Raw genomic sequence first — 57250 nt, 5'->3', positions numbered from 1 at the left:
CGGCGGGGAGGTCGGCGAGGCGGTCGTGGGTGGAGACCGGGCCGAGGAAGACCTCTACCGTGTTCTCGTCGTGGCCCGGCGTGCGGCGGCGCAGCAGGGCGAACGGTCGGTCGTCGTTCAGCAGCTGTGTCAGGTCCATGGTTCCTCTGCCATCGATGGAGGAGGAACGACCCCGGAAACGCCGAAGGCCGCCCCTCGGGCGGCCTTCGCGAAGTACTGGGAGTACGCGCAGTCAGTGGGCCGCCGGATGAGCGGTCCACCACCAGTTCTGGGTCGAATGCGCGAACATGCGAGGCACCCTACCCCACGCGCACCTGAGCGTGCGGGTGTCTCACCTGTCGAGCCGTGCGAAAACCGGGCGACACGACCCCGTAATGTTGAGTCCGTGACCGTGAACGCTAAGACCAGCGCCAGCGCTGGCAACACCTGGCGAGACCTGCCCGCGGCGCAGCAGCCCGAGTACCCCGACACCGAGGCTCTGCGCGCAGTGATCGCGGACCTCGCGTCGTATCCGCCGCTCGTCTTCGCGGGCGAGTGCGACCAGCTGCGTGCCCGGTTGGCGGCCGTCGCCAAGGGAGAGGCGTTCCTCCTCCAGGGCGGCGACTGCGCCGAGGCCTTCGACGCGGTGTCCGCCGACCACATCCGCAACAAGCTGAAGACCCTGCTCCAGATGGGCGCCGTACTGACGTACGCCGCCTCGGTGCCGGTGGTCAAGGTCGGCCGTATCGCCGGCCAGTACTCCAAGCCGCGCTCCAAGTCGACCGAGACCCGCGACGGGGTGACGCTCCCGACCTACCGGGGCGACTCCGTCAACGGCTTCGCCTTCACCGAAGAGGCCCGTATCCCGGACCCCGAGCGCCTGAAGCGGATGTACAACGCGTCCGCCTCCACGCTCAACCTGGTGCGCGCCTTCACCACCGGCGGCTACGCCGACCTGCGCCAGGTGCACGCCTGGAACCAGGACTTCGTGAAGTCGTCCCCCTCCGGCCAGCGCTACGAGCAGCTGGCCCGTGAGATCGACAACGCGCTGAACTTCATGCGGGCCTGCGGGACCGACCCGGAGGAGTTCAAGACCGTCGAGTTCTACTCCTCGCACGAGGCGCTGCTGCTGGACTACGAATCGGCCCTGACCAGGGTCGACTCCCGCACCGGCAGGCTCTACGACGTTTCCGGGCACATGGTGTGGATCGGCGAGCGCACACGGCAGCTGGACGGCGCGCACATCGAGTTCGCCTCCCAGATCCGCAACCCGATCGGCATCAAGCTCGGCCCGACGACGACCGCCGAGGACGCGCTGCAGTACATCGAGCGCCTCGACCCGGACCGCGAGCCCGGCCGGCTCACCTTCATCGTGCGGATGGGCGCGGACAAGGTCCGCGACAAGCTGCCCGAGCTGGTCGAGAAGGTCACCGCGTCCGGCGCGACCGTCGCCTGGATCACCGACCCGATGCACGGCAACACGTACGAGGCGGCCTCCGGTCACAAGACCCGCCGCTTCGACGACGTGCTCGACGAGGTGAAGGGCTTCTTCGAGGTCCACAAGGGCCTCGGCACCCATCCGGGCGGCATCCACGTCGAGCTCACCGGTGACGATGTCACCGAGTGCGTGGGCGGCGGCGACGAGATCTTCGTCGACGACCTGCACCAGCGCTACGAGACGGCCTGCGACCCGCGCCTGAACCGCAGCCAGTCCCTCGACCTGGCCTTCCTGGTCGCAGAGATGTACAGGGACCAGTAGCCGGTTCACCTGTTACAGCAGAGTGCCGTGGGGCGGGGATCACATACGATCCCCGCCCCACGGCACTTTTGCAGGACCTGCGGGCCGGGTAAGGTTAGGTTGGCCTTATCAAGTTCCGGCGGGAGGTGAATCCGCGTGTATGTCTGCAGCTGCTTCCAGGTGACCGAGGCGCAGGTCCAGGAGCACGCGGGTGGGGGTGCCTGCACGCCCCGCCAGATCGCCTCCGCCTGCAAGGCCGGTACCGACTGCGGTTCGTGCGTCCGCCGGATCCAGGCGATCCTCGGCCGCGGCAGCTGCCCGCGCCGCGATCTCGCGGAAGAGGGCGCGCCGGTCTTCGCCGAACTGGACGAAGCCGCTTAGGGGCGGACCCTAGCTGGGCTGCTCGATCTGCTGCGCGATGTAGAGCGCCTCGCCGAGCTGCTCGATCAGCTGCAGCTGCGTGTCCAGGTAGTCGATGTGGTGCTCCTCGTCCTCGAGGATGTCCTCGAAGATGTTCGCCGACGTGACGTCGCCCTTCGCGCGCATCACCTCGATACCCCGCTTGAGGCGGTCGATCGCCTCGACCTCCACCTGCCGGTCCGCCTGGAACATCTCGGTGACCGTCTGACCGACCCGGACGTGGAACAGCCGCTGGTAGTTGGGCAGGCCGTCGAGCATCAGGATGCGCTCGGTGATCCTGTCCGCGTGCTTCATCTCGTCGATGGATTCTTCACGCGTGTACTTGGCGAGCTTGGTCCAGCCGTTGTTGTCCTGGATGCGGTAGTGCAGCCAGTACTGGTTGATCGCGGTCAGCTCACCGGTGAGCTGCTCGTTCAGGAACTCGAGGACCTCGGGGTCGCCCTGCATCGCAGAGGCTCCTTCCAAAACAAGGGAACTGGCGGGTTGCGCCGCATGATTGCACCGGCGCGAAGAGGTCGTCCAGTAAGTGCATGCTTAGTAGGAGTTGCCCGAATCCGCCCAGAGCCGGTCATGTGCACCGGCCCCCGTCTGTCAGGATGGAGCCATGGGTCAGAGAGGGGTCGAACAGTCCGAGCTGCCGCCCGGCCAGCGACTTCAGCGCGGCTGGCCGGTCACCCACTACGGCCCGGTCCCCAAGTTCCGCCCCGAGCGCTGGGAGTTCAGGGTCTTCGGCGCCACCGCCGACGGCGACAAGCACTGCTGGAACCACGAAGAGTTCACGGCTCTGCCCTACGACTCGGTCGTGGCCGATCTGCACTGCGTCACGAAGTTCAGCATGCTGGGCGCCGAATGGGGCGGCATCCCCGCCCGCACCATCCTGGAGACCGCCCCGCCGTCACCCGCCGTCACCCACGTCATGGTCTGGGCGGAGTACGGCTTCAGCGCCAACCTCCGGCTCGCCGACTTCGCCGCCGACGGCACCATCTTCGCCACCCACAAGGACGGCGAACTCCTCACCGCCGAACACGGCTTCCCGCTCCGCCTGGTCGTCCCCCACCTGTACGCCTGGAAGGGCCCGAAGTGGGTCCGGGGCGTCGAGTACATGACGGCCGACCGGCGCGGCTTCTGGGAGGAACGCGGGTACCACAACGTCGGGGACCCGTGGAAGGAACAGCGGTACTCGTACCAGGAGGGGCCCGGCGAGGGTCCCGAACTATGAGTCCCTGAGCTTCTTCAGCCGCTCCACGTCCGCCGCGTGCCCTTCCTTGCCGCCGGGCGTCTCGATGATCAGCGGTACGCCCTCGGTCGCCGGGTGGGTCATCAGCGCGCGGAACGGATCCTCGCCGATGTGCCCGGAGCCGATGTTCTCGTGGCGGTCCTTGTGGGCGCCGACGACGTCCTTGGAGTCGTTGGCGTGGATCAGTTTCAGCCGTCCCTGGCCGACCGTGTCCACCAGCAGGTCGAGCGTCTGGTGCATCCCGCTCGGACCGGTCAGGTCGTGCCCGGCGGCGAAGATGTGGCACGTGTCCAGGCACACGCCCAGCTTCGGATGGGCGTCCAGCGCCTCGAAGTACGGCCCGAAGTCCCAGGTCCGGGAGCAGAGGGAGGAACCCTGGCCGGCCGTGGACTCCAGCAGCAGGAACGGATCGTCGTCGTGGGTCAACTCGTCGAGCAGCGGCAGCAGATGCTCCCGTACCTGGGCCAGCGCCACCGCCCGCTCCCGCCCGCCCGTCGCGCTACCGGTGTGCACGACCACACCGAGCGCGCCGATCTCCCGTCCCCGCCGGAGCGAGTGCCGCAGCGACTCCACCGACTTCTCCACGGTGGCCTCGGTGTGCGAGCCGAAGTTGATCAGGTACGGCGCGTGCACGTACGCCGGGATGGACTCGGCCTCGCACACCGCGCGGAACTCCTTGTCCTGGCGCGGGTTCCCGACCGGTGTCGCCCAGCCGCGCGGGTTGGCGACGAAGACCTGCACGGTCTCGGCGGCCAGCTCACGGGCGTAGGACAGCCCCACGGAGTGGAGACCGCCGGCCACCGGGACATGGCCGCCGACGGGGTTGCGGGAAGGGATGCGGGAGGGGGACGCGCTGCTCACACGTCCAGGGTGTCACGCGCGCGTGCCGCCCCCGTCACCGGATGGTGATCGTGATCGTCGACCCCTTGGGTGCCTGTTCGCCCGCGTCCACGGACTGTTTCTTCACGGTGTCGCCGAACAGGCCGAGCAGCCCGCGGTCCTCCTCGACCTTGAAGCCGGACTCCTCAAGGAGCTTCGTCGCCGCGTCGACGCTCGCGCCGACCACGCTCGGGACCTCGACCATCTCCGGGCCCTTGGACAGGGTCAGCGTCACCGTGTCGCCCGAGGCGGCCCGGCTGTCGCCGGCCGGGGTCTGCTGGGCGACCTGGCCCGCGTCGTACTCCGAGGTGACCTCGGTGTCCGACACCTTCACCGTGAGACCGGCCTCCTGGAGGTCCGACTTCGCCTCGTCCAGGTCCTCACCGGTGACGTCGGGCACGTCGACCGCGCTGCCCTTGCTGACGGTCAGGGCTATCGCGGAGCCCGCGTGGCGCTCGGTGCCCGCCTCGGGGTCCGTGCTGATCACGAAGCCCTTGGGGACGTCGTCGCTGAACTCCCTGGTGACCATGCCGGCCGCAAGTCCGTCCGTCCTGAGCAGGGCCTGCGCCTTGGCCAGGGCGTAGCCCGTCAGATCGGGCACCTTCACGGTCTCGGGTCCGTCCGAGATGGTCAGGGCCACCGAGTCGTTGTCCCGGATGCGGGCGCCGGCCACCGGGTCGGTGCTGATGACCGTGCCGCGCTTCACGGTGTCGCTGTAGGCGTGCTTGACCGACTTGACGTCGAGACCGGCCTCCTTCAGCCGCTCCTTCGCCTGCGCCTCGGTCTTGGCCAGCAGCGGCGGGACCTCGGTGAACTGGCCGGAGTTGATGTACCAGACGCCCGTCCCGACCCCGATGATCAGCAGGACGGCGGCAATGACCGCCAGCAGCCCGCGCCGGGGCCGCCGCGCTTCGCGCCGCCGGGGCGGCAGCGGCGGCCCGCTCTCGAACCGGCTGGTCCGGTTGAACGGGTCACCGGGCTCGTCGTCCTCGTTGACCGGCAGCGGACGCGGCACGGTCAGCGAGCGCGGGATCACACTCGTACGGTTCTCGGAGTCGGGATGTTCCGAGGTCAGTGCCTGCGGCGGCACCGCGTCCAACTGCTCGTCGCTCAGCCCCGCCCGCGCCTCGCGGACCAGACCGAACAGCGAGACCGCGTCGTACGGCCGGATGTCGGGGGTGCGCGCGGTGGCCGTGGCGACCAGCTCGTCCAGCTCGTACGCCAGCCCGGGGACGACGGCCGAGGGCGGCGGGACGTCCTCGTGCAGGTGCTTGTAGAGCACGATCGCGGGGGAGTCCCCGTCGTGCGGCTTCTGGCCGGTGAGCATCTCGTACAGGACGACACCGCACGCGTACACGTCGACCCGTGGGGACGCCGTGCCGCCCTCGATCTGCTCCGGCGCGAGATACGAGACCGTGCCGAGCACGTTCTCCGTGGTGCTGGTGACCGTGTCCACGGACCGGACCAGCCCGAAGTCGGCGACCTTGACCCGGCCGTCGTCCCCTATGAGCACGTTCTCCGGCTTCATGTCCCGGTGCACGAACCCGGCCCGGTGCGCGGCACCCAGCGCGGCCAGCACCGGCTCCAGGATGTCCAGCGCGGCCCGCGGCTGCAGCGCCCCGCGCTCGCGCAGCACGTCCCGCAGGGTGCAGCCGGCGACGTACTCCATCGCCAGATAGACGTACGCCCCCTGGGCGCCCTGGTCGAAGACCTGCACCACGTTCGGATGCGCCAGCCGCGCCACCGACTTGGCCTCGCGGATGAAACGGTCCACGAAGGAGGCGTCGGCCGCCAGCGTCGGGTGCATCACCTTGAGCGCGAGAACCCGGTCCAGGCGGGTGTCCACGGCCCGGTAGACCGTGGCCATCCCGCCGACGGCGATCCGCGCGTCGACGCGATAGCGGCCGTCGAGCAGCTGCCCGACGAGAGGGTCATGAAGGGTCGTATCCACGCAGGTGAGTGTACGAGCCGAGGCTGACAGCACCGCCTTTTCGGCCAGTTTCGGGGCGGTACTGCAGCCGAGCTGTGACGGATCGCACGCTGGGGAGCGGGAGTTCAGAACGCCGGCCGTTCGGGGTCCAGACGGGCCAGGCCGGTCGTCGGAGACGACGCCTCGGCGAAGTGCCTACGGGGGATACGCCCCGCCCGGAACGCCAGCCGCCCCGCCTCCACCGCGCTGCGCATCGCGGACGCCATCAGCACCGGCTCCTGCGCCCGCGTCACCGCCGAGGCGAGCATCACACCCGCGCACCCCAGCTCCATCGCGAACGCCGCGTCGGACGCCGTGCCCGCCCCCGCGTCCAGAATCACCGGCACGCGGGCGTGCTCGGTGATCAGCTGGAAGTTGTGCGGGTTGCGGATCCCGAGCCCGGAGCCGATCGGCGACCCCAGCGGCATGATCGCCGCGCACCCGACGTCCTCCAGCTTCCGCGCGAGGACGGGGTCGTCGTTCGTGTACGGCAGCACCGTGAAGCCGTCGTCGACCAGGGTCTCGGCGGCGTCGAGCAGCTCGATCGGGTCGGGCAGCAGGGTGCGCTCGTCCGCGATCACCTCAAGTTTGACCAGTGACGTCCCGAGCGCCTCCCGCGCCAGCCGCGCCGTCAGCACCGCCTCGCCGGCCGTGAAGCAGCCTGCGGTGTTGGGCAGCACCCGGATGCCGAGCCGTTCCAGGACGGACAGCACCGAACCGTGCACGGAAGCGTCGACGCGGCGCATCGCGACCGTCGTGAGCTCCGTCCCGGAGGCCACCAGCGCGCGCTCCAGGACGTCGAGGCTGGGCGCGCCCCCGGTGCCCATGATCAACCGGGACGTGAAGGACGTACCACCGAGGACGAAGGGGTCGTCGGCCATGGGTCAGCCTCCTTGGACGGCGGTGAGGACCTCGACGCGGTCCCCCTCGGAGAGGGAGGTCGAGGGCCACTGCGCGCGCGGGACGACGGTTTCGTTGAGGGCGGCGGCCACCCCGGAGGGCGACGGGGCCAGGGTGCGCACGAGGGCGTCGAGAGCGGTGCCGGGAGCGATCTCCCGGGGCTCTCCGTTGACGGAGACGTTCATGCGGGCTGCTCCACGAGTGCCGTGCGTTCTCTGCGGGCGAACCGCTTCGGGGTGAACGGGCTTGCCTCGTCCGGGAGTTCACCGGTGGCCAGCGCGTGCGCGAGGGCGTCACCGGTGACCGGCGTGAGCAGTACGCCGTTGCGGTAGTGCCCGGTGGCCAGCAGCAGCCCCGGGAGTGTGGTCGGGCCGAGCAGGGGCGCGTTGTCGGGGGAGCCGGGGCGCAGGCCTGCCCGGGTCTCGGTGAGCGGCAGTTCGGTGATCCCGGGGACCAACTCGTGGGCGTCGCGCAGCAGTTCGTAGACGCCGCCCGCGGTCACCGTGGTGTCCCAGCCCAGTTCCTCGCTGGTCGCGCCGACGACCAGCTCGCCGTTCTCGCGCGGCACCAGGTAGACGTGGCTGCCGCGCACCACGGCCCGCACGGTCCGGCTCAGGAACGGCGCGTACCGCTCCGGCACGGTCAGCCGCAGCACCTGCCCCTTCACGGGCCGTACGGGCGGCAGGACGTCGTCGGGGACCCCGGCCAGCCGCCCGCTGAGGCTGCCGCCGGCGAGCACCACCTGGTCCGCGCCCAGCGCTTCCCCCTCACGCGTGACGACCCCTGTGGCGCGGTCCCGCCCGACCGTGAGCCGCTCGGCCCACGTCCGGTGGAAGGCGACCCCGGCGCGCTCACAGGCGGCCACCAGCGCCCGCGCCAGCCGCCGCGGGTCGACCTGGTGGTCCCCGTCGACCCGGAGCCCCCCGCGCACACCCGGCGCGAGCATCGGCTCCAGGCGCCGGCACTCGCGCCCGGAGAGCCACTCGGAGTCCAGGCCCGACTGCTGCTGCAGGGCGTGCAGTTCACGCAGATGGGCGCGGTCGTCGGCGTCCAGGGCGACGGCGAGGGTGCCGCAGCGCCGGTAGCCGAGGTCGAGGCCGGTGAGGTCGGTCAGCTCGGCGGCGAAGTCCGGGTAGCGGTGCGCCGAGGCCAGGTTGAGGGCGAGCAGGGTCTGCTCGCCGTAGTGCAGTTCCGTTACGGCGGCCAGCATCCCGGCGGCCACCTGGGCGGCCCCGCCGCCCGGCTCGGGGTCCACGACGGCGGTGGCCAACCCGCGTTGCGCGGCCCGCCAGGCCGTGACCAGGCCGATGATCCCGCCCCCGACGACGAGGACGTCTGACGTACGTGTAGGCATGGGCGTCCAGCCCCTCCCTTCGCCGGCATGACCCGGATCAGGTTCGTACGGTCGGAGGCCGCCAGCCTCCCTCTCAGCCCAGTGCGTCCGGACTCCCGCGAGTGCTTGTACGTTGGCCACCCTAGCCCGTACCCCATGTCCCAGTAAGGGAGCCTCCGTCCATGGCCCGCTCGCTCGACGGTCTCGTCCTCGCCCCCGTCGCGGACCAGGCACCGGGTCAGGTCGGCACCCGCACCCGGTTCGCGTACCACGAGAAGGACGGCGAGATCTGGGCCGAGTACGCGGGCGGCGACGTCGTACGCGGGCATCTCGTCGGCACGCGCGCGGGGGACCGTCTCGACTTCCGGTACGTGCAGCTGAAGACGGACGGGACGACGTCCTCAGGGCACTGCGTGTCCGAAGTCGTCGAGCTGTCCGACGGCCGCATCCGCCTCGACGAGACGTGGGAGTGGGAGTCGCAGTTGGGCAGCGGGACGAGTGTTGTGGAACAGGTCACTGAACGCGCCCCCTGACTGACGTTTTGTCAGGTGTCTATGGTGATCGGATGAGCGAGCAGACGCGGGGACAGGACGCGGGAGCGGGACGGCGCGTGGTCGTCGTCGGGGCGGGCATGGCCGGGGTGCAGACCGCGGTCGCCCTGCGCGAACAGGGCTTCACCGGCAGCATCACCCTTCTCGGCGCCGAACCCCATCAGCCCTACGACCGGCCGCCGCTGTCCAAGGCCGTCCTGCTCGGCAAGGCCGAGGGCTCCGCCTTCGACGTCGACTTCGAGGCACTCGGCATCGAACTCCGGCTCGGGCGAGAGGTGTCGGGCCTGCGCCCCGGAGACCACGAACTGGACACCGCCGAGGGCCCGGTGCCCTACGACGTCCTCGTCCTCGCCACCGGTGCCGAACCGATCCGGCTCCCGGGCGCCGACGGCATTCCCGGGGTGCATCTGCTGCGCACCCTGGACGACGCCGAGCGGCTGCGGCCGGTGCTCACCCGGCAGCACGACGTCGTGGTCGTGGGCGCCGGCTGGATCGGCGCGGAGTTCGCCACCGCCGCGCGCGAGGCGGGCTGCGCGGTGACCGTCGTGGAAGCCGCCGACCGGCCGCTCGCCGGCGCGCTGCCCGCCGAGGTGGCCGCGCCGATGGCCGCCTGGTACGCGGACGCCGGTGCCGTGCTGCGCACGCACACGCGCGTGGAGCGCGTCGAACCCGGCGCCGTGGTCCTCGACGACGGCACCCGGCTGCCCGCGGGCGCCGTCGTGGTCGGCATCGGCGCCCGCCCCGCCACCGGCTGGCTCGCGGACTCCGGCGTCGAGCTGGGCGTCCACCGCGAGGTCGTGGCCGACGACCGGCTGCGCACCTCGGTGCCGGACGCCTACGCGGTCGGCGACTGCGCCTCCTTCCCTTCGGGAAGGTACGGCGAGCGACTTCTCGTCCACCACTGGGACAACGCCCTCCAGGGCCCGCGCACGGTCGCCGCGAACATCGTCGGCCAGACCCCGGCGGTCTACGACCCGGTGCCCTACTTCTGGTCCGAGCAGTTCGGCCGCTTCGTCCAGTACGTCGGCCATCACGCGTCCGCCGACACGATCCTGTGGCGCGGCGACCCGGCCACCCCGGCCTGGACCGTCTGCTGGCTGCGCGAGGACCGCCTGGTGGCCCTTCTCGCGGTCGGCCGCCCCCGTGACCTGGCCCAGGGCCGCCGTCTGATCGAGTCGGGCACCCCGATGAATCCCGGGCCGCTGGCGGACCCTTCTCTGCCGATGAAAGCCGCTATCGCCTAGTTCGTGACCCCGGGTCGGACCGGCCCGACTTCCGACTGTCGGTCCGGGATGGCACGCTGTTTGCGTGACCGAGATTGACGCAAAGATTGATGCTCTCGTCCCCGCCTGGCTCACGCTGCCCGACATCGCAGAGATGCTCGATGTCGAGGTGACACGCGTGCGGCAGCTGGTCAAGGACGGCCAAGTCATCGCCGTACGCCGTGGTGAGAACCGCGCGCTGCACGTCCCCGCCGCCTTCATCGACGGGGCCGAGCAGAAGGTCGTCAAGGGCCTCGCGGGGACCCTGACGCTCCTGCGGGACGACGGCTTCTCCGACGAAGAGATGCTGGAGTGGCTCTTCACCCCCGACCCCAGCCTGCCCGGCACCCCCGCGCAGGCCCTGAGCGAGAATCGCGGCACGGAGGTGAAGCGCCGCGCCCAGGCGCTCGCCGTCTGACCCGGACGACCGGCCGACCCGGACGACCGACCGGTGTACGGGCCGCGGCGCGCCCGCCCGCGGCCCGTACACCGCACCACCGCGCAACGACGACGAACGACAACGGGGGACACACGCATGCCCGACACCGCAGCCGCCGTACGCGCGGAACTCGCCGACGCCCGGGTCTACCTCTGCACGGACGCCCGCAGCCGCCAGGGCGACCTCGCGGAGTTCCTGGACGCGGTCCTGGCCGGCGGGGTCGACATCGTGCAGCTGCGAGACAAGGGCATGGAGGCCGCCGAGGAGCTGGAGCACCTCCAGGTGTTCGCCGACGCCTGCGCCCGGCACGGGCGACTGCTCGCGGTCAACGACCGCGCGGACGTCGCCCACGCCGCCGGTGCCGAGGTACTGCACCTGGGCCAGGGCGACCTCCCGGTCCCCGCGGCCCGCGCGATTCTCGGCGACGACGTCCTGATCGGCCGCTCCACGCACGCGGAGGCGGAGGCCGCCGCGGCCGCCGTCCAGGAGGGCGTGGACTACTTCTGCGCGGGCCCCTGCTGGCCGACCCCCACCAAGCCCGGCCGCCACGCCCCCGGCCTCGACCTGGTCCGGTACACGGCCGCCCTGGGCACCGACCGCCCCTGGTTCGCCATCGGCGGCATCGACCTCGGCAACCTCGACGAGGTGCTCGAAGCGGGCGCCCGCCGGGTCGTCGTCGTACGGGCGATCACGGAGGCCGGCGACCCGGGCGCGGCGGCGGCCGAGTTCGCGAAGCGGCTGCGGCAGCTCTGAGAGCCGTCCGGGTGTCGCGCTTTTGTCCGGTGGGTGGACAAGGGGACGACAAATCGGGCAAATTTCCGGTTCCGGTTGGGTGACCGCCGTCCCCTGACTAACCTGCGGGTATGGCCTTCGGAATCGCATCCACCAGGACTGATCGCGCACGGAAGGTGCGTGACATGCTCGCGACCGGGAAGAACACGTACTCGTTCGAGTTCTCCGCGCCGAAGACCCCCAAGGGTGAGCGAAGCCTGTGGAGCGCGCTGCGGAGGGTCGAGGCGGTCGCCCCCGACTTCGTCTCCGTGACCTACGGCGCCGGCGGTTCGACCCGCGCGGGCACCGTCAAGGAGACCGAGCAGATCGTCGCCGACACCACGCTCACCCCGGTCGCCCATCTCACCGCGGTCGACCACTCCGTCGCCGAACTGCGCAACATCATCGGCCAGTACGCCGACGCCGGGATCCGCAACATCCTCGCCGTGCGCGGCGACCCGCCCGGCGACCCCATGGCCGACTGGGTGGCGCACCCGCAGGGCCTGACCTACGCGGCCGAACTGGTCCGGCTCATCAAGGAGTCGGGCGACTTCTGCGTCGGCGTCGCCGCCTTCCCGGAGCTGCACCCGCGCTCCCCGGACTGGGACACGGACGTGCGGCACTTCGTCGACAAGTGCCGGGCCGGCGCCGACTACGCGATCACCCAGATGTTCTTCCGCCCGGAGTCCTATCTTCGCCTGCGCGACCGCGTCGAGGCGGCAGGCTGTGCCACACCGGTCATCCCCGAGGTCATGCCGGTGACCAGCGTGCGGATGCTGGAGCGGTTGCCGCAGCTCAGCAACGCCGTCATCCCGGACGCTCTGAAAGAGCGAATCCTCACAGCCAAAGACGATCCGGCGGCTGTACGCTCGATCGGGATCGACTTCGCCACGGAGTTCTGCGCCCGGCTGCTGGCCGAGGGAGTGCCCGGACTGCACTTCATCACGCTCAACAACTCCACGGCGACGCTGGAAATCTACGAGAACCTGGGCCTGCACCACCCACCGCAGGCCTAGACCGGCCGCCCGGACATACGACACACTGCGTAGCGGCCACTGGGAGAGGGGCGTACATGGGCTGGACGGTCCTCTACATCGCGTTCGGCATCGTCGCACTGTGGTTGCTCGGCGAGGTGCTGCTGCAGTACAAGGCGCGGTTGCGCTGGCGACTGCTCGCCTTCGTCGGCTTCCTGGGCGTCGTGCTCGGCGTTCTCATGCCCTCCGTAGTCGTGATCGGACTGGGCGCGGTGGCCTTCGCCATCGGCCAGACCTACGTCACCCTGTCGTTCCGCCGCGGCTTCGAAGCCGGCTGGGCGGTCTCCGGGCGACCGGGCGCCGGCGGCTTCATGCGCCGCGGCGGCGAACCGGACGAGCAGGACCCGGGTCTGGAAGCCTCCGGCCTCGACTCGACCGGCTCCCAGCCCGCCTTCCAGGAGTACGGCCAGAACAAGTCCGACTTCGGCGCGGACGACGACTACGACCGGGACGACGTCTTCACCCCGAACCGGCCGCTCGACCCCACGGCCGCCGAGACCACCTCGGTCTACGAGCCGCAGCCCCTGCCGGACGACACCGGCTCCTACGGCGTCTACAGCGCCACCGCCTACGCGAACGCCGCCGACCCGAACTACGCGGGCACGGACCAGGCCTACGCGGCAGCGGCGGCCGGCCAGACCCAGGACCAGGCCTACGCGGCGGCCGACCAGCAGCAGTACGGCTACGACACCTACGCGGGCTACGACCAGCAGCAGTACGGCTACGACACGACCGGCCAGCAGCAGTACGCGGCCTACTCCGACCCGTACATCGGCACCCAGACCTACGGCGGCGCCACGTACGACACGGGCTACGACGGCCAGCAGCAGTATCCCCAGCAGGGCTACACGCAGGACCAGTACGGCAACGGCTATGTCGGCGAGACCCCGGCCGGCGGGGTGTGGGTCCCGCAGCAGCGCAACGACGAGACCTACGGCAGCGAGCTCCCGGCGGACCAGCAGTACTACCAGGGCGACGGCCAGCAGCAACAGCAGCAGCCGCAGTCGGGCCCCGGCTACGACGAGCAGTACCGTTTCTGAAGCCTACTGAGACCCTCTGAACTGCGGTCCCTCCACGATCAGCCCGGTCACCAGCGCGCCCGACATACCGGCGTGCGGGAGCCCGCCACCGGGGTGCGACCAGCCGCCGACGCGGTAGAGACCGGGCAGACGCGTGGTGTTCGCGGGGTGCAGGAAGCGGCCCCGGCCGGCGGCGAGCGAGGGTGCGGGCACGGCTCCCGAGCGGGCACCGGTCTCGCTCTCCGTGTCCCCGGGTGTGCGCACCTCGTGCCACAACAGGCGCTCCCGCAGCCCTGGTACGGCGGACTCGGCGGCCTTGAGGAGGAAGTCGGCGTAACTCCGGACCGTGCTCTCCTCCTCCCAGCCGGCCTCGCCCGACAACACGGCCGACACCACCGCCGACTCGTGCTCACCGTCCGGCCGCAGCGCGGGGTCGTCGGGGCGCAGCACCGTCACCGTGGGGCAGCGGGGCTCGTCGCCGCCCGGGGAGGCCAGGAAGTCCAACTCCGCCTCGCGGTCCGGGGCGTGGACCACCGTACGGTGGACGGCTCCGGCCTCGCGCGGGCCGCGCAGGGCCAGCAGGAGCGTGAGCCGCACCGGCCGGGGCGAGTCCGGATCGGCCCGCACATCGCCCTCCCCGTCCAGCGGACGGTCCGTCAGAGCCCGCAGCCGCGCGGGGTCCACGTCCGCCACGACATGGTCCGCGTCGACCACAGTCCCGTCGCCCAACTCCACCCCCGCCGCCCGCCCGTCCTTCTCCAGGACCCGGGTCACCTCGGCCCCGAAGACGAAATCGACCTTCCTCGCCAGACACCGCTCGTACACCGCCCGCGCCAACTCCCGTATGCCGCCCCGCACATACCAGGTGCCGAAGGCGTGCTCCATGTACGGCAGCACGGCCGCGCTCGCCGGAGCGGTCCGGGGTTCGAGGCCGTACGCGAGAGCGTGGCTCTCCAGGAGGGCCGTCAGGCGGTCGTCACGCAGCTCCCAGGCGCCGATCTCGGCGAGGGTGCTCGCCCGGCGCGTGCGCAGGAGTTTCTTGTGCGGGACCGCCGGATAGGGCTCCTGCTCGGCCAGCACCGACCAGTTGGGCCACAACGGCTCCTCCAGGAGGGGCCTGCGGGTGCGGTCCCAGGCCTCGCGGGCCCGGATCAGGAAGTCGCCCCAGCGCTGCCCCGCGCCGCCGCCCAGTGCCTCGTCCAGGGCTGTGACGACGCCCGCGCGGGAGGCGTTCGGCAGCGACACCTCCGTGCCGTCCGCGAAGACGTGCCGCGAGGACGGGTCGACCTGGACCAGCTCGACCAGGTCCTCCAGCGGCTCCTTGCCGGTCTTGATGAACAGGTCGCGGTAGACCGCGGGCACGGGCAGCAGCCCGGGTCCGGTGTCGAAGGAGAAGCCGTCCCGCTCGAAGCGGCGCACCGCACCGCCGTACGTCTCCGTACGCTCGTACACCGCCACCCGGTGGCCCGCGACGGCCAGCCGGGCAGCGGCCGCCATCGCGCCCATGCCGGCGCCGATCACCGCAATCCGTGCCATGCCTGCGACTTTATCGGCCGCCACTGACAGTCCGGTCACGGGCCGTCACCACGGCGGCCGGTCCGGTGGCCCTCCCACCTGCGAGGCCAGCCGTTTCTCCTCCCGGAGCTGGGCCCGGCGGCGCAGGAACCGGCGGATCCGCGAGACCAGGAAGAACAGGACCGTCAGCCCGGCCGTCAGCAGCGCGGCCGCGATGATCGCCGCCGCCTGCGGATGGAACATCGCGAACGCGACGATCCCGCCGACCCCGAGATCCTCGGCGAGACTCATGACCACATTGCTGAACGGCTCCGGCGAGGTGTTGATCGCCATCCGTGTCCCGGCCTTGACCGTATGGCTGGCCAGCGCCGTCGAACCGCCGATCAGTCCCGCCGCCACATCGTTCAGCGAACCGCTGTGCCCGGCGAGCACCGCGCCGACCCACGCCCCGGCGGCCGGCCGGATCAGGGTGTGAACGGAGTCCCACATCGAGTCGACGTAGGGGATCTTGTCGGCGACCGCCTCGCACAGGAACAGCACGGCCGCTGTGACGAGGACCTCAGGACGTTGCAGCGACTCGGGGACGGCGTCGCTCACCCCGGTCGCGCCGAAGACGCCGAGCAGCAGCACCACCGCGTAGGCGTTGATGCCGCTGGCCCAGCCGCTGGTGAAGACCAGGGGGAGTACGGACACGGAGGTGATGGTAACCACTCGGCAACAGGGCGTCCTGGGCCTGAGTGCGCACGGCTGAGTATGCGTACCTAGGAAGTGAGATGAGTACGCGCGCGGATGGGGCGCGACCTGCGCGAACGAGAGAGTGGAGACACGGAAAGGGGCGCGGCTCCGGTACCGCCGACACGGGGCGGCGGAACGGGGCCCGCGCCCTTGGCCGCTCCTTCCGCCGGAACATCGGCGGAAGCGAGGCACGGGGGAACCCAGGGGGACTGACCAACGGGGGTTCCAACAGGGGGAACGTACGGGGGAAGCACAAGGGAGCGCCGGTTCGGGGCGGCCCGCGGGGGACGCGGCCACAACGAACCGGCGCTTCTGTGCGTGCTCTTCTTGTGTGCCGCCTCAGCGGTCCCCGCTCACCCGGCCCTGGAGCAGCCGGGACAGTGCCGAGTGGACGTCGTCCAGGGAGCGCTCCGGCTGGAACGACTGCCAGTCCAGGGCGGCCACCAGGACCATCCCGACCAGCGCGGCGGCCGTCAGCCGGACATCGATCTCGGGGCTGAACTCGCCGTTGGCCACGCCCGCGTGCAGCACGTCCTCGATGGCCGCGTTCACCTGCTGGCGCACCACCATGAGCGTGGACTGCCAGGCTCGGTTGGTGCGCCACAGCTCGGCCACGTAGAGCTGTGTGAAGGACGGGTAGCGGGCGATGAAGCCGAGGCCCGCGCGGATCATCGCGTCCAGGGCGTCCACCTTGCTGCCGCCGTCCCGCGCGGTCTGCTCGGCGGCCTCCCTCAGGGATGCGGTGAGGAGGCCCACGCCGTGTCGCAGCAGCTCCTCGAAGAGGACGGACTTGCTGGCGAAGTTGTAGTAGACGGTGCCCTTCGCGACCCCGGCACGCTCGGCGATCTCGTCCACGGTGGTGGCCGAGAAGCCCTGTTCGGCGATGAGCGTGACGGCCGCCTCGTAGAGCTTCTGCCGGGTGGCCTCGCGGCGCGTGCTGCCGCCCGACGGGGTGCTGCTGCTTTCCATGGGCCTGATTCTCACAGGCCCGGCTCCGGTGTTTGGCACGGGTGCCGAGGTCCTGGGCGAGGTCACAGGCTCAGCTCCGGGTGCAGCCGGTCCAGTGTCCACATCTGGCGGCGGCGTGCCGACAGCGCGGTCAGCGCGAGCGCCCCCGCGGTGAAGGCGACGAGCACCACGCACGCGTGCCACACGGGTTCCAGGCCGCCGCCCGTGATGAGCCGCCGTAGGGCCTCGACCACGTAACTCATCGGCAGGAAGGGGTGGATCGCGTTGAAGAAGCCCGGGCTGGTCTGCACCGGATAGGTGCCGCCCGCCGACGTCAACTGGAGCATCAGCAGGGCGAGTACGAGGATCCGGCCCGCCGCCCCGAAGCGCGCGTTCAGCCACTGCACGATCGCCGCGAAGCACGCCGTCACCAGGAACAGGAAACCGACCGTGCCGGCCGCGTGCGCCATCTCCAGACCGATCGCCCAGTGCAGTACGGCCATCAGGGCCACTGTCTGGAGCACCCCGACCGCCATCACCGGCAGCCAGCCCGCGAGCGCGATCCGCCGCGCCGGGGCACCGGCGGCGAGCGCGCGCCGGTTCATGGGCGCGATCAGCATGTACGCCACCATCGCGCCCACCCACAGGGACAGCGGGATGAAGTACGGGGCGAATCCGGTGCCGTAGTTGGGCGCCTTGTGCAGGTCCTGGGAGGCCAGTTGGACCGGGTCGGCCATGACCCCGGTGCGCTGCTCGCGGTCCTGCTTGTCGTAGTCGGGGATCCGGGCGGCGCCGTCGTGCAGTCCGCCGGCGAGCTTCCCGGAGCCGTCGGCGAGCTTGTACAGGCCGCCGCTGAGGTCCACGGCTCCCGTCCTCAGCTTGCCGACCCCGGTGTCCAGGGCGGTCGCGCCGGTCTTGGCCGTGCCGAGCCCGGCGTGCAGGGTCTTGGCGCCCGCGGCGACCTTCCCGGCGCCGTCGTTCAGCTTGTCGATCCTGGCCACCGCGTCGTCGAGGTCCTCGGAGAGGTGCGGTGCGCGGTCGGCGAGCGCCTGGGCCTGCGTCTGGAGGGTCCGCAGGTTCGTGTCGAGCTTCTTCAGGTCGCCGTTCTGGTCGGCCACCAGGCTGTCGACGTCGTCGGCGACCTTGGCCACGTCCGAGGCGGCCTGGGCGGCCTTCTTCAGGTCGGGACAGGCGGCGTCGTCAAGGACGGCGGTTTCGCAGCGCGCCCTGTAGACGTCGTCCAGGGTGTCCGAGGCCGCGTGCGCACCCTTGGCGGCGACCGGGGCCGCCTTCACCAGGGTGCCCAGGTTGGCGCGGATCGTCCTGGCCGAGTCGGCGACCAACTGGGCCGTGTCCCCGATGGTCTTCTCGTTGTCCTCAAGGAAGGGCCCCACCTTGTCGGCGACCCCGTTGACCGTGTCCGCCAGGGTCTGCGTCCCGGCCGCCACCTGCTTCGAACCGTCCTCCAGGTCACCGGCGCCCGTGTCGAGCCTCTTCAGCCCCGTGGAGAGCTTGTTGCTGCCCTTCTTGGCGTCCTTCAGGCCGTCGGCGAGATCCTTGGAGCCCGCCTCGGCCGTACCGATGCCGCCCTTGAGCCGGTCGGCGCCGTCGGCCGCCTTCACGGTCTGCCCGTGGATGTCGGAGAACGACACGAAGATCCGGTCCAGGAAGGTCCGCGAGGCCTTGGTGGACGCGGCCGAGCGCACCTCGCTGAACACCGTCCGGGAGATCTGGCCGACGATGTAGTTGTTCGCGTCGTTCGTGCGCACCTGGAGCGCGCCCGTCTCTGGGGAGTCGCCCGCACTGGAGGCGATGCGCCGGCTGAAGTCGGCCGGCATGGTCAAGGACAAGTAGTACGTGCCGTCCTCGACGCCCTTCCGCGCGGTGGCCGCACTCACCTCGTGCCACTCGAACGTCCTGCTGTCGAGCAGTCCTTGGGTGATGGTGTCGCCGACGGCGAGCTTCTTCCCGTCGGCGGTGACGCCCTTGTCGTCGTTGACGAGCGCCACGGGGATGCGGTCCAGGCGGCCGTACGGGTCCCAGAAGGACCACAGGTACAGGGCGCCGTACAGCAGCGGCAGCAGCAGGAGGGCGACGAGCGCGGCGCGCGGCAGCTTGCCCCTGCCGAAGCGCCTGAGCTCAAGCGCGGCCAGTCGTGGCGCGTGCATCGGCCTTCTCCGTTCCTTCGGCGGACACTGCCACGACAGTCGTTCCGGAATCCGCGAGGGACCTCAACAGGTCCCAGATCTCCGCCCGTTCGTCGTCCGAGAGCTTGAGATCGACGTCGTCCACGGCGAGCAGGGCCGGCCGCCCGATGAGCGCCAGCGCGATGGACAGCCGCAGCTCCTGCGGCCGTTCCAGATCCCGTACGGCGGTCCGGGAGCCCTTGGGCAGTGCCTCGCGGTCGAAGCCGGCGGCGGTGACGGCGTCCTCGATGCGCAGCCCCGTCTCGATCGCCCGCTCGGACCGTGGCCGCAGCAGCCCGCGCACGGAGTCCCCGAACCGCAGTTGCAGCACGGCCCGTTCGCGCAGATGCTCCCCGACGGTCAGCGCCGCATCGAGATCGGTGACCCCGGCGACATTGGCCGGTGCGCTGATCCGCCGCACGGCCGCCGACTGCTTCGGCAGCGTCAACCCGCCCACGGCGGCGGTCCCTTCGGACGCCTTCATCCGCCCGGTCAGCGCGAGCAGCAGGCTCGTACGCCCGGACCCCGACGGCCCCTCGACGGCGATCAGCGACCCGGGCCCGGCGTCCAGGGAGATCCCCCGGAACGCCCAGCCGCGCGGCCCCCTGACCCCGAAGTCCTCGGCCGTGACATCGACCCCACCCACGGATTCCCCGTCCCCTGTTTTTGAACTGACTGGTCAGTGCAAAAACTAACGCGAACCTTCGATCGAAGCAAAAGCGCAGGTCAGAACGGATTGTCAGTGCCATACCTCACGATGGGCACATACGGCACCAGTGCCGTCACACAGACGACAGGAGGTTCGTCATGGCCAACTCGTCCGCAGCCGCCGCCCGTCGGCGCCGCGCCCCCGGCCCTGCCCCCTCACTGACCGGCCCGGCGAGCGACGTACACCCCGTGCTCCGCCGGGCCACGGCCCCGCCCGCCGCCCTCGACCTGCTCGCCCAGGCCCGCGCCGGACTGGACGAGGCAGCCGTCCTCGAAACGCCGAACGAGCGTTACGCGACGGCCCACCTCGCCGCCCTGCGCACCGCCGCCGCGGTACTCGCCGCGCGCGCCCAGCCGGAACCCACGGCCCGGCGCCGCGCCCGCATCCGCAGCGCCTGGGAAGTCCTCCCCGAGATAGCACCCGAACTCGCCGAGTGGAGCGCCCTGTTCGCCTCCGGTGCCCGGCGCCGCGCCCGGGCCGAGGCGGGCATCCAGGGCGCGGCGACCCGCCGGGACGCCGACGACCTCATACGCGACGTGGCGATGTTCCTGCGCCTGGTGGAGCGGATGCTCGTCCTCCAGCCGGTCCTGCCCCAGCCACGCCAGGACCCGGAGAGGCCCGGGGACCGCGCCGGGTGAGCAGGCGGCGTTCCGCCGCGCGAGACACATCACCGGGTACGGCACCGGAGGCAATAGGGTGGAGGGCGCCTGAAGCCCTCCCTCCGCCCGTCTCCGGGCCGGGGAGGCAGCCCGTTCGCTCCGCCGTGCACAGGCGGTGCCGCGCCGAGGAGTCAACTGCCGTGTCGGACCCGAGCCGCCCCCGCGCCTCCCTCCGTACCGCCGTGGTCTGGGACGTCCTTCAGGACGCCCTCGACCGCCGGGTCAAGGCCACGGGGCGGGACGCGCTGGACGTCCTCGACACCGGAGGCGGCAGCGGCAACTTCGCGGTGCCCGTCGCCCGCCTCGGCCACCGTGTCACCGTCGTCGACCCCAGCCCGAACGCGCTGTTCGCGCTGGAGCGCCGCGCCGCCGAGGCCGGTGTCGCCGACCGCGTGCAGGGCGTCCAGGGCGACGCGTACGGCCTCTTCGACGTGGTCGAACGCGGCGGCTACGACGCGGTCCTGTGCCACGGCGTCCTGGAGTACGTGGACGACCCCGCCGAGGGTGTCCGCACGGTGGTGGCCGCGCTGCGCCCCGAAGGCGTCCTCAGCCTGCTCGCCGCCGGACTCGGCGGTGCCGTCCTCGCGCGCGCCCTCGCCGGCCACTTCACGGAGGCCCGCCAGGCCCTCGCCGACCCGAACGGCCGCTGGGGCGCCGCCGACCCCGTCCCGCACCGCTTCACCGCCGAGCAGCTCGCCGCGTTCGTCGAGGGCGCGGGCCTGGACGTCGGCGCCGTGCACGGGGTGCGGGTCTTCGCCGACCTGGTCCCCGGCGTGCTCGTGGACACCGAGCCCGGCGCCCTGGACGCGCTGCTGAAGCTGGAGGCCGCGGTGGCCGAGCTCCCGGCGTTCCACTCCGTGGCCACGCAGCTTCATGTGCTCGGCGAGACACGGGGTGCCGGAGAGGCGTGAGTGGCCTCCCGCGACGGAGCCCTGATCAGGGGCTCGGCCGCACATGGAGTACGCCACAGGCCCCCCGATCGCGGGCCCGGCGCCGTATGATCGAGGGAGACCGCCCGGCATGACGGGACGGCCGCTGGGGAATGGAAGCTTCAGCGAGCCGGAACGGCCATGGCGGATTCCGGTTGGTCAATTGGCGTAGAGGGGCGGGTTTCACGGGGGCGATTCCCTGCCTATCCTGAAGGGACCCCCCGGGTCGCCCCGGCGACTGCACGATGAGGAGGACTCCGTGCCGCTCTCGGAGCACGAGCAGCGAATGCTCGAGCAGATGGAGCGAGCGCTGTACGCCGAAGATCCCAAGTTCGCGACAGCGCTTGAGGGAAGCGGGCTGCGCACGTACACCCGGCGACGGGTCTACCAGGCGGTGGCCGGCTTCCTCGTAGGTATTGCGCTCCTCATGGCAGGAATGGTCGCAAAGCAGATTTGGGTCAGCGTGGTGGGATTCCTCGTCATGCTGGGCTGTGCGGTACTCGCCGTGACCGGCTGGCGCAAGGCCCCCAAGCCTGGCGAGCAGCCCGCCGCAGGCGCTCCGCACGCCCGCAGCCAGGGACGGCAGCGGCGCTCGGTCATGGATCGGATCGAGCAGCGCTGGCAGCGCCGCCGCGACGAGCAACAGGGCCAGTAACGACGGCCCGGCTCCGCGCCACGCAAGGCGCCCCAGGACACGAGTGAGGGGGTGACCACCGAACCGGTGGTCACCCCCTCACGTATGTCTTGGTCCCTCCGCCGTTTCCGCGGAGGGACCAAGACATCAGCCCTGCTGTCCCGACGGCTTGCGCAGGGGCGGCCGGATCGCCGCCGCCCGCGCCGTCACGGACGCCCACCAGGCCGACAGCGCCCATACCACCCGGACGGTCGAGCGCGGGGCGACCATCGCGCGCAGCCGCGTGGAGCGGCTCGCCGTGTCCTGGAAACCGACGACCACCCGGCGCACGTCCTGCGCCAGCCCCGCCGTCGGCTGCGGCCGGGGCGCGTAGAGGACCTGCTCCACGGCGTCCGCCACCCGGTGCACCGAGGCGGCGGTCGGCGGATCGAGATGCCCGAGCCGCACGATCCGGGCGGCGGCCTTGCGCGGGGTCAGCGAATCGTCCGGCGAGATCCCGAAGTCCCAGGCCGTATCGGTCAGTTCTTCCCAGACCGCCAGTGTGTGCATGGCCGCGTCCGCCGCCGTACGGCCGTGCGCGCCCAGCCGTACCGAGCGTGTCCGGGTCCGCCAGAGCATCGGCGAGAACGGGGTCGTCAGCAGCAGCAGCGCGCCCAGGCCCAGCAGCGACATCCGCAGATACCACCACGGGCCCCTGCCGTCGTCGCCCGCCGCGAGCGCCGGGGCCTGGCTCTCGCAGCCCTCCAGCTTCTTCAGCTGGGCCGTGCAGCTCTCGCTCGCCGAGGGGGCGGCCGAGGGTGCCGTGCTCGTCGCGGCCGAGGAGCCGGCCGGGTCCGGGACGTCGCTGCCGGGCGTGGTCGACTGGGTGTACGACGGCACCGAGCCCCGGTTGGGGGTCGGCTCGAAGCGGGTCCAGCCGATGCCCTCGAAGTACAGCTCGGGCCAGGCGTGCGCGTCCTTCAGGCCCACCGACACGGTCTTGTTCGCCTCCGGGGTGCCGGGTGCGAAGCCCACCGCGACCCGGGCCGGAATGCCCAGGGTGCGGGCCATCGCCGCCATCGCGAAGGAGAAGTGGACGCAGAAACCCTGCTTGTCCTTGAGGAATTTCGCTATCGCGTTGCGGCCGGTACCGACGTCCACCTGGGTGTCGTACTGGAAGCCGCCGGTCACCGCGAAGTAGTCCTGGAGCTTGACCGCCTGCTCGTACGCGTTGGCCGCGCCCGCGGTGACCCGGCGGGCGGTCTGGGCCACCACCGCCGGCAGCGAGTTCGGCACCTTGGTGTACTGGGTCTCCAGGGCCTTCGACGGCGCCGGCGCGGTGGCCAGCTGCTCCGCGGTCGGCTCCACGTCGAGGCTGGTGACCGTGTAGGTCACCCCCCGCGTGCTCTGACCGTGGTCGCCCACGACCGTCATGCCCACGGGCTCGTAGCGCCAGCTGCCGTCGATTTTCACGCCGCTGGGCGGGTACGGCATCGGCAGCCAGTCCTGGGCGTACCAGTCCGCGGCCGAGATCCGGGTCGTGATCTTCGAGCGCTTCACGTCGGCGCCGAGACCGGTCGGCGTGGGGAACTTGTCCGGCACGCCCTCGATGTGACGCTGCGACGGCTTCCAGGTGATGCCGTCGAAGTCGTCGAGGGACACGATCCGCAGATACATGTCCGAGAGGTCGTTCGAGTCGGTGCGCAGGGCCAGGACCTGGCGGTTCTCGTCCACGTTCAGGCTGTCGCGCAGCGAGACCAGCGGGTTGACCGCGGAGATCGTGCCGCCGCCCCCGGTGCCCGCGCCCACACCGGTCCCGGCGGCGTCCAGCAGACCGCCCGAGATCGTGGGCAGCGGCAGCAGGGCGACGGCCAGCGCGACCGCGCCGATCCGCCGTCCGGTGCGGACCGGGGCGAGCGGCCCGGAGGAGTCCGAACCCGGGGCTGTGCGTGGAGCCCCGCCGAAGACCCGGCCCCACTGGGCGAGCCGGTCCCGGCCCTCGGACAGCAGCAGCATCAGATAGCCCGCCGCCGCGAACAGGAACCACAGCCAGTCGTAGCCGCTGTTCGACAGCCCGGCGGCCACCGAGTACAGGGCGAGCAGCGGCAGCCCGGCCGGAGCCGCGCTGCGGAAGGTGACCGCGAGCGTGTCCACGGCGAGGCCGATCACCAGCACACCGCCGATGATCATCAGCCGGATGCCGTCGTGCAGCGGTGCCGGGATCGCGTACCGCGAGACGTCGTCGGAGCCCTGCTGCAGCAGGTCGGCGAAGTGCTGGAAGGCCTCGGGGCCCGGGACGATCCCGGCGAAGGCCTGCGCACGGGCGAAGGCCAGGGTCAGCATCAGCAGCGTGACCAGGGCCTGCGCCGCGACGGTCAGCGGCCGGGCCAGCGGGACCCGCCGGGTCGCCGCGCCCACCCCGGCCTGGACCGCCAGCATGAAGCCGGCCTGGAAGATCCAGATCGCCGGGGAGACCAGGGGGATCAGCGCGGTGGACGCAAGCATCGTCGCCGCCCAGGCGCAGAGCGCCAGTCGTGCCCGCCCGCTCATCCCCATCCCTCCCCGAGACCGGTCGCGGTGATGCCGTTGCGCTCCCGGTCGGCCTGCCGCCACAGCTCGTTCAGTGACGCGCCGCGCGGCACGCCCAGGGCGGTCCAGCCCGCGTCGCGCAGCATCCGCAGCCGGTCCTCCTGCTCGTTCCCCGGTCCGGGTACGTCGGTCGGCTCGCGCACCCAGCCGCCGCTGTCCAGCACGAAGGCGAGGGCGCCCCCGCTGCGCTGCCGCATCCGGGCGACGATCGCCGCCTGTTCCTCGTCGAGGTCGCCGAAGAAGGCCACCAGCAACCCTTCGTTTCCGCCGCGCAGCAGGTCGTAGGCCCGGGACAGGCCGGCGCCGTCCGAGTGGTCGATCACCGCGAGAGTGTCCATCATCAGCCCGGCCGCGTCCGCCGACTCCTGGCTCGCGCCCGCGAACCCGTCGGCGCCCTCGCCGGGCACCGAGTTGCCGGTGTCGGTCAACAGCCGTACGGAGAAGCCCCGTTCCAGCATGTGCACCAGGACGGAGGCCGCGCCCGACACGGCCCACTCGAAGGCCGAGTCCGGGCCCTGGCCCGCGAAGGCGATGCCCCGGGTGTCGAGGAGCACCGTGCAGCGGGCGCGCTGCGGCTGCTCCTCGCGGCGCACCATCAGCTCGCCGTAGCGGGCGGTGGAGCGCCAGTGCACGCGGCGCAGGTCGTCGCCGTAGCGGTAGCCGCGCGGGATCACGTCGTCCTCGCCGGCCAGGGCCAGCGAGCGGTTCCGTCCGTCGCCGTACCCCTTGGCCTCGCCGCTGAGGCGGACCGGGGGCAGGGCCTCCACGCGCGGGATCACGGTCAGGGTGTCGAACGTCGAGAAGGAGCGGGTCAGTTCGCACATCCCGAAGGGGTCGGTCAGACGCAGCTGCAACGGGCCCAGGGGGTAGCGGCCGCGCAGGTCGGAGCGGACCCGGTAGGACACCTCGCGCCGGCCGCCCGCCTCCACCCGGTCCAGGACGAACCGGGGGCGCGGGCCGAGCACGTACGGCACCCGGTCCTGGAGCATCAGCAGGCCCGTGGGCAGCCGCGAGACGTTGTCCATCCGCAGATGGACGCGGGCCTCGCTGCCGGCGGGCACGCGCGCGGGGGAGAGCCGGCGGCTGCCGGCGACCCGGTACCGGGTGCGGTAGAGCACGGTCGCGCAGACCAGGGGCAGCACGGCCAGCAGCAGTCCGACCCGGAGCAGATCGCCCTGCCCCAGGACGTACGCGCAGACGGCCGCCGCGATACCGGCGGCCAGGAACGAACGGCCGCGGGTGGTCAGCCCCGCCAGGGCCGTACGGACACCGCCCTTCTCGTCCCGTTCGGGCTCCGGGACACCCGGCCCCCCGACGGCCATCACAGCCTCCGGGGCGGCTGCTCGCCGTAGGACGCAGTGCCGCGGCCGATGCCGAAGCTGCTCTGCTGCGGCGGCGCCGCGGGCACGGGGGTGCGCTGCAGGATCTCCTGGACGACCTGCTCCGCCGTCCGGCGGTTCAGCTGGGCCTGCGCGGTGGGCAGCAGGCGGTGGGCCAGGACCGCGACCGCGAGCGCCTGGATGTCGTCCGGCAGCGCGTACTCACGGCCGCTCAGGGCGGCGGACGCCTTCGCCGCGCGCAGCAGATGCAGCGTCGCGCGCGGGGAGGCGCCGAGTCTGAGGTCGGGGTGGGTGCGGGTGGCGGAGACCAGCTCCACCGCGTACCTGCGCACCGCGTCGGCGACATGGACGCCGCGGACCGCCTCGACCAGCTTGACGATGTCGTGCGCGTGGGCCACGGGCTGGAGGTCGTCCAGCGGGCTCACCCCGCCGTGGATGTCCAGCATCTGCAGTTCGGCCTCCGCGCTGGGATAGCCGATGGAGACCCGGGCCATGAAGCGGTCGCGCTGGGCCTCGGGCAGCGGATAGGTGCCCTCCATCTCGACCGGGTTCTGCGTGGCGACCACCATGAAGGGGCTGGGCAGCTCGTAGGTCTGGCCGTCGCTGGTGACCTGCCGCTCCTCCATCGACTCCAGGAGCGCGGACTGCGTCTTCGGCGAGGCGCGGTTGATCTCGTCGCCGATCACGATCTGCGCGAAGATGGCGCCCGGTTTGAACTCGAAGTCCTGCCGCTGCTGGTCCCAGATGGACACACCGGTGATGTCCGAGGGCAGCAGGTCCGGCGTGAACTGGATTCGCCGCACCGAACAGTCGATCGACCGCGCCAGCGCCTTGGCCAGCATTGTCTTGCCCACGCCCGGAACGTCCTCGATCAGAAGATGTCCCTCGGCGAGCAGCACGGTCAGCGAAAGCCGTACGACCTCGGGCTTGCCCTCGATCACTCCTTCCACCGAACTGCGGACTCGCTCCACAGTGGCGGTCAGATCTGTAAGGCTCGCTCGATCGTCATAGGTCGTCACCCGGCCCTCCTCGGCCCGTTCTTTCCATGGGCCGGCGCACGCACTGCGGACCGGCCCACCCCGAAACACGGACGGCACGCGGGAATAGTTCCGCGTGACGCCACACCCGCATTCTTGTTGCCGTTACCGGTTCGTGTCACTCGCCTGTGGACAACTGCCTTCGCTTTGTCGGGTCTTACGACCTTTTGGGTGGTCCGAGGCGGGAGTTTTTCGGGGCGGGCGGGTGCGTCAGGCGGGGTCGATTTCGCGCAGCAGACCCGACCTCACGTCGAACACGAAGCCGCGCACATCATCAGTGTGCGGCAGGAACGGTGAGGTGCGCACACGCTGCATGGACTGCCGTACGTCCTGCTCGACGTCCCGGAAGGCCTCCACCGCCCAGGCGGGGCGCTGGCCGACCTCCATCTCCAGGTCGTGCCGGAACTCCTCGGTGAGGGACTCCAGGCCGCAGCCGGTGTGGTGGATGAGCACGACGCTGCGGGTGCCGAGCGCCCGCTGGCTGATGGTGAGGGAGCGGATGACGTCGTCGGTGACGACACCGCCCGCGTTGCGGATGGTGTGGCAGTCGCCGAGCTGGAGGCCCAGCGCCGCGTGCAGGTCGAGCCGGGCGTCCATGCAGGCCACGACGGCCACCTGGAGGACGGGGTGGGCGTCCATCCCCGGATCGGTGAACGCGGCGGCGTACCGCGCATTGGCCTCGACGAGGCGGTCCGTCACGGTCCCGCCGTGAGCTATGGCGCCTTCGGACTCTGTGGGTACGGATGCGGAGGTCGTCATACCTATGACGGTACTGGTCACCGGCGGTGCGGTCTTGGTGCGGGATGGGAAAAAGAGCGTCATTGCGTCCTCTTGTGAGGTAACCCACACGGGTGGCGGGGGTGCGCCCGCGTGGGTGATTCTTCCCATTTTGAGGCTTCGCACGCACCTCCGCCCACGACGCGCAGGCCGGTTGATTGACCGTGAGACAGCGTGGACTAAAGTTGCGCGAAGCGGGAGGCGAGGCCTCCCTGCTGGACTTTTCCCGGAGACCCCGGCGACTTTCCGGATTCTCCCCACGTGCGCGGCGCGTACGTACGGCTCGGCCTCCTCCCGCTCCCGGTCGGCTGACGCTTCCGGCGCCGGCAGGCCTTCCCCTTCCTGAGCGGGCGGGGACCCGGCGGTGCGTACGGGCCCGCCGGACCTGAGAGGGCCCCTTGAGCAACAGTCGACACGTCCCGGTGATGCTCCAGCGGTGCCTGGACCTGTTGGCACCCGCCCTGGAGCGGCCGGGAGCGGTGGTCGTCGACTGCACCCTCGGCCTCGGCGGCCACAGCGAGGCACTGCTCGCACGCTTCCCCGAGGCCCGCCTCGTCGCCCTCGACCGCGACAAGGAGGCCCTGCGCCTCTCCGGCGAGCGCCTCGCCCTCTTCGGGGAGCGCGCCACCCTCGTGCATGCCGTCTACGACGAGCTGCCCGACGTACTGGAGCGGCTCGGCCTCGCGCGCGTGGAGGGCGTCCTGTTCGACCTCGGCGTCTCCTCCATGCAGTTGGACGAGGCCGACCGCGGCTTCGCCTACGCTCAGGACGCGCCCCTGGACATGCGCATGGACCAGACGACCGGCATCAGCGCCGCCGAGGTCCTCAACACCTATCCGGCGGGCGAACTCGTGCGGATCCTGCGGGCGTACGGCGAGGAGAAGCAGGCCAAGCGGATCGTGTCCGCGGTCGTACGGGAACGCGACAAGGAGCCGTTCAGCAACAGCGCGCGGCTCGTCGAGCTGATCCGCGACTCGCTGCCGCAGGCCGCCAAGCGCACCGGCGGCAACCCGGCCAAGCGCACCTTCCAGGCGCTGCGCATCGAGGTCAACGGCGAACTGTCCGTCCTGGAGCGGGCGATTCCCGCCGCCGTGAAGTCCCTTGCCGTGGGCGGCCGGATCGCCGTCCTGTCGTACCACTCGCTCGAAGACCGCCTGGTGAAGCAGGTGTTCGCGGCCGGTGCCGCCAATACCGCGCCTCCTGGACTGCCGGTGGTGCCCGAGCAGTACCAGCCCCGGCTCAAGCTCCTGACGCGCGGTGCCGAACTTCCCACCGAGGAAGAGGTCGCCGAGAACCGGCGGGCGGCACCCGCGCGGCTGCGGGGGGCCGAGCGCATCAGGGAGGACATCGGGTGAGTACGTACCAAGTCGGGCGGGGCGTGGGGTGCGGGGTGCGAGGGTGAGTAGGAAACCCGAACTGAGAGGCAGGGCCGCCCGGCTTGCGCGGCTCTTCCCGACCGGCCCCGGACAGGCGGCCCGTACCCCGTTCGTCCTCCTTGTCGTGCTCCTCCTCGGCGGCGGCCTGATCGGCCTGCTCGTGCTGAACTCCGCGCTCAGCGAGGGGCAGTTCAAGCTGGACGACCTCCAGAAGCAGACCAAGAGCCTCACCGACGAGGAACAGGCCCTCCAGCGGGACGTCGACGCCTACTCCGCCCCCGACGCCCTCCAGCGCCGCGCACACGAACTGGGCATGGTGCCCGGGGGAGACCCCGCCTTCCTCGACCCGAACGGCACCGTGAAGGGTGTCCCGGAGCAGGCCGCCGCCGAGAAGACCTCGGCGGACACACCGGTGGTTCTCGCCCCGGAGGCGCTCATCAGCAGGCCGAGCCAGAGCCCGCCCCGCGCGGCCGGCGCGACAGCACCGGTGCCCGCCCCCACCCCGGCCCGGTCCGTACCGCCCGCGCAGTCCACGGCAGTTCAGTCCTCCACCCCGACTACACCCGGCAGGTGACGGAAGTGTCCGACAGGGAACCGCCGCGCCGCCGAGTGCCCGGACCGGCCAGGCCCGAACGGCCCGATGCCCGGCGCCGCCCCGGGCCCGGCGCCCGCCCGGCCCGCCGCCCGGCATCTGCCGCTCCCGCCGCTCGCCCGGGAGGCCCGCGCTCCCTCCGGCTCGGCAGCCCCCGCCCCCGGCTGCGGATGATCAGCCTCGCGCTGACCCTCGTCCTCATCGCGTTCGTCGTACGCCTGCTCCAGGTGCAGGCCGTCGACGCGAGCGCGTACGCCGCCAAGGCCGCGCAGAACCGCTACGTCGACTACGTCCTGGCCGCCGAGCGCGGTGAGATCACCGACCGCTCCGGGGTGGCCCTCGCGACCAGCGTGGACGCGTACACGATCACCGCCGACCCGACGCTGTTCACCCGCAAGCAGCTGAAGATCGACGACGGACCCGAGCAGGCGGCCGCCCTCCTCGCCCCGATCCTCGGCGTGGACCAGGCCTCGATCGTCAAGAAGCTCAGGCCGGCGAACAAGAACCTGCGCTACGTGGTGCTCGCCAACCGGCAGACCCCGCAGGTCTGGAAGCAGATCAAGGACCTGAAGAGCGCGCTCACCACCAAGTCGGGAACCGACCCGACCACGGTCAACGTCCTTGCCGGTGTCCTCGCCGTCCCCACCACCAAGCGCGTGTACCCGAACGGTGATCTCGCCGCCGGGATACTGGGCTGGGTCAATGCCGACGGCAAGGGCGGCGGCGGGGTCGAGCAGCAGCTGAACCAGGACCTGACCGGCAAGGACGGCAAGGTCCGCTACGCACAGTCGGGCGGCCTCCAGGTGCCCACCGCGGGCTCCACGGAGACGCCCGCCGTGCCCGGTTCCGACGTCGAGCTGACCATCGACCGCGACATCCAGTGGGCCGCGCAGAACGCCATCACGGAGCAGGTGAAGAAGTCCAAGGCGGACCGCGGGTACGTGATAGTGCAGGACACCCGCACCGGAGAGATCCTCGCCATGGCCAACGCGCCCGGCTTCGACCCGAACGACCTCGCCCAGGCCAACGCGGCCTCCCTGGGCAACGCGGCCCTCCAGGACGCCTACGAGCCCGGTTCCACCGCCAAGGTCATGACGATGGCCGCCGTACTCCAGGAGAACGTGGCCACCCCGCTGACGCATGTCGTCGTGCCGAACCGGCTGCACCGCGGCGACCGCCTCTTCCAGGACGACGTCGACCACGCGACCTGGAACCTGACGCTCAACGGAGTCCTCGCCAAGTCCAGCAACATCGGCACCATCGAGGCGGCCGGCCAGCTCGGCAAGACGCAGGCGCAGGCCAACGAGGTCCTGTACTCGTATCTGCACAAGTTCGGCATCGGCACCTACAGCGGGCTCGACTTCCCCGGCGAGACGAAGGGCATCCTCGCGCCCCCGGACAAGTGGTCGACCTCGCAGCAGTACACGATTCCTTTCGGCCAGGGCATGTCCCTCAACGCGCTCCAGGCGGCCTCCGTCTACTCGACGGTCGCCAACGGCGGAGTCCGGATCGAACCCACCCTGGTGCGCGGCACGAAGGGGCCCGACGGCCGCTTCACACCTGCGGCGACGCCCAAGAAGACCAGGGTCATCAGTGCGAAGACGGCGAAGACCCTCGCCCAGATGCTGGAGTCCGTGGTGGACGACGAGCAGGGCACGGGTGGTAAGGCGGCCATTCCGGGGTACCGGGTGGCGGGCAAGACCGGCACCGCCAACCGCGTGGATCCGGCCACCGGCAAGTACAAGGGCTACACCTCGTCGTTCGCCGGGTTCGCGCCCGCCGACAACCCCCGCATCACCGTCTACTGCGCGATCCAGAACGCCACCAGCGGAAGCTACTTCGGCGGTCAGATCTGCGGACCGATCTACAAGCAGGTGATGGAGTTCGCCCTCAAGACCCTCCAGGTCCCGCCCACCGGGGCGAAGGCCGCGAACCTGCCCGTGACCTTCACTCCCTGATCAGCGCAACAGCCAGGAACCGATCCGTGACCATGATCACCTCCCAGTCCGGGAACCAGGGCGAGCCCCGCCCCTCGCTTCGCTCCGAGGCGGGTGCGCCCGGTACGCTCACCGCCGTGCCACCCGCCGATCAGTCCCAAACCCCCCAGAAGGGCGCATCCGTGACATACCCGGGGCCGCCCAGGCCGGCGCAGCTTTCCGCCACACCCCTCGCGGAACTCGCCGACCAACTGGGCGCCACCGTGCCGACGACGACCGCCGAGGTCACGGGTATCACCCATGACTCGCGCGCCGTCCGCCCCGGCGACCTGTACGCCGCGCTGCCCGGCGCCCGTGTGCACGGCGCCGACTTCGTGACCCAGGCGGCGGGCCTCGGCGCCGTGGCCGTTCTCACGGACCCGGCCGGCGCCGACCGCGCGGCGGCAACCGGCCTGCCCGTGCTGGTCGTAGCCGATCCGCGCGGGCAGATGGGCGAGCTGGCGGCGACCATCTACGGTCACCCCGGCCGCGATCTGCTCCAGATCGGCATCACCGGCACCTCCGGGAAGACGACCACCGCGTACCTCGTGGAGGGCGGCCTGAGAACGGTCCGGTCCACCGGTCTGATCGGCACGGTCGAGACGCGCATCGGCGACGAGCGCGTGAAGTCGGAGCGGACGACCCCCGAAGCCACCGATATCCAGGCCCTGTTCGCGGTCATGCTGGAGCGCGGGGTCGACGCGGTCGCGATGGAGGTCTCCAGCCACGCGCTGGTCCTCGGCCGGGTCGACGCCTGCGTCTTCGACATCGCGGTCTTCACCAACCTCAGCCCGGAGCACATGGAGTTCCACTCGGGCATGGAGGACTACTTCCAGGCCAAGGCACAGCTGTTCACCCCGCTGCGCAGCCGGCAGGGAGTGGTCAATCTCGACGACGAGTACGGCCGCAGGCTCGCCGCCGAGGCCACTGTCCCCGTGGTCACCTACTCTGCAGAGGGCCACCCGGACGCCGACTGGCGCGCCGTGGACGTCCAAGTCGGCCCGATGGACTCGACGTTCACCGCGGTCGGCCCCAAGGGCGAGCTGATCAGCGCGAGGTCGCCGCTGGCCGGCTCCTTCAACGTGGCCAACACCCTCGCCGCGGTCGCCGCCCTGGCCACCGCGGGCCTCGACCCGCAGCTCGCCGCCGACGGCATCGCCGCCGTGCCGGGTGTGCCGGGGCGCCTGGAGCGCGTGGACGCCGGACAGCCGTATCTCGCGGTCGTCGACTACGCCCACAAGACGGACGCCGTCGAGTCGGTCCTGCGCGCGCTGCGCAAGGTCACCGAGGGCAAGCTGCACGTCGTGCTCGGCTGCGGCGGGGACCGGGACAAGACCAAGCGCGAGCCGATGGGCGCCGCTGTCGCCCGGCACGCCGACACCGCCGTACTGACCTCCGACAACCCCCGCTCCGAGGACCCCCTCGCGATCCTCGCGACCATGCTCCAGGGGGCGGCGTCCGTACCGGCGCACGAGCGCGGCGAGGTCCAGGTCTTCGAGGACCGGGCCGCCGCCATCGCCGCCGCCGTCGCCCGCGCACGGCCGGGGGACACCGTGCTGGTCGCGGGCAAGGGCCACGAGCAGGGCCAGGACATCGCCGGAGTGGTCCGTCCCTTCGACGACCGCCAGGTGCTTCGCGAAGCTATCCAGAAGACCCAGGGATGAACTTGTGATCGCCCTCTCCCTCGCCGAGATCGCAGAAGTCGTCGGCGGGCAGACGCACGACATACCGGATCCGTCCGTCCAGGTCACCGGCCCGGTGGTCCGTGACTCCAGGGAAGTGGAACCAGGCAGCCTCTTCGTCGCCTTCGTGGGCGAGCGCGTCGACGGCCACGACTTCGCGGACGCGGTCGTCGGGGCGGGCGCGGTGGCCCTCCTGGCGTCCCGCCCGGTCGGCGTCCCCGCGATCGTCGTGGACGACGTCCAGAGCGCCCTGGGCGCCCTCGCCCGCCATGTCGTACGACGGCTCGGCGCGACCCTCGTCGCCCTCACCGGCTCGGCCGGCAAGACCAGCACCAAGGACCTCATCGCCCAGGTGCTCTCGCGCAAGGCGCCCACGGTGTTCACGCCGGGATCGTTCAACAATGAGATCGGGCTGCCGCTGACCGCGCTGAGCGCCACCGACGAGACGAGGTTCCTCGTCCTGGAGATGGGCGCCCGCGGGATCGGTCACATCCGCTATCTCACGGATCTGACGCCCCCGCAGATCGGCCTCGTCCTCAACGTCGGCACCGCCCACATCGGCGAGTTCGGCGGCCGGGAGCAGATCGCGCAGGCAAAGGGCGAACTCGTAGAGGCACTCCCGGAAGACGGGGCGGCGATCCTCAACGCCGACGATCCGCTCGTACGGGCCATGGCATCCCGTACGAAGGCGAAGGTGATCCTTTTCGGAGAGTCCGGCGAAGCGGACGTACGGGCCGAGAACGTGAGACTCACGGACAGCGGACAGCCCGCCTTCAGCCTTCACACACCCTCCGGGTGCAGCGAAGTGACCATGCGCCTGTACGGTGAGCACCACGTGTCGAACGCGCTCGCCGCGGCCGCCGTCGCCCATGAGCTGGGCATGTCCGCAGACGAGATCGCCACCGCGCTCTCCGAGGCGGGCTCCCTCTCCCGCTGGCGGATGGAGGTCACCGAGCGACCGGACGGCGTGACCATCGTCAACGACGCCTACAACGCGAACCCCGAGTCCATGCGAGCCGCCTTGCGCGCGCTCGCGGCCATGGGCAAGGGACGCAGGACCTGGGCGGTGCTCGGCAAGATGGCCGAGCTCGGGGACGAGGCGCTCGCCGAGCACGACGCGGTCGGACGGCTGGCCGTCCGGCTCAATGTCGGCAAGCTCGTCGCGGTCGGGGGCAGGGAAGCGTCCTGGCTGCAACTGGGCGCATATAACGAGGGTTCGTGGGGTGAGGAGTCGGTGCACGTGTCCGACGCACAGGCGGCGGTCGACCTGTTGCGCAGCGAGTTGCGCCCGGGAGACGTCGTTCTCGTGAAGGCGTCCCGGTCGGTCGGTCTGGAGAGCGTGGCGCAGGCGCTCGTCGAGGCCGGTACCGAGGGTGAGGTTGCCGCCCGATGATGAAGCAGATCCTGTTCTCAGGAGTCATCGGCCTGTTCCTGACCCTGGTGGGCACCCCGCTGCTGATCAAGCTGCTGGCCCGCAAGGGCTACGGCCAGTACATCCGCGACGACGGCCCGCGCGAGCACGCCAGCAAGCGCGGTACGCCGACGATGGGCGGTATCGCCTTCATCTTCGCGACGGTCGCCGCGTACTTCCTGTCCAAGGTCATCACCGGTTACGCGCCGACCTATTCGGGTCTGCTGGTGCTCGGTCTGATGGTCGGGATGGGCCTGGTCGGCTTCCTCGACGACTACATCAAGATCGTCAAGCGGCGTTCGCTGGGCCTGCGGGCCAAGGCGAAGATGGCCGGCCAGCTGATCGTCGGCATCAGCTTCGCGGTGCTCGCCCTGCAGTTCCAGGACGCCCGCGGCAACACCCCGGCGTCCACGAAGCTGTCGTTCATCACGGACTTCGGCTGGAAGATCGGCCCGATCCTGTTCGTGATCTGGGCGCTGTTCATGATTCTCGCGATGTCGAACGGCGTGAACCTGACGGACGGTCTGGACGGCCTCGCCACCGGCGCCTCGGTCCTGGTCTTCGGCGCCTACACCTTCATCGGTGTCTGGCAGTTCCAGGAGTCCTGCGCCAACGCGCAGACCCTGACCAACCCGAACGCCTGCTACGAGGTGCGCGATCCGCTGGACCTCGCGGTCATCGCCTCCGCGCTGATGGGCGCCTGCCTGGGCTTCCTGTGGTGGAACACCTCGCCGGCCAAGATCTTCATGGGTGACACGGGCTCACTCGCCCTCGGCGGTGTCCTCACCGGTCTGGCGATCCTCTCCCGCACCGAGCTGCTGGTCGCCATCATGGGTGGCCTCTTCGTCCTCATCACCATGTCGGTGGTCATCCAGGTCGGCTCCTTCAAGCTGACCGGCAAGCGGGTCTTCCGAATGGCCCCGCTCCAGCACCACTTCGAACTCAAGGGCTGGTCCGAAGTGCTCGTGGTGGTCCGTTTCTGGATCATCCAGGGCATCTGCGTGATCGTCGGCCTGGGCCTCTTCTACGCGGGATGGGCAGCGGAAAAGTGACCGATGGGCAGGGGCTCTCCTGGGAGGGCAAGCACGTCACCGTCGCCGGACTCGGGGTCTCCGGGATCCCGGCGGCCAAGGTCCTGCACGGACTCGGCGCGCTCGTCACGGTCGTCAACGACGGCGCCGACGAGCGCTCCCGGGCCCAGGCGGCCGACCTGGAGGCGCTCGGCATCATCGTGCGCCTCGGCGACGGTGCGACCCTGCCCGAGGGCACCGAACTGATCGTCACCACCCCCGGCTGGCAGCCCGACAAGCCGCTGTTCACGGCGGCCCGGGCAGCCGGCGTCGAGATCTGGGGCGACGTAGAACTCGCGTGGCGCCTGCGCGGTCCCGACGCGGCCCCCTGGCTGGCCGTCACCGGCACCAACGGCAAGACCACCACCGTCCAGATGCTCGCCTCCATCCTGAAGGCGGGCGGCATGCGCACGGCCGCCGTCGGCAACATCGGCGTCTCGGTCCTGGACGCCGTACTCGGGGACGAGCAGTACGACGTCCTCGCCGTCGAACTGTCGAGCTATCAGCTGCACTGGGCGCCCTCGGTGCGCGCCCACTCCGCCGCCGTCCTGAACCTGGCGCCCGATCACCTCGACTGGCACGGCTCGATGGAGGCGTACGCCGCCGACAAGGGCCGTATCTACGAAGGCAATCGGGTCGCCTGCGTCTACAACGTCGCCGACAAGGCCACCGAGGACCTGGTCCGCGAGGCCGACGTCGAAGAGGGGTGCCGGGCGATCGGGTTCACGCTGGGCAGCCCCGGGCCGTCCCAACTCGGCGTCGTGGACGGCATTCTGGTGGACCGTGCCTTCGTCGAGGACCGGCAGCGGAACGCGCAGGAACTCGCCGAGGTCCCGGACGTCAATCCGCCCGCCCCGCACAACATCGCCAACGCCCTTGCCGCAGCGGCCCTCGCGCGCGCCTTCGGGGTGCCCGCCAAGGCCGTACGGGACGGGCTGCGGGCCTTCACGCCCGACGCGCACCGCATCGCGCACGTGGCCGATGTGGACGGTGTCGCGTACATCGACGACTCCAAGGCCACCAACACCCATGCGGCGGAAGCCTCGTTGGCGGCCTACGAGTCGATCGTGTGGATCGCGGGCGGGCTCGCCAAGGGCGCCACCTTCGACGAACTGGTCGCCAAGTCGGCAAAGCGACTTCGGGGTGTGGTGCTGATCGGCGCCGATCGTGCGCTCATCCGGGAAGCCCTGGCGCGACACGCGCCGGAAGTACCCGTCGTCGACCTCGCCCGGACCGACACTGGGGCGATGCTCGCGGCTGTCCAGGAGGCACAGCGGCTCGCCGCCGCCGGCGACACGGTGCTGCTCGCCCCGGCCTGCGCCTCCATGGACATGTTCGCCAACTACAACAAGCGCGGTGACGCGTTCGCCCAGGCGGTTCGCGAACTCGGCGCCTGACCGACGTGAGCGGAGGCGCTGATGCCCAGTAGCCGTACCGGCCGGCCGCCCGTGCAGCAGCGGACCCCCAGACGTCCCGCCGCCGCACGGACCGTACGGGACAACCCCGTACGACGGTTGTACGCCAACGCGCGCCGGGCCTGGGACCGGCCGCTGACCGCCTACTACCTGATCGCCGGCGGCAGCGTGCTGATCACCGTGCTCGGTCTGGTGATGGTGTACTCGGCCTCCCAGATCACGGCACTCCAACTGTCGCTGCCCGGCTCGTATTTCTTCCGCAAACAGTTCCTCGCCGCCTGTATCGGCGGGGTGCTGGCGCTGGCCGCCTCGCGGATGCCGGTCAAACTGCACCGGGCGCTGGCCTATCCGATCCTCGCGGGCGCCGTCTTCATGATGGCGCTGGTGCAGCTGCCGGGGATAGGGATGTCGGTCAACGGCAACCGCAACTGGATCTCGCTCGGCGGCTCCTTCCAGATCCAGCCCAGCGAGTTCGGCAAGCTGGCCCTCGTGCTGTGGGGCGCCGACCTGCTCGCCCGCAAACAGGACAAGGCGATGCTGTCCCAGTGGAAGCACATGCTGGTACCGCTGGTGCCGGTCGCGTTCATGCTGCTCGGGCTGATCATGCTCGGCGGCGACATGGGTACGGCGATCATCCTCACCGCGATCCTGTTCGGCCTGCTCTGGCTGGCCGGAGCGCCGACCCGGCTCTTCGCCGGCGTGCTGTCGATCGCGGCCGTGATCGGTGTGATCCTCATCAAGACCAGCCCCAACCGCATGGCCCGGCTCGCCTGCATCGGCGCCACCGAACCCAAGACCGGAGTCGCCGACTGCTGGCAGGCGGTGCACGGGATCTACGCGCTCGCATCCGGCGGGATCTTCGGCTCCGGGCTCGGCGCGAGTGTGGAGAAATGGGGTCAACTCCCCGAAGCCCACACCGACTTCATCTTCGCCGTCACCGGTGAGGAACTGGGCCTGGCGGGCACGCTGTCGGTCCTCGCCCTCTTCGCGGCTCTAGGCTATGCGGGTATCCGCGTGGCCGGACGCACGGAGGACCCCTTCGTGAGGTATGCCGCGGGAGGCGTGACCACCTGGATCACCGCTCAGGCGGTGATCAACATCGGTGCGGTGCTCGGCCTGCTGCCGATCGCCGGCGTCCCGCTCCCGCTGTTCTCCTACGGGGGTTCCGCCCTGCTGCCGACCATGTTCGCCATCGGGTTGCTGATCGCCTTCGCGCGCGACGACCCCGCTGCGCGGGCGGCGCTTGCGATGCGGCAACCCCGCTTTGGTAGAAAACGGGGGGCCAGGGGACCCGGTTCCGGCCGGAGTCCCCGCAGATGGAACACGATGCGACGGCGTGCCTCGGCGGCGCGTTCGTCCGGAGAGCGGTGAATTTCGGTGCATGTCGTACTCGCCGGTGGGGGGACCGCCGGCCACATCGAGCCCGCGCTCGCCCTCGCGGACGCCCTGCGCAGGCAGGACCCCACCGTGGGGATCACGGCGCTGGGCACGGAACGCGGCCTTGAGACCCGCCTCGTACCCGAGCGGGGCTACGAACTCGCGCTGATCCCCGCCGTACCGCTGCCCCGCAAGCCCACCCCGGAACTGATCACCGTGCCGGGCCGGCTGCGCGGCACGATCAAGGCCGCCGAGCAGATCCTGGAGCGCACCAAGGCGGACTGTGTTGTCGGCTTCGGCGGCTATGTGGCGCTGCCCGGCTACCTCGCGGCCAAGCGCCTCGGGGTGCCGATCGTGATCCACGAGGCCAACGCCAGGCCCGGGTTGGCCAACAAGATCGGCTCGCGGTACGCGGCCCGGGTCGCCGTCTCCACCCCGGACAGCAAGCTGCGCGACGCCCGCTACATCGGCATCCCGCTGCGCCGCTCCATCGCCCTCCTGGACCGCGCGGCCGTACGGCCCGAGGCCCGGGCCGCGTTCGGGCTCGACCCGAACCTGCCGACGCTGCTGGTCTCCGGCGGCTCGCAGGGTGCCCGCCACCTCAACGAGGTGATCGAGCGGGTCGCGCCCTACCTCCAACAGGCCGGAATCCAGATCCTGCACGCGGTCGGCCCGAAGAACGAACTGCCGCAGGTGCACCAGATGCCGGGGATGCCCCCCTACATCCCGGTACCGTACGTGGACCGGATGGACCTCGCGTACGCCGCGGCCGACATGATGCTCTGCCGCGCGGGTGCGATGACCGTCGCCGAACTCTCCGCCGTCGGACTCCCGGCCGCCTACGTCCCGCTGCCCATCGGCAACGGCGAACAGCGGCTGAACGCCCAGCCGGTGGTCAAGGCCGGCGGCGGACTCCTGGTCGACGACGCGGAACTGACGCCCGAGTGGGTCCAGGGCAACGTCCTGCCCGTGCTCGCCGACCCGCACCGGCTCTACGAGATGTCGCGCGCGGCAAGCGAGTTCGGCCGCCGGGACGCCGACGACCTGCTCGTCGGCATGGTGTACGAGGCGATCGCCTCACGGCATCGCTAGTCAAATGTGAGAGAGGCAGGGGAGCGTGGCCGGACCGAGCACCGCCGAGCGCGGTGAACGCCAACAGGAGTCGTCCGGCCCGCCCCTTGTCCGGCGTCTGGGGCCGCGACGCCTTCGTCTGATTGTCGTACTCGCCCTCGTGGCAGTCCTGTTGGGCGCCGCCACGGTCTGGCTGCTCTACGGCTCGCAGTGGCTGCGAGTGGAGAAGGTGTCGGTCTCCGGGACCGAGGTCCTGACGCCGGAGCAGGTGCGCGAAGCCGCCGGAGTTCCGGTCGGTGGACCGCTCATTTCCGTCGACACCGATGCGATCGAAGCCCGACTCCGCAGGAAATTGCCCCGAATTGACACCGTTGACGTAGTCCGTTCCTGGCCTCATGGAATCGGGCTGAAAGTGACCGAACGCAGCCCGGTCCTCGTGGTGAAAAAGGGCGGAAACTTCATCGAAGTGGACGACGAGGGTGTGCGATTCGCGACCGTCTCCACGCCACCGAAGTCCATCCCCGCCCTCGAATTGACGCTCTCCCGAACAGCTTCGTCCGCCGTCGGCCTGCGCCGTTTCGGCGAGGACCGACTCGTCCGCGAGGCGGTGCGCGTCGCGGGTGACATTCCGGCCGCGGTCGCGCGCGACACACAGGTCGTCAAGGTCCGTTCCTACGACGACATCTCACTGGAGTTGAGCGGCGGCCGGACCGTCTCATGGGGAAGCGGCGACAAGGGCGCGGCGAAGGCGCGTACGCTCACCGCTCTCATGAAAGCAGCTTCCGGAGCCCGGCACTTCGACGTAAGTGTGCCCACCGCCCCTGCGTCAGCCGGGAGTTGACGCACATTCGCGCAGGCCAGCACCCTGGTTGGGCAGCGCTACGGCTGATCACATAGGGTGAAAAGAAAAACGGGAGGTTCGGCGTGTTCGTTGAACGTGCGCCACTTGTCGACTTAGTGTCCTGTTCAGAAGACTTCAAGGAACGGACACACTGGTAACCCTAAACTTCAACGTTAGGGTTCGGGTCGGCGCTACGGACCGTCCCATTCGGCATCCGTCGTCGGATCGCGGAACACCGCGATCGACGACACGTAACTCGAGGCGAGAGGCCTTCGACGTGGCAGCACCGCAGAACTACCTCGCAGTCATCAAAGTCATCGGTGTCGGCGGCGGTGGTGTCAATGCCATCAACCGGATGATCGAGGTCGGTCTCAAGGGCGTCGAGTTCATCGCCATCAACACCGACGCGCAGGCGCTGTTGATGAGCGACGCCGACGTCAAACTCGACGTCGGCCGCGAACTCACCCGCGGACTCGGCGCCGGCGCCAACCCGGCCGTCGGCCGCAAGGCCGCCGAGGATCACCGCGAGGAGATCGAGGAGGTCCTCAAGGGGGCCGACATGGTCTTCGTGACGGCCGGCGAGGGCGGCGGCACCGGCACCGGCGGCGCCCCCGTCGTGGCCAACATCGCCCGCTCCCTCGGCGCCCTCACCATCGGCGTGGTCACCCGCCCCTTCACCTTCGAAGGACGGCGCCGGGCCAACCAGGCGGAGGACGGCATCGCCGAACTCCGCGAAGAGGTCGACACCCTCATCGTCATCCCGAACGACCGGCTGCTGTCCATCTCGGACCGCCAGGTCTCGGTCCTCGACGCCTTCAAGTCGGCGGACCAGGTCCTGCTCTCCGGTGTGCAGGGCATCACCGACCTCATCACCACGCCCGGTCTGATCAACCTCGACTTCGCCGACGTCAAGTCCGTGATGTCCGAGGCCGGTTCGGCCCTCATGGGCATCGGCTCGGCCCGCGGCGACGACCGCGCGGTGGCGGCGGCCGAGATGGCGATCTCCTCGCCGCTCCTCGAAGCCTCCATCGACGGCGCCCGCGGCGTCCTGCTCTCCATCTCCGGCGGCTCCGACCTCGGTCTGTTCGAGATCAACGAAGCGGCCCAACTGGTCAGCGAGGCCGCCCACCCCGAGGCCAACATCATCTTCGGCGCGGTCATCGACGACGCCCTCGGTGACGAGGTCCGGGTCACCGTGATCGCGGCCGGCTTCGACGGCGGCCAGCCGCCGACCCGCCGCGAGACCGGCATGGGTTCGACCTCGGCCCGCCGCGACGAGCCGACTCCCGTACGGCCGACCGAGAGCCGTCCGTCCTTCGGCTCGCTCGGCAGCGTCAAGCCCAAGGAGGAGCCGGAGCCCGCTCAGGAGCCGGCCGCCGACCTCCCGGTGGCCCCGCCGGTCCCGCCGTCGCGGACCTACTCGGACAGCGCCGCCGAGGAGCTGGACGTGCCGGACTTCCTGAAGTGATAGGACAGCTCGACACCGTGAGCGGCGCGCACTTCGCCTTCACCGACAGGTGGGGCGGGGTGAGCGCCGTTCCGTACGAGGAGCTCAACCTCGGCGGCGCGGTCGGCGACGACCCCGACGCGGTACGTACGAATCGCGAACTGGCCGCCAAATCGCTGGACTTGGACCCGGCGCTGGTGGTCTGGATGAACCAGGTGCACGGCGCGGACGTGGCGGTCGTCGACGGCCCCTGGGGCGCCGCCGGCATCCCCTCCGTCGACGCGCTCGTCACCGCCCGGCGCGGACTCGCCCTCGCGGTCCTGACCGCCGACTGCACCCCGGTCCTGCTCGCCGACCCGGTCGCCGGGATCGCGGGCGCGGCCCACGCCGGGCGCCCGGGCATGGTGGCGGGGGTCGTACCCGCCGTCGTACGCGCCATGGTGGAACTCGGCGCCGATCCCGCCCGGATCGTCGCCCGCACCGGGCCCGCCGTCTGCGGCCGGTGCTACGAAGTGCCCGCGGACATGCGCGCCGATGTCGCCGCCGTGGAACCCGCGGCGTACGCCGAGACGAGCTGGGGCACTCCCGCGGTCGACGTGACCGCCGGAGCGCACGCGCAGCTCGACCGGCTCGGGGTGCGCGACCGGGAGCAGTCGCCGGTGTGCACCCGTGAATCGGGCGATCACTTCTCGTACCGCCGTGACCGCACCACCGGGCGGCTCGCGAGCTATGTGTGGCTGGACTGATGGTGCATGACGGACCGTAGGGACGAACTCGCCGCGAATCTGGCGAAAGTCGACGAGCGCATCGCCGCAGCCTGTGCCGCGGCCGGGCGGAAGCGCGAAGAGGTGACCCTGATCGTGGTCACCAAGACCTATCCGGCGAGCGACGTACGAACGCTGGCCGAACTCGGTGTGCGTCATGTCGCAGAGAACCGGGACCAGGACGCCGCCCCGAAGGCGGCCGAATGCGCGGATCTGCCGCTGAGTTGGCACTTCGTCGGTCAGTTGCAGACCAACAAGGTGCGATCCGTGGTCGGTTACGCCGATGTCGTGCAATCGGTCGACCGGGCCCGGCTGGTGACCGCGCTGTCCAAGGAGGCCGAGCGGTCCGGGCGCGAACTGGGCTGTCTCATCCAGGTCGCGCTGGACGCGGGAGTGAGCGGGCGGGGCGAGCGGGGTGGCGTGGGGCCGGGCGGTGTCGGGGAGTTGGCCGACCTGGTGGCCGCCTCCCCGGGACTGCGGCTCGACGGTCTGATGACCGTGGCTCCGCTCACCGGGGAGTACGCGGGACGCCAACTGGAGGCGTTCGGGCGGTTGATGGATTTGTCGACTGACCTGCGCCGAGCCCATCCGGCTGCGAACATGGTGTCGGCAGGGATGAGTGCGGACCTCGAACAGGCCGTGGCAGCCGGAGCGACACATGTACGCGTCGGCACTGCGGTACTCGGCGTGCGCCCCAGGCTCGGGTAACGTCGCCAGGAAGTCGGACCACAGTAGAAAATATGGTCAATGCCGCCGAAGGCGGGCGTAACGACCTCGTGGATCGCGGGCACTTGGCAGTCGTCAGCCGATCCACCACAGAGCGGAGGACTCAGAGAATGGCCGGCGCGATGCGCAAGATGGCGGTCTACCTCGGCCTCGTGGAGGACGATGGGTACGACGGCCGGGGTTTCGACCCCGATGACGACTTCGAACCCGAACTGGACCCGGAGCCCGAGCGGGACCGGCGGCGGCACGAGCCGTCGCACCAGGCACACGGTTCACATCAGTCCCAAAGGGACGAACCGGTACGAGTGGTGCAGCCTCCGGCCCCTCGCGACCCGGTGTCCCATTCGGCTTCACTGGGTGTGGAATCAGGGCGTCCGGCGCGCATCGCGCCCGTGGCATCCATCACACAAGAACGCCAGTCCCTGGAGAAGAACGCACCGGTGATCATGCCCAAGGTCGTGTCGGAACGAGAGCCTTACCGGATCACCACACTTCACCCCCGGACCTACAACGAGGCCCGTACCATCGGGGAACACTTCCGTGAAGGCACCCCGGTGATCATGAATCTGACTGAGATGGATGACACAGACGCCAAGCGACTTGTCGACTTTGCGGCCGGTTTGGTGTTTGGTCTTCACGGCAGCATCGAGCGGGTGACGCAGAAGGTGTTCCTGTTGTCGCCTGCTAACGTCGATGTCACGGCGGAGGACAAGGCCCGCATCGCAGAGGGCGGGTTCTTCAATCAGAGCTGAGACAGACAGCCGCTAGGAAGCACGGAACAGGGGAGAGGGAAAGACAGACCATGAGCGTGTTCGCGCAGGTGATCTACATCGCGCTGATGGTGTTCCTCATCGTGCTCATCTTCCGGTTGGTCATGGACTACGTCTTCCAGTTCGCCCGCTCATGGCAACCCGGCAAGGCGATGGTGGTCGTTCTGGAGGCCGCCTACACTGTCACCGATCCACCGTTGAAGCTTCTACGGCGGTTCATTCCGCCGTTGCGTCTCGGGGGCGTGGCGCTCGACCTGTCCTTCTTCGTCCTGATGATCATCGTCTACATCTTGATCTCTATCGTGGGCAATCTCGCGGGGTGACAGTGGACGATACGGTCTTGCCGACTGCCGATGACTACGTTGAGGTGAAGAGATGCCGTTGACCCCCGAGGACGTGCGGAACAAGCAGTTCACGACCGTCCGCCTCCGAGAAGGCTATGACGAGGACGAGGTTGATGCCTTCCTCGACGAGGTCGAAGCCGAACTGACGCGCTTGCTCCGCGAGAACGAGGACCTGCGCGCCAAACTGGCCGCGGCCACGCGTGCCGCTGCCCAGAACCAGCAGAACATGCGCAAGCCCCCGGAACAGGACCAGCAGCAGGGCGGCATGCAGCAACAGGGGATGCCCCAGCAGGGCATGCCCCCGCAAGGCATGCCGCAGCAGGGCATGCGCGGTCCGGGCGCTCCGGTGCCCGCCGGCATATCGGGCCCGCCGCAGCAGCAGATGGGCGGCCCCATGGGCGGCCCGCCCCAGCTGCCGAGCGGCGCCCCGCAGCTCCCGCCCGGCCCCGGCGGCCAGGGTGGCCCGCAGGGCCAGGGTCCGATGGGACAGGGCCCCATGGGCCAGGGTCCGATGCAGGGTCAGATGGGCCAGGGCCCGATGCAGGGCCAGATGCAGCAGATGGGCCAGGGCCCGATGCAGGGTCAGATGGGCCAGCCCCCCATGCAGCAGCAGATGGGCATGGGCGGACCGATGGGCGGCGGCATGCCGCAGCAGGGCCCCGGTGGCGACAGCGCCGCCCGTGTCCTCTCGCTCGCCCAGCAGACCGCCGACCAGGCGATCGCCGAGGCCCGTTCCGAGGCCAACAAGATCGTCGGCGAGGCCCGTTCGCGCGCCGAGGGTCTTGAGCGCGACGCCCGTGCCAAGGCCGACGCCCTGGAGCGGGACGCGCAGGAGAAGCACCGCGTCGCGATGGGCTCCCTGGAGTCCGCCCGCGCCACGCTGGAGCGCAAGGTCGAGGACCTGCGCGGCTTCGAGCGCGAGTACCGCACGCGTCTGAAGTCCTACCTGGAGTCCCAGCTGCGTCAGTTGGAGACCCAGGCCGACGACTCGCTGGCTCCGCCGCGGGCTCCGGCCGCCGCGTCGCTTCCGCCGTCCCCGGCGCCCTCGATGGCCCCGGCCGGCGCGAGCGCCCCGTCGTACGGTGGCCCGCAGGGCATGGGTGGCATGGGAGGCCCGGCTCCGGCCGGTCCCTCCTACGGCGGCCAGCAGCAGATGTCCCCGGCGATGACCCAGCCGATGGCTCCGGTCCGTCCGCAGGGCCCGTCCCCGATGGGCCAGGCGCCCTCGCCGATGCGCGGCTTCCTGATCGACGAGGACGACAACTGACCGGCCTGTAGTACGCCTCGGGCGTCGGCAGCGTTCAAAGGGCGGGGCCCCCGGATCTTCCGGGGGCCCCGCCCTTGTTCTTTCAGGGGCGCACGGCTTCTGCTCCTGCTCGAAGGCATGAGAAAGGGCCCGGTCTCCTCCACGGAGACCGGGCCCTTTCTCACATCAGTGTTGCCTATGCCTTACGCAAGCGGAACACCAACGACAGCCCCTCGTCCGTGAACGGCACGCCATACGTGTCGTCCGCCTCACCCTGGGCGAAGTCCGTCGCCAGCACCTCGTCGGCGATCAGCTGAGCGTGCTCGGCCAGCGCCGAGATGACCTCCGGGTCGGTCGACGTCCAGCGCAGGGCGATCCGGTCGGCGACGTCCAGGCCGCTGTTCTTGCGGGCCTCCTGGATCAGCCGGATCGCGTCACGGGCCAGGCCCGCCTGCCGCAGCTCCTCCGTGATCTCCAGGTCGAGGGCGACCGTCGCACCCGAGTCGGAGGCCACGGACCAGCCCTCGCGCGGAGTCTCTGTGATGATCACCTCATCCGGAGCCAGCGTGATGGTCTCGCCGTCCACCTCGACGGTCGCCGTGCCCTCGCGCAGGGCGAGGGAGAGGGCAGCCGCGTCGGCGTTCGCGACGGCCTTCGCCACGTCCTGGACGCGCTTGCCGAACCGCTTGCCCAGGGCGCGGAAGTTGGCCTTCGCGGTGGTGTCGACCAGCGAGCCGCCGACCTCGCTCAGTGAGGCGAGGCCCTCGACGTTCAGCTCCTCCGTGATCTGCGCGTGCAGTTCGCGGTCCAGGGCCGCGAAGCCCGTCGCCGCGATCAGCGCGCGGGACAGCGGCTGGCGCGTCTTGACTCCCGACTCCGCGCGCGTGGCCCGTCCCAGCTCCACCAGGCGCCGCACGAGGACCATCTGCTTGGACAGCTCCGGGTCGATGGCGGACAGGTCCGCCTCCGGCCACGAGGACAGGTGGACCGACTCCGGGGCGCCCGGGGTCACCGGGACGATCAGGTCCTGCCAGACCCGCTCGGTGATGAACGGGGTCAGCGGGGCCATCAGCTTGGTGACCGTCTCGACGACCTCGTGCAGGGTGCGCAGCGCGGCCTTGTCGCCCTGCCAGAAGCGGCGACGGGAGCGGCGGACGTACCAGTTGGACAGGTCGTCGACGAATGCAGACAGGAGCTTGCCGGCGCGCTGGGTGTCGTAGGACTCCAGAGCCTGCGTCACCTGGTCGGTGAGCGCGTGGAGTTCGGACAGCAGCCAGCGGTCCAGGACCGGGCGGTCGGCCGGAGCCGGGTCCGCCGCGCTCGGTGCCCAGTCGGACGTGCGCGCGTACAGGGCCTGGAAGGCGACCGTGTTCCAGTACGTGAGGAGCGTCTTGCGGACGACCTCCTGGATGGTGCTGTGGCCCACCCGGCGGGCCGCCCACGGGGAACCGCCCGCGGCCATGAACCACCGCACCGCGTCCGCGCCGTGCTGGTCCATCAGCGGGATCGGCTGCAGGATGTTGCCCAGGTGCTTGGACATCTTGCGGCCGTCCTCGGCGAGGATGTGGCCGAGGCACACCACGTTCTCGTACGACGACTTGTCGAAGACCAGGGTGCCGACGGCCATCAGCGTGTAGAACCAGCCGCGGGTCTGGTCGATGGCCTCGGAGATGAACTGCGCCGGGTAGCGGGACTCGAACATCTCCTTGTTCTTGTACGGGTAGCCCCACTGCGCGAACGGCATCGAACCCGAGTCGTACCAGGCGTCGATGACCTCGGGCACGCGCGTGGCCGTTTCGCCGCACTGGGGGCAGGCGAAGGCGACCGCGTCGATGAAGGGGCGGTGCGGGTCCAGCCCCGACTGGTCGGTGCCGGTCAGTTCGGTCAGCTCCGCGCGGGAACCGACGACCGTGAGGTGGTCGTCCTCGCAGCGCCAGATCGGCAGCGGGGTGCCCCAGTAGCGGCTGCGGGACAGCGCCCAGTCGATGTTGTTGTTCAGCCAGTCGCCGTACCGGCCGTGCTTGACGGTGTCCGGGAACCAGTTGGTGTTCTCGTTCTCCTGGAGGAGGCGGTCCTTGACGGCCGTGGTGCGGATGTACCAGGAGGGCTGCGCGTAGTACAGGAGAGCGGTGTGGCAGCGCCAGCAGTGCGGGTAACTGTGCTCGTACGGCACGTGCTTGAAGAGCAGTCCGCGGTCCTTGAGGTCCTCGGTGAGCTTTTCGTCGGCCTTCTTGAAGAAGACACCGCCCACCAGCGGGACGTCCTCGGCGAAGGTGCCGTTAGGGCGGACGGGATTCACGACCGGCAGGCCGTACGCGCGGCAGACCTTGAGGTCGTCCTCACCGAAGGCGGGGGACTGGTGGACCAGACCCGTACCGTCCTCGGTCGTCACGTACTCCGCGTTCACCACGTAGTGGGCCGGCTCCGGGAACTCGACCAGCTCGAACGGACGTTGATACGTCCAGCGCTCCATCTCGGCGCCGGTGAAGGTCTCACCGGTGGTCTCCCAGTCCTCGCCGAGGACCTTGGTGAGCAGCGGCTCGGCGACGACGAGCTGTTCCTCGCCGTTCGTGGCGACGACGTAGGTGACCTCGGGGTGGGCGGCGACGGCGGTGTTGGACACCAGCGTCCAGGGCGTCGTCGTCCACACCAGGAGCGCGGCACGACCGGCCAGCGGACCGGAGGTGAGAGGGAAACGGACGTACACGGAGGGGTCGACGACGGTCTCGTAGCCCTGCGCCAGCTCGTGGTCCGAGAGGCCCGTCTGGTCGCGCGGGCACCACGGGGCGACGCGGTAGTCCTGGACCAGCAGACCCTTGTTGAAGATCTCCTTGAGCGACCACCAGACCGACTCGATGTACTCGGGGTCCATCGTGCGGTACGCGTCGTCCAGGTCGACCCAGTACCCCATGCGGGTCGTCAGCTCGGTGAAGGCGTCGGTGTGCCGGGTCACGGACTCGCGGCACTTGTCGTTGAACTCGGCGATGCCGTACGCCTCGATGTCCTGCTTGTCGGTGAAGCCGAGCTCCTTCTCGACCGCCAGCTCCACCGGGAGGCCGTGGCAGTCCCAGCCGGCCTTGCGGCCCACGTGGTAGCCGCGCATGGTCCGGAAGCGGGGGAAGACGTCCTTGAAGACGCGCGCCTCGATGTGGTGGGCGCCCGGCATGCCGTTGGCCGTGGGCGGGCCCTCGTAGAACACCCACTCGGGGCGTCCCTGGGACTGGTCCAGGGTCTTGGCGAAGATCTTCTGCTCGCGCCAGAAGTCGAGCACGGCGTGCTCCAGCGCGGGCAGGTCGACCTGGGCGGGCACCTGGCGGTACGTCGGCGTTGTCATCAGCGAGCTTCCTCCGGCGGACTTTCTGCCTTCCGTCCGGAGGGACGAGAGCTACGACTTTCCGTACGCCGTGTGCGGCGCGCTCCCGCGGTACCACCCTCCTTGGCTCCCCGGTGCACCCTGCGCACCAGTGAGCCCCCTCATTGGGGTCGCGATACCGGGTCTACTCGCCACGGCCGGTCGGCTGCGGCTTTCTTCCGGCGGCTCCGGGGTGATCTTCACGTCGCGCTCGCCCCCGGGCTTCCACCGTCCCCGGGTCGCTCTGGGCTGCGTACGCCGCTACTCGTCCCCATCCACGCTTTTCGCTCCGCCCAGTGTACGGGCCCGCGCCGACAGCGGCCGACCGGTTTTGCGGGCTCCTCGGCCCGGGGCTTCCCGGCCCGCCGTATGACTCGAATGGCGCTGAACGCGCGTTCGAGGTCCGGGGTGCCGGGCTCGGCGGATTACCCGGCGGCGAGCTGGGCACAACGCATGAAGGCTCGCCGCGCGGAGCCGGAGGGGTGGACGAATCGGGCGGCGTGCCCCGTTGCCGCGGGACCCAAGTCGATTTATCGTCCCAGCACGATTCGCGTGCGTGATCACAAAATGTGAAGGGGCCGCGGCCATGGTGGCGAAGAAGACCGCCGTACAGCAGTCGGCGTCCGGGTCCACGAGCGCCAGTGCCTCCGGCGGTGGGGCCAAGGACGTGAGCGGCAAGAAGAGCGCGGTGAGGACTACCGCGGCGAAGAAGGCGGCCGTGAAGGAAGCGGCCGTGAAGAAGGTGGCCGCATCGAAAGCGGCTTCTTCCGGGAAAGCTCCGGAGGAGAGACCCGAGAGACCGGTGGCCGCCAAGAAGGCGGCGGCCAAGAAGAGCACCACGAAGTCGGCGGCGAAGAAGTCGGCGCCCACGAAGAAGGCGGCGACGAAGGCCACGACCACGAAGACGGCGGCGACGAAGGTCGCGACTCCTGAGACGACGGTGGCGAAGAAGGCGGCCGTGAAGAAGACCGCCGCTCCGAAGGCTGCCGGCCCCTCGGGTGAATCCCCGAAGAGCACCTCTACGAAGACGACCGCGAAGGCGGCCACCAAGAAGTCGGCGATCGAGAAGTCGGCCACCAAGGCGACCACGAAATCGACGGCGAAGTCGACGGCTGGGTCGACGGCGACCGCCAGGACGACGAACAGCGCGAAGCGCACGAAGAGTGCGGTCAAGAAGGCAACGGCGGGCGCGGCGCGGGCCGCGGAGCAGACGGGAGCCACGACGGTGGTTGCGAAGAAGACTCCTGGTACGGCCACGGCGGCGAAGACACCTGTTCCGAAGGCGCGGCTCGCCGCGGCTGCCGGGCCGGGCGAGCTGGCGGTCCGCCCGGGCGAGGACCCCTGGACGCCTCAGGAGGTCGAGGAGGCCCGCACCGAGCTGCAGGCCGACGCCGAGCGGCTGAGCGAGGAGATCACGTCCACCGAGCGGGCCCTCGCCGGTCTGATGCGGGACTCCGGGGACGGCGCTGGGGACGACCAGGCCGACACCGGCACCAAGAACATCACGCGCGAGAGCGAGATGGCGCTGGCCGCCAACGCGCGCGAGATGCTGATCCAGACCGAGCGCGCCCTGGGGAAGCTGGACGCGGGCACGTACGGCCTGTGCGAGAACTGCGGCAACCCGATCGGCAAGGCGCGCATGCAGGCCTTCCCGAGGGCCACCCTGTGCGTCGAGTGCAAGCAGAAGCAGGAACGCCGTTACTGAACGCCGGTACAGAGGGTGCCGAGAGGTGTGCCGTACCCTCTTCCTCAGTCAGGTACCTAGGTTCGAGGGACTCACGTGGCAGAGGCGGAGCGCATCATCGGTACGCCGGATACCCCAGAGGCGGCGGGGGCCGAGCCGGAGCAGGGCGACAGCGCGCGTCCCAGGGGCAGGCGCCGGATCGCCGTGCTGTTCGCGGTGGCAACGTTCGCCTACACCCTCGACCTGGTCAGCAAGCTGTTCGTGGTGGCCAAGCTGGAGCACCACGCGCCGATCGAGGTCTTCGGGGACTGGCTGGAGTTCCACGCGATCCGCAATCCCGGCGCGGCCTTCGGGTTCGGTGCGGCCTTCACGGTCATCTTCACGATGATCGCCGCCGCAGTGATCGTGGTGATCGCCCGGCTGGCCCGCAAGCTCTACAGCCTGCCCTGGGCGATCGCGCTCGGGCTGCTCCTCGGCGGTGCGCTCGGCAACCTCACCGACCGGATCTTCCGCTCGCCCGGCATCTTCCAGGGCGAGGTCGTCGACTTCATCGCGCCCAAGGGCTTCGCCGTCTTCAACCTCGCCGACTCGGCGATCGTCTGCGGCGGCATCCTGATCGTGCTGCTCTCCTTCCGCGGCCTGGACCCGGACGGCACCGTCCACAAGGACTGAGCCCGCGGGCTCAGGTAAGGCGGTGTCGGACCCGTCCGGCATACTCGACCGAGTGAGCACAGTTCCCGAGATCCGAAACCTGCCCGTGCCCGACGGCCTGGAGGGCGAGCGTGTCGACGCCGTCATCTCCCGCATGTTCGGCTTCTCCCGTACGAAGGCCGCCGAGCTGGCCGCGGCGGGGAAGGTCACGGTCGACGGCTCGGTGGTCGGGAAGTCCGAGCGCGTGCACGGCGGGGCCTGGCTGGAGGTCGAGATGCCGCAGGCGCCCGCGCCCGTGCAGATCGTCGCCGAGCCCGTCGAGGGCATGGAGATCGTCTACGACGACGACGACGTGATCGTGATCGTCAAGCCGGTCGGCGTCGCCGCCCACCCCAGCCCGGGCTGGACCGGCACGACCGTCATCGGCGGCCTGGCCGCCGCCGGGTACCGCATCTCGACGTCCGGTGCCGCCGAGCGCCAGGGCATCGTGCACCGCCTGGACGTCGGCACCTCCGGCCTGATGGTGGTCGCCAAGTCGGAGCGCGCCTACACCTCGCTGAAGCGCCAGTTCAAGGAGCGCACGGTCGACAAGCGCTACCACACGCTGGTCCAGGGCCATCCCGACCCGACCAGCGGCACCATCGACGCCCCCATCGGCCGCCACCCGAACCACGACTACAAGTGGGCGGTCACCGCCGAGGGCAAGCCGTCCGTCACGCACTACGACCTCATCGAGGCGTTCCGCGCGGCCTCCCTGCTCGACGTGAAGCTGGAGACCGGCCGCACCCACCAGATCCGCGTGCACATGGCCGCTCACCGCCACCCGTGCGTGGGCGACCTGACCTATGGAGCCGACCCGACGCTGGCCAAGCGGCTGCGCCTGACCCGCCAGTGGCTGCACGCCGTCCGGCTCGGCTTCGAGCACCCCGCCGACGGCCAGTGGGTCGAGTTCGAGAGCGGGTATCCGGACGATCTCCAGCAGGCCCTGGACCTGGTGCGCGAGGAGACCTACGCATGAGTCGCACGTCCTACGCGGTGCGCGTCGCCGAGGACCCGGCCGACCAGGAGGCCTGCTTCGCGGTGCGCAAGGAGGTCTTCGTCGTCGAGCAGGGCGTGCCCCAGGAGATCGAGTACGACGAGTACGACGCCACGGCGACGCATGTGCTCGCCGTGCGGGACGACGGGACGCCGCTGGGCACCGGGCGACTGCTGTACGGCGAGGTGGCTGCCGGGAAGACCGGCGGCGACCTCACCGTGGGCTCCCTGGGGCGGCTGGCCGTCACCAAGGAGGCGCGCGGGCTCGGGGTCGGGGTCGCGCTGGTGCGGGCCATCGAGGACGCGGCACGCGCGCGTGGACTGGCCGCGGTCGACCTGCACGCCCAGACGCACGCGCTGGGGTTCTACGAACGGCTCGGCTACGAGGCATACGGCCCGGAGTTCCCGGACGCAGGGATACCGCACCGGGCGATGCGGCGCGTGTTGTAGGTCATGCGGCACGTAGGGCGTCGAAAAGGCTGGTCGGGCGGGTGGCGTGGCAGGCTTTGGGCGTCCGCTGTGTGAACCGAACGTCGAGATCCCGCCGGAGCCCTGACCGTGGATCAATTGGCCCTGCTTTTCGTCCTGTTGCTCGGGGCCGTGGTGAGCGTCCCGCTGGGGGACCGGTTCGGTCTGCCGGCGCCCGTGCTCATGACGCTTCTCGGGATGGCTCTCGCGATCGCCGACTTCGTGCCGAACGTGAACGTCCCACCCGACCTGATCCTGCCCCTGCTGCTGCCACCGCTGCTGTACGCGGCCGTACGGCGCACCTCCTGGCGGCAGTTCACCGCCAACATCCGGCCCATCTTCCTGCTCGCCGTGGCGCTGGTCTTCGTCACCACTCTCGCCGTGGCCGCCGTCGCGAGCGCGATCGTGCCCGGGCTGCCGATCGCCGCCGCCGTGGCGCTCGGTGCGCTGGTGGCACCGCCCGACCCGGTCGCCGCGACCGCCGTCGCGGGCCAACTCGGGCTGCCGCGGCGGCTGGTGTCGATCCTGGAGGGCGAGGGCCTCTTCAACGACGTCACGGCCATCGTGCTCTACCACGTGGCGATCGCAGCCGCCGTCAGCGGAAGCTTCGACTTCTGGCGCGCCGGGCTCGACTTCGTGCTGTCCGCCGTCGTCGCCGTGGCGGTCGGACTGGCCCTGGGCTGGGCCGCGAACAAGCTGATGTCGGCGCTCGACGACGCCACTCTGCAGATCGGGCTCACCCTCCTGGTGCCGTACGCCTCGTACGTCCTGGCCGACGAACTGCACGGCTCCGGGGTGCTCGCCGTGCTCACCACCGCGTTGTTCCTGGCCGAGTACGCCCTCGGCGCCGACGACGTCCTGACCCGGCTCGCCGGGGCGACCGTGTGGGACGTGGTGGACACACTGGTCACCGGGGTCGCGTTCGGGCTCATCGGGCTCGAACTGCACAACGCGGTCCGTACGGCGTCCGGGCGTTGGGGCGAGATGCTCGGCTGGGCCGGCGCGATGGTCGGCGTGGTCGTGGTCGTACGGCTGGCGTGGCTGCTGCCGGCGACCTGGCTGACCAAACGGCTGCACGCCAAGCGGGACTACGACGAGGAGATCCCGACCTCCTGGCGGGAGACCGTGATCATGTGGTGGGCGGGGATGCGCGGGGTGGCGTCCGTGGCCCTGGCGCTGGCGATCCCGCTCACGATGGACGACGGGTCGGCGTTCCCCGACCGGGACGAGATCGTGTTCATCGCCTTCGGAGTGATCATGGCGACGCTGGTGATCCAGGGGCTCACGCTGCCGTGGCTGGTGAAGAAGCTCGGGGTACGGGCCGACACCGACAGCGAGAAGGCGTTCGAGAAGGAACTCGCGGTGCGGGCGGCGAAGGCCGCGAAGCGGCGGCTGCGGGAGATCGAGGACGTGGAGGAGCTGCCGGAGGAGGTGTCCGAGCAGCTGCTGCGGCGGGCGTTCGACATCGGGGTGCGGATCTCTCCCGAGGTGGGGGACGGGGAGCGGCGCGAGGCGTACGAGAAGCGGGTGAAGCGCGTGAAGCGGATGCGGCGGATCCAGGGGGAGATGCTGAGCGCGGCTCGGCACGAGGTGCTGGCGGCGCGGAGTGAGCCGGGGGCGGATCCGGAGATCGTGGACCGGGTCCTCCGGCATCTGGACGTCCGTAGTCTGAGGTGAGTCGCGTCTGCACGCATGTCAGTCGTGTAAATGCGGGAGAGGACTTCCCGGTTTCCTTTGTACGCTCGCCCCATGGCTCGCAACGTTGTGATCAGTGGTGCTGGTACGGGAATTGGGCTCGCCGCGGCGCATGCCTTCGCGGCCGGAGGGGACCGGGTGCTGCTGCTCGGGCGGCGCCGTGAGGTGCTGGAGAAGGCCGGCGTCCCCGAGGCGCTGACGTACGCCGGGGACCTGAGCGAGCCCGAAGTGGTGCGGGGTGTCGCGCGGTTCGTGGCCGAGGAGTTCGGCACCGTGGATGTGCTGGTGCACAGCGCGGGTGGCAACGGGACCCTGGAACCGGCGAGCGGCAGCGGCGACGCCCTGGACGCCGTCGCACACAACTGGACCGTCAACTTCCGTATCAACACCCTGAGTGCCGCGCTCCTCACCGAGGCCCTGAAGCCGCGGCTCGCGGAGCCGGGCGGGCGGGTGCTGTTCGTCAGTTCCATCGCCGCGTACCGGGGGTCGGGGAGCGGGGCGTACGGCGCGGCCAAGGCCGCCCTGCATCCGTACGCCCATGATCTGGCCCGGGAGCTCGGGCCGCGCGGCATCACCGTGAACGTGGTCGCGCCCGGGTACACCGAGGACACCGAGTTCTTCGGGCCGCAGATGGACGCCGCCCGGCGTGAGCAGAGGATCCGCGAGGCCCTGACCGGGCGGGCCGGTACCCCCGGGGACGTCGCCGCGACCTTGCACTGGCTCGCCTCCCCGGCCGCCGGACACATCACCTCACAGGTGATCCAGGTCAACGGCGGTGCCGAGCGAGGACATTGAGACGCGCGGAGCAGCAGGGGCCGTTCAGCTGTGGTTCGGGCCCGGGGGCTCGTGGACCGGGCGGGCGCCTCCGCGGTTCGGGCCGGATGGTTCCCGGGCGGGGGCCGACGCCTCCTGAGCGGTGCGTGCGGCGGCGCCGTTCGGAGAGGGGTCCTCGCCCGGTACCGGCGCCGCGTCCGCCGTGTTGACGCGGGGCAGGGCGTACGGATGCTCCACGTACAGCCAGCGGATCATCTGTTCGCGGACCGTGACCCGTACCGTCCAGATGTCGTCCGCGTCCTTCGCCGTCACCAGGGCCCGCACCTCCATGGTGTTCGGGGTGGTGTCGGTGACGACCAGGCCGTAGCTGCGGCCGTCCCAGGCCGGGCAGGCGCGGAGGATCTCGCGGAGCTGCTCGCGCATCGCGTCGACGGGGGCCGAGTGGTCGACCTGGAAGTAGACGATGCCGGTCATCTGCGGGGTGCCGCGCGACCAGTTCTCGAACGGCTTGGACGTGAAGTACGACACCGGCATGGTGATCCGGCGCTCGTCCCAGGTCCGTACCGTGAGGAAGGTCAGGGTGATCTCCTCGATCGTGCCCCACTCGCCGTCCACGACGACGGTGTCGCCGATGCGGACCATGTCGCCGAAGGCGATCTGCAGTCCCGCGAAGAGGTTGGCGAGCGTCGACTGCGCCGCCACACCGGCGACGATGCCGAGGACACCCGCCGAGGCCAGCAGCGAGGCACCGGCCGCGCGCATCGCGGGGAACGTCAGCAGCATCGCGGCGACCGCGACCACCCCGACGATCGCGGCGACCACCCGTGTGATCAGCGTCACCTGGGTCCGGACCCGGCGGACCCGGGCCGCGTCGCGGGAGGCACGGGCGTAGCGCGCGTACGACGACTCCACGATCGCCGCCGCGACCCGGATCATCAGCCAGGCGGTGGCGCCGATCAGCACCAGGGTCAGGGTCTGGCCGATGCCGACCCGGTGTTCCTCCAGCAGTTGCGCCTGGTCGTAGGAACCTCTCAACAGGGCCGCGCAGATCACGAGTTGGTAGGGCACGCGGCCGCGGCGCAGCAGACCCCACAGCGTGGTGTCGTCGTGCCGGGCGTCCGCCTTGCGCAGCAGCAGGTCGGTGACCCAGCCGATGAGCAGTGTGAGGACGACGGAGCCGCCGATGACGATCAGCGGGCGCAGTACGTTCTCCATGTGTCCGACCGTACTGGCACGATGGCTTCATGAACATCATGCTCTTCCACTCCACGTACGGACTCCGTCCGGCGGTCCGCGAGGCCGCCGACCGGCTGCGCGCCGCGGGCCACGAGGTGTGGACGCCGGACCTCTTCGAGGGGCATACGTTCGAGACGGTCGAGGAGGGCATGGCCTTCAACGACGGGATCGGCAAGGACGAGCTGCTGAAGCGGGCCGTGCTGGCCGCCGCCCCCTACTCCGAGCGCGGCCTCGTCTACGCCGGGTTCTCGCTCGGCGCCTCCATCGCCCAGACCCTCGCCCTCGGCGACGAGAAGGCCCGCGGCCTGCTGCTCCTGCACGGCACCTCGGACATCGCGGCCACCGCCTCCGTCGACGACCTCCCGGTCCAGCTGCACGTCGCCGAGCCGGACCAGTTCGAGACCGACGACTGGCTCAGCTCCTGGTATCTGCAGATGGGCAAGGCCGGCGCCGACGTCGAGATCTACCGGTACGCCGGAGCCGGCCACCTGTACACCGACCCCGGCCTCCCGGACTACGACGAGGAGGCCGCCGAGGCCACCTGGCGGGTGGCCTTCGGCTTCCTGGAGACTCTCTAAGCGGTCTGGGTGATGTCGGCTGCGGTGTGGGTAGGCGTCCTGCGGGAGGGACGCGATGCCGAAGAACCTCCATCTCGAGCTGACCGATGATCAGCGTCGTG

At 70.6% G+C, this 57250-nt stretch carries 54 protein-coding genes and 1 riboswitch (1 of these 55 cut by a window edge); of the genes, 35 read left to right on the top strand and 19 right to left on the bottom strand.

Annotated features, from left to right (window positions below; genetic code table 11):
- On the bottom strand, positions 1 to 139 hold the start of the coding sequence (locus AB0I51_RS38100; RefSeq protein ID WP_362982965.1) for an anthranilate synthase family protein. It extends 1742 nt beyond the left edge of the window; the window shows 139 of its 1881 coding nt (coding positions 1-139); it begins with the start codon at positions 137 to 139; its stop codon lies off the left edge, out of view.
- A 93-nt stretch (positions 140 to 232) separates the two neighbouring features.
- The gene (locus AB0I51_RS38095; protein ID WP_071528813.1) at positions 233 to 289 is read right to left on the bottom strand and encodes a trp operon leader peptide; all 57 of its coding nucleotides are present in this window, start codon (positions 287 to 289) and stop codon (positions 233 to 235) included.
- A 96-nt stretch (positions 290 to 385) separates the two neighbouring features.
- On the opposite strand from AB0I51_RS38095, the gene AB0I51_RS38090 reads away from it, so the two are divergent.
- The gene (locus tag AB0I51_RS38090; RefSeq protein ID WP_317885065.1) at positions 386 to 1738 is read left to right on the top strand and encodes a class II 3-deoxy-7-phosphoheptulonate synthase; all 1353 of its coding nucleotides are present in this window, start codon (positions 386 to 388) and stop codon (positions 1736 to 1738) included.
- A gap of 135 nt (positions 1739 to 1873) precedes the next feature.
- Positions 1874 to 2098, top strand: a complete 225-nt coding sequence (locus tag AB0I51_RS38085; RefSeq protein WP_362982964.1) for a (2Fe-2S)-binding protein — start codon at positions 1874 to 1876, stop codon at positions 2096 to 2098.
- 9 nt (positions 2099 to 2107) lie between these two features.
- On the opposite strand, the gene bfr is transcribed toward AB0I51_RS38085, so the two are convergent.
- Positions 2108 to 2584 (bottom strand): bacterioferritin, encoded by a 477-nt coding sequence (gene bfr, locus AB0I51_RS38080; protein WP_019067787.1) that lies wholly within the window; start codon positions 2582 to 2584, stop codon positions 2108 to 2110.
- Between the two features lie 157 nt (positions 2585 to 2741).
- On the opposite strand from bfr, the gene AB0I51_RS38075 reads away from it, so the two are divergent.
- The gene (locus tag AB0I51_RS38075) at positions 2742 to 3356 is read left to right on the top strand and encodes a sulfite oxidase-like oxidoreductase (RefSeq protein ID WP_362982963.1); all 615 of its coding nucleotides are present in this window, start codon (positions 2742 to 2744) and stop codon (positions 3354 to 3356) included.
- Here AB0I51_RS38075 and AB0I51_RS38070 read toward each other — a convergent pair.
- From AB0I51_RS38070 to thiO, 5 genes are all read right to left on the bottom strand, one after another.
- Positions 3351 to 4235, bottom strand: coding sequence for a deoxyribonuclease IV (locus tag AB0I51_RS38070; RefSeq protein ID WP_362982962.1), 885 nt, complete (start codon positions 4233 to 4235; stop codon positions 3351 to 3353). The two genes, AB0I51_RS38075 and AB0I51_RS38070, sit on opposite strands and share 6 nt — an antisense overlap.
- Positions 4236 to 4269: 34 nt before the next feature.
- Complete coding sequence (gene pknB / locus AB0I51_RS38065; protein ID WP_362982961.1) at positions 4270 to 6204, bottom strand: Stk1 family PASTA domain-containing Ser/Thr kinase; 1935 nt, start codon at positions 6202 to 6204, stop codon at positions 4270 to 4272.
- A gap of 104 nt (positions 6205 to 6308) precedes the next feature.
- Positions 6309 to 7103 carry a thiazole synthase gene (locus tag AB0I51_RS38060; RefSeq protein ID WP_362982960.1) on the bottom strand — a complete coding sequence of 265 codons (795 nt, stop codon included), beginning with the start codon at positions 7101 to 7103 and terminating at the stop codon, positions 6309 to 6311.
- A 3-nt stretch (positions 7104 to 7106) separates the two neighbouring features.
- On the bottom strand, positions 7107 to 7307 hold the full coding sequence (gene thiS / locus AB0I51_RS38055; protein ID WP_362982959.1) for a sulfur carrier protein ThiS: 201 nt from the start codon (positions 7305 to 7307) through the stop codon (positions 7107 to 7109).
- Complete coding sequence (gene thiO, locus AB0I51_RS38050) at positions 7304 to 8476, bottom strand: glycine oxidase ThiO (protein ID WP_362982958.1); 1173 nt, start codon at positions 8474 to 8476, stop codon at positions 7304 to 7306. The genes thiS and thiO overlap by 4 nt, the downstream gene beginning before the upstream one ends.
- Positions 8474 to 8585, bottom strand: a riboswitch (TPP riboswitch). Its footprint overlaps the gene before it by 3 nt.
- A 52-nt stretch (positions 8586 to 8637) precedes the next feature.
- On the opposite strand from thiO, the gene AB0I51_RS38045 reads away from it, so the two are divergent.
- The 6 genes from AB0I51_RS38045 (at position 8638) to AB0I51_RS38020 (ending at position 13552) form a co-directional block, all read left to right on the top strand.
- Positions 8638 to 8988: a hypothetical protein gene (locus tag AB0I51_RS38045; RefSeq protein WP_362982957.1), complete on the top strand. Its 351-nt coding sequence runs from the start codon at positions 8638 to 8640 to the stop codon at positions 8986 to 8988.
- A gap of 32 nt (positions 8989 to 9020) precedes the next feature.
- Positions 9021 to 10250 (top strand): FAD-dependent oxidoreductase, encoded by a 1230-nt coding sequence (locus AB0I51_RS38040; protein ID WP_362982956.1) that lies wholly within the window; start codon positions 9021 to 9023, stop codon positions 10248 to 10250.
- Positions 10251 to 10314: 64 nt separating this feature from the next.
- On the top strand, positions 10315 to 10686 hold the full coding sequence (locus tag AB0I51_RS38035) for an Rv2175c family DNA-binding protein (protein ID WP_362982955.1): 372 nt from the start codon (positions 10315 to 10317) through the stop codon (positions 10684 to 10686).
- Positions 10687 to 10803: 117 nt separating this feature from the next.
- Positions 10804 to 11460 carry a thiamine phosphate synthase gene (thiE, locus tag AB0I51_RS38030; RefSeq protein WP_362982954.1) on the top strand — a complete coding sequence of 219 codons (657 nt, stop codon included), beginning with the start codon at positions 10804 to 10806 and terminating at the stop codon, positions 11458 to 11460.
- A 110-nt stretch (positions 11461 to 11570) separates the two neighbouring features.
- Positions 11571 to 12494: a methylenetetrahydrofolate reductase [NAD(P)H] gene (gene metF / locus AB0I51_RS38025; RefSeq protein ID WP_362982953.1), complete on the top strand. Its 924-nt coding sequence runs from the start codon at positions 11571 to 11573 to the stop codon at positions 12492 to 12494.
- 56 nt (positions 12495 to 12550) lie between these two features.
- Positions 12551 to 13552 carry a hypothetical protein gene (locus tag AB0I51_RS38020; RefSeq protein WP_362982952.1) on the top strand — a complete coding sequence of 334 codons (1002 nt, stop codon included), beginning with the start codon at positions 12551 to 12553 and terminating at the stop codon, positions 13550 to 13552.
- Between the two features lie 3 nt (positions 13553 to 13555).
- Here the strand turns inward: AB0I51_RS38020 and AB0I51_RS38015 are convergent, their stop codons facing one another.
- From AB0I51_RS38015 to AB0I51_RS37995, 5 genes are all read right to left on the bottom strand, one after another.
- On the bottom strand, positions 13556 to 15067 hold the full coding sequence (locus AB0I51_RS38015; protein WP_362982951.1) for an NAD(P)/FAD-dependent oxidoreductase: 1512 nt from the start codon (positions 15065 to 15067) through the stop codon (positions 13556 to 13558).
- 45 nt (positions 15068 to 15112) lie between these two features.
- Positions 15113 to 15739 carry a DUF4126 domain-containing protein gene (locus tag AB0I51_RS38010; RefSeq protein ID WP_362982950.1) on the bottom strand — a complete coding sequence of 209 codons (627 nt, stop codon included), beginning with the start codon at positions 15737 to 15739 and terminating at the stop codon, positions 15113 to 15115.
- Between the two features lie 381 nt (positions 15740 to 16120).
- Positions 16121 to 16750 carry a TetR/AcrR family transcriptional regulator gene (locus AB0I51_RS38005; RefSeq protein ID WP_093625738.1) on the bottom strand — a complete coding sequence of 210 codons (630 nt, stop codon included), beginning with the start codon at positions 16748 to 16750 and terminating at the stop codon, positions 16121 to 16123.
- A gap of 62 nt (positions 16751 to 16812) precedes the next feature.
- Positions 16813 to 18897 carry a YhgE/Pip domain-containing protein gene (locus AB0I51_RS38000; protein ID WP_362982949.1) on the bottom strand — a complete coding sequence of 695 codons (2085 nt, stop codon included), beginning with the start codon at positions 18895 to 18897 and terminating at the stop codon, positions 16813 to 16815.
- The gene (locus tag AB0I51_RS37995) at positions 18869 to 19561 is read right to left on the bottom strand and encodes an ATP-binding cassette domain-containing protein (RefSeq protein WP_362982948.1); all 693 of its coding nucleotides are present in this window, start codon (positions 19559 to 19561) and stop codon (positions 18869 to 18871) included. The genes AB0I51_RS38000 and AB0I51_RS37995 overlap by 29 nt, the downstream gene beginning before the upstream one ends.
- Positions 19562 to 19722: 161 nt before the next feature.
- Here AB0I51_RS37995 and AB0I51_RS37990 point away from each other — a divergent pair, with 161 nt between their 5' ends.
- The 3 genes from AB0I51_RS37990 to AB0I51_RS37980 all read left to right on the top strand — a co-directional run bounded on the left by AB0I51_RS37990 (position 19723) and on the right by AB0I51_RS37980 (position 21867).
- Positions 19723 to 20262: an SAV_6107 family HEPN domain-containing protein gene (locus tag AB0I51_RS37990; protein WP_362982947.1), complete on the top strand. Its 540-nt coding sequence runs from the start codon at positions 19723 to 19725 to the stop codon at positions 20260 to 20262.
- Positions 20263 to 20423: 161 nt separating this feature from the next.
- Entirely contained in the window at positions 20424 to 21194 is a 771-nt protein-coding gene (locus AB0I51_RS37985; protein ID WP_362982946.1) for a methyltransferase, read from the top strand.
- A gap of 277 nt (positions 21195 to 21471) precedes the next feature.
- Positions 21472 to 21867, top strand: coding sequence for a DUF3040 domain-containing protein (locus AB0I51_RS37980; protein WP_362982945.1), 396 nt, complete (start codon positions 21472 to 21474; stop codon positions 21865 to 21867).
- Positions 21868 to 21993: 126 nt separating this feature from the next.
- Here the strand turns inward: AB0I51_RS37980 and AB0I51_RS37975 are convergent, their stop codons facing one another.
- From AB0I51_RS37975 to AB0I51_RS37960, 4 genes are all read right to left on the bottom strand, one after another.
- Positions 21994 to 24375 carry a DUF3488 and transglutaminase-like domain-containing protein gene (locus AB0I51_RS37975; RefSeq protein ID WP_362982944.1) on the bottom strand — a complete coding sequence of 794 codons (2382 nt, stop codon included), beginning with the start codon at positions 24373 to 24375 and terminating at the stop codon, positions 21994 to 21996.
- Positions 24372 to 25736, bottom strand: a complete 1365-nt coding sequence (locus AB0I51_RS37970; protein WP_362982943.1) for a DUF58 domain-containing protein — start codon at positions 25734 to 25736, stop codon at positions 24372 to 24374. Before AB0I51_RS37970 ends, AB0I51_RS37975 begins: the two co-directional genes overlap by 4 nt.
- Positions 25736 to 26773: a MoxR family ATPase gene (locus tag AB0I51_RS37965; RefSeq protein WP_362982942.1), complete on the bottom strand. Its 1038-nt coding sequence runs from the start codon at positions 26771 to 26773 to the stop codon at positions 25736 to 25738. Before AB0I51_RS37965 ends, AB0I51_RS37970 begins: the two co-directional genes overlap by 1 nt.
- A 228-nt stretch (positions 26774 to 27001) precedes the next feature.
- The gene (locus AB0I51_RS37960; protein WP_362982941.1) at positions 27002 to 27550 is read right to left on the bottom strand and encodes a carbonic anhydrase; all 549 of its coding nucleotides are present in this window, start codon (positions 27548 to 27550) and stop codon (positions 27002 to 27004) included.
- A gap of 416 nt (positions 27551 to 27966) precedes the next feature.
- Between AB0I51_RS37960 and rsmH the strand changes: the two genes are divergently transcribed.
- The 16 genes from rsmH (at position 27967) to AB0I51_RS37880 (ending at position 45697) form a co-directional block, all read left to right on the top strand.
- Positions 27967 to 28923, top strand: coding sequence for a 16S rRNA (cytosine(1402)-N(4))-methyltransferase RsmH (gene rsmH / locus AB0I51_RS37955; RefSeq protein ID WP_362982940.1), 957 nt, complete (start codon positions 27967 to 27969; stop codon positions 28921 to 28923).
- A 43-nt stretch (positions 28924 to 28966) separates the two neighbouring features.
- The gene (locus tag AB0I51_RS37950) at positions 28967 to 29518 is read left to right on the top strand and encodes a hypothetical protein (RefSeq protein ID WP_362982939.1); all 552 of its coding nucleotides are present in this window, start codon (positions 28967 to 28969) and stop codon (positions 29516 to 29518) included.
- Between the two features lie 5 nt (positions 29519 to 29523).
- Positions 29524 to 31494: a penicillin-binding protein 2 gene (locus AB0I51_RS37945; protein ID WP_362982938.1), complete on the top strand. Its 1971-nt coding sequence runs from the start codon at positions 29524 to 29526 to the stop codon at positions 31492 to 31494.
- A gap of 161 nt (positions 31495 to 31655) precedes the next feature.
- Positions 31656 to 33176 (top strand): UDP-N-acetylmuramoyl-L-alanyl-D-glutamate--2,6-diaminopimelate ligase, encoded by a 1521-nt coding sequence (locus AB0I51_RS37940; protein WP_362982994.1) that lies wholly within the window; start codon positions 31656 to 31658, stop codon positions 33174 to 33176.
- A gap of 4 nt (positions 33177 to 33180) precedes the next feature.
- Positions 33181 to 34587 carry a UDP-N-acetylmuramoyl-tripeptide--D-alanyl-D-alanine ligase gene (gene murF / locus AB0I51_RS37935; RefSeq protein ID WP_362982937.1) on the top strand — a complete coding sequence of 469 codons (1407 nt, stop codon included), beginning with the start codon at positions 33181 to 33183 and terminating at the stop codon, positions 34585 to 34587.
- Positions 34584 to 35657 (top strand): phospho-N-acetylmuramoyl-pentapeptide-transferase, encoded by a 1074-nt coding sequence (mraY, locus tag AB0I51_RS37930; RefSeq protein ID WP_019067757.1) that lies wholly within the window; start codon positions 34584 to 34586, stop codon positions 35655 to 35657. The genes murF and mraY overlap by 4 nt, the downstream gene beginning before the upstream one ends.
- Positions 35639 to 37072, top strand: a complete 1434-nt coding sequence (murD, locus tag AB0I51_RS37925; protein WP_362982936.1) for a UDP-N-acetylmuramoyl-L-alanine--D-glutamate ligase — start codon at positions 35639 to 35641, stop codon at positions 37070 to 37072. The genes mraY and murD overlap by 19 nt, the downstream gene beginning before the upstream one ends.
- A 21-nt stretch (positions 37073 to 37093) precedes the next feature.
- Entirely contained in the window at positions 37094 to 38461 is a 1368-nt protein-coding gene (gene ftsW, locus AB0I51_RS37920) for a putative lipid II flippase FtsW (protein ID WP_362982935.1), read from the top strand.
- A 6-nt stretch (positions 38462 to 38467) separates the two neighbouring features.
- Complete coding sequence (murG, locus tag AB0I51_RS37915) at positions 38468 to 39559, top strand: undecaprenyldiphospho-muramoylpentapeptide beta-N-acetylglucosaminyltransferase (RefSeq protein WP_362982934.1); 1092 nt, start codon at positions 38468 to 38470, stop codon at positions 39557 to 39559.
- A 25-nt stretch (positions 39560 to 39584) separates the two neighbouring features.
- Positions 39585 to 40379: an FtsQ-type POTRA domain-containing protein gene (locus AB0I51_RS37910; protein ID WP_362982933.1), complete on the top strand. Its 795-nt coding sequence runs from the start codon at positions 39585 to 39587 to the stop codon at positions 40377 to 40379.
- Between the two features lie 277 nt (positions 40380 to 40656).
- Positions 40657 to 41847 carry a cell division protein FtsZ gene (gene ftsZ, locus AB0I51_RS37905; RefSeq protein ID WP_362982932.1) on the top strand — a complete coding sequence of 397 codons (1191 nt, stop codon included), beginning with the start codon at positions 40657 to 40659 and terminating at the stop codon, positions 41845 to 41847.
- Positions 41844 to 42572, top strand: a complete 729-nt coding sequence (gene pgeF / locus AB0I51_RS37900; RefSeq protein ID WP_362982931.1) for a peptidoglycan editing factor PgeF — start codon at positions 41844 to 41846, stop codon at positions 42570 to 42572. The genes ftsZ and pgeF overlap by 4 nt, the downstream gene beginning before the upstream one ends.
- 6 nt (positions 42573 to 42578) lie before the next feature.
- Positions 42579 to 43298 (top strand): YggS family pyridoxal phosphate-dependent enzyme, encoded by a 720-nt coding sequence (locus tag AB0I51_RS37895; protein ID WP_362982930.1) that lies wholly within the window; start codon positions 42579 to 42581, stop codon positions 43296 to 43298.
- 128 nt (positions 43299 to 43426) lie between these two features.
- On the top strand, positions 43427 to 44068 hold the full coding sequence (sepF, locus tag AB0I51_RS37890; RefSeq protein ID WP_362982993.1) for a cell division protein SepF: 642 nt from the start codon (positions 43427 to 43429) through the stop codon (positions 44066 to 44068).
- A gap of 50 nt (positions 44069 to 44118) precedes the next feature.
- Positions 44119 to 44409 carry a YggT family protein gene (locus tag AB0I51_RS37885; RefSeq protein WP_019067748.1) on the top strand — a complete coding sequence of 97 codons (291 nt, stop codon included), beginning with the start codon at positions 44119 to 44121 and terminating at the stop codon, positions 44407 to 44409.
- 52 nt (positions 44410 to 44461) lie between these two features.
- On the top strand, positions 44462 to 45697 hold the full coding sequence (locus tag AB0I51_RS37880) for a DivIVA domain-containing protein (protein ID WP_362982929.1): 1236 nt from the start codon (positions 44462 to 44464) through the stop codon (positions 45695 to 45697).
- Positions 45698 to 45872: 175 nt separating this feature from the next.
- Here AB0I51_RS37880 and ileS read toward each other — a convergent pair whose 3' ends face one another.
- The gene (gene ileS / locus AB0I51_RS37875; RefSeq protein WP_362982928.1) at positions 45873 to 49010 is read right to left on the bottom strand and encodes an isoleucine--tRNA ligase; all 3138 of its coding nucleotides are present in this window, start codon (positions 49008 to 49010) and stop codon (positions 45873 to 45875) included.
- 604 nt (positions 49011 to 49614) lie between these two features.
- On the opposite strand from ileS, the gene AB0I51_RS37870 reads away from it, so the two are divergent.
- The 6 genes from AB0I51_RS37870 (at position 49615) to AB0I51_RS37845 (ending at position 55356) form a co-directional block, all read left to right on the top strand.
- On the top strand, positions 49615 to 50733 hold the full coding sequence (locus AB0I51_RS37870) for a TraR/DksA family transcriptional regulator (protein ID WP_362982927.1): 1119 nt from the start codon (positions 49615 to 49617) through the stop codon (positions 50731 to 50733).
- 75 nt (positions 50734 to 50808) lie between these two features.
- Positions 50809 to 51384 carry a signal peptidase II gene (lspA, locus tag AB0I51_RS37865; protein WP_362982926.1) on the top strand — a complete coding sequence of 192 codons (576 nt, stop codon included), beginning with the start codon at positions 50809 to 50811 and terminating at the stop codon, positions 51382 to 51384.
- A 52-nt stretch (positions 51385 to 51436) separates the two neighbouring features.
- Complete coding sequence (locus AB0I51_RS37860) at positions 51437 to 52381, top strand: RluA family pseudouridine synthase (RefSeq protein WP_362982925.1); 945 nt, start codon at positions 51437 to 51439, stop codon at positions 52379 to 52381.
- A complete protein-coding gene (locus AB0I51_RS37855; protein WP_362982924.1) occupies positions 52378 to 52848 on the top strand; it encodes a GNAT family N-acetyltransferase in 471 nt (156 codons plus the stop codon). Before AB0I51_RS37860 ends, AB0I51_RS37855 begins: the two co-directional genes overlap by 4 nt.
- Positions 52849 to 52956: 108 nt before the next feature.
- Positions 52957 to 54543, top strand: coding sequence for a Na+/H+ antiporter (locus tag AB0I51_RS37850; protein ID WP_362982923.1), 1587 nt, complete (start codon positions 52957 to 52959; stop codon positions 54541 to 54543).
- A gap of 72 nt (positions 54544 to 54615) precedes the next feature.
- Entirely contained in the window at positions 54616 to 55356 is a 741-nt protein-coding gene (locus AB0I51_RS37845; protein ID WP_362982922.1) for an SDR family oxidoreductase, read from the top strand.
- 24 nt (positions 55357 to 55380) lie between these two features.
- Here the strand turns inward: AB0I51_RS37845 and AB0I51_RS37840 are convergent, their stop codons facing one another.
- The gene (locus tag AB0I51_RS37840; protein ID WP_362982921.1) at positions 55381 to 56550 is read right to left on the bottom strand and encodes a mechanosensitive ion channel domain-containing protein; all 1170 of its coding nucleotides are present in this window, start codon (positions 56548 to 56550) and stop codon (positions 55381 to 55383) included.
- A 29-nt stretch (positions 56551 to 56579) separates the two neighbouring features.
- Between AB0I51_RS37840 and AB0I51_RS37835 the strand changes: the two genes are divergently transcribed.
- Positions 56580 to 57149, top strand: coding sequence for a dienelactone hydrolase family protein (locus tag AB0I51_RS37835; protein ID WP_362982920.1), 570 nt, complete (start codon positions 56580 to 56582; stop codon positions 57147 to 57149).
- Positions 57150 to 57250: the final 101 nt, after the last annotated feature.

It is taken from the genome of Streptomyces sp. NPDC050549 (assembly GCF_040655035.1).
Taxonomy (GTDB): Bacteria; Actinomycetota; Actinomycetes; order Streptomycetales; family Streptomycetaceae; genus Streptomyces.
This window is presented reverse-complemented; position numbering and strand designations above follow the sequence as displayed.

Coding starts and splice junctions, on each gene's coding strand:
- AB0I51_RS37845 (WP_362982922.1), top strand. CDS start 54,616: ATGGCTCGCAACGTTGTGATCAGTGGTGCTGGTACGGGAATTGGGCTC.
- AB0I51_RS37960 (WP_362982941.1), bottom strand. CDS start 27,550: ATGACGACCTCCGCATCCGTACCCACAGAGTCCGAAGGCGCCATAGCT.
- metF (WP_362982953.1), top strand. CDS start 11,571: ATGGCCTTCGGAATCGCATCCACCAGGACTGATCGCGCACGGAAGGTG.
- murD (WP_362982936.1), top strand. CDS start 35,639: ATGGGCAGCGGAAAAGTGACCGATGGGCAGGGGCTCTCCTGGGAGGGC.
- sepF (WP_362982993.1), top strand. CDS start 43,427: ATGGCCGGCGCGATGCGCAAGATGGCGGTCTACCTCGGCCTCGTGGAG.
- AB0I51_RS37975 (WP_362982944.1), bottom strand. CDS start 24,375: ATGAGCGGGCGGGCACGACTGGCGCTCTGCGCCTGGGCGGCGACGATG.
- bfr (WP_019067787.1), bottom strand. CDS start 2,584: ATGCAGGGCGACCCCGAGGTCCTCGAGTTCCTGAACGAGCAGCTCACC.
- thiE (WP_362982954.1), top strand. CDS start 10,804: ATGCCCGACACCGCAGCCGCCGTACGCGCGGAACTCGCCGACGCCCGG.
- thiO (WP_362982958.1), bottom strand. CDS start 8,476: ATGCCTACACGTACGTCAGACGTCCTCGTCGTCGGGGGCGGGATCATC.
- AB0I51_RS37990 (WP_362982947.1), top strand. CDS start 19,723: ATGGCCAACTCGTCCGCAGCCGCCGCCCGTCGGCGCCGCGCCCCCGGC.
- AB0I51_RS38015 (WP_362982951.1), bottom strand. CDS start 15,067: ATGGCACGGATTGCGGTGATCGGCGCCGGCATGGGCGCGATGGCGGCC.
- AB0I51_RS38005 (WP_093625738.1), bottom strand. CDS start 16,750: ATGGAAAGCAGCAGCACCCCGTCGGGCGGCAGCACGCGCCGCGAGGCC.
- ftsW (WP_362982935.1), top strand. CDS start 37,094: ATGCCCAGTAGCCGTACCGGCCGGCCGCCCGTGCAGCAGCGGACCCCC.
- AB0I51_RS38040 (WP_362982956.1), top strand. CDS start 9,021: ATGAGCGAGCAGACGCGGGGACAGGACGCGGGAGCGGGACGGCGCGTG.
- AB0I51_RS38060 (WP_362982960.1), bottom strand. CDS start 7,103: ATGGCCGACGACCCCTTCGTCCTCGGTGGTACGTCCTTCACGTCCCGG.
- AB0I51_RS37870 (WP_362982927.1), top strand. CDS start 49,615: ATGGTGGCGAAGAAGACCGCCGTACAGCAGTCGGCGTCCGGGTCCACG.
- mraY (WP_019067757.1), top strand. CDS start 34,584: ATGATGAAGCAGATCCTGTTCTCAGGAGTCATCGGCCTGTTCCTGACC.
- ileS (WP_362982928.1), bottom strand. CDS start 49,010: ATGACAACGCCGACGTACCGCCAGGTGCCCGCCCAGGTCGACCTGCCC.
- AB0I51_RS38045 (WP_362982957.1), top strand. CDS start 8,638: ATGGCCCGCTCGCTCGACGGTCTCGTCCTCGCCCCCGTCGCGGACCAG.
- AB0I51_RS37855 (WP_362982924.1), top strand. CDS start 52,378: ATGAGTCGCACGTCCTACGCGGTGCGCGTCGCCGAGGACCCGGCCGAC.
- AB0I51_RS37880 (WP_362982929.1), top strand. CDS start 44,462: ATGCCGTTGACCCCCGAGGACGTGCGGAACAAGCAGTTCACGACCGTC.
- AB0I51_RS38000 (WP_362982949.1), bottom strand. CDS start 18,897: ATGCACGCGCCACGACTGGCCGCGCTTGAGCTCAGGCGCTTCGGCAGG.
- thiS (WP_362982959.1), bottom strand. CDS start 7,307: ATGAACGTCTCCGTCAACGGAGAGCCCCGGGAGATCGCTCCCGGCACC.
- AB0I51_RS37885 (WP_019067748.1), top strand. CDS start 44,119: ATGAGCGTGTTCGCGCAGGTGATCTACATCGCGCTGATGGTGTTCCTC.
- AB0I51_RS37840 (WP_362982921.1), bottom strand. CDS start 56,550: ATGGAGAACGTACTGCGCCCGCTGATCGTCATCGGCGGCTCCGTCGTC.
- AB0I51_RS37895 (WP_362982930.1), top strand. CDS start 42,579: ATGACGGACCGTAGGGACGAACTCGCCGCGAATCTGGCGAAAGTCGAC.
- AB0I51_RS38020 (WP_362982952.1), top strand. CDS start 12,551: ATGGGCTGGACGGTCCTCTACATCGCGTTCGGCATCGTCGCACTGTGG.
- AB0I51_RS38075 (WP_362982963.1), top strand. CDS start 2,742: ATGGGTCAGAGAGGGGTCGAACAGTCCGAGCTGCCGCCCGGCCAGCGA.
- AB0I51_RS37970 (WP_362982943.1), bottom strand. CDS start 25,736: ATGGCCGTCGGGGGGCCGGGTGTCCCGGAGCCCGAACGGGACGAGAAG.
- AB0I51_RS37835 (WP_362982920.1), top strand. CDS start 56,580: ATGAACATCATGCTCTTCCACTCCACGTACGGACTCCGTCCGGCGGTC.